Source organism: Providencia alcalifaciens, assembly GCF_915403165.1.
GTDB lineage: Bacteria > Pseudomonadota > Gammaproteobacteria > Enterobacterales > Enterobacteriaceae > Providencia > Providencia alcalifaciens_C.
In genome coordinates, this window is sequence record NZ_OU659204.1 from 288,358 (window position 1) to 346,028 (window position 57,671).

Annotated in this window: 49 protein-coding genes, 1 tRNA gene and 1 pseudogene (2 of these 51 only partly in view); 18 read left to right on the forward strand and 33 right to left on the reverse strand. The window is 41.9% G+C overall.

The genetic code is table 11. The features are described 5' to 3' along the window. The 20 genes and pseudogenes from LDO73_RS01265 to LDO73_RS01360 all read right to left on the reverse strand — a co-directional run. Positions 1-486: the 5' portion of a fimbrial biogenesis chaperone gene (locus LDO73_RS01265; RefSeq protein WP_224059843.1), read on the reverse strand. The gene continues 186 nt to the left of window position 1, outside the view; 486 of the gene's 672 nt are visible here — the first part of the coding sequence; its start codon is at positions 484-486; its stop codon lies off the left edge, out of view. 69 nt (positions 487-555) lie between these two features. After that, on the reverse strand, positions 556-1,086 hold the full coding sequence (locus LDO73_RS01270; RefSeq protein ID WP_112835949.1) for a fimbrial protein: 531 nt from the start codon (positions 1,084-1,086) through the stop codon (positions 556-558). Positions 1,087-1,657: 571 nt separating this feature from the next. Next, the gene (locus LDO73_RS01275; RefSeq protein ID WP_263422580.1) at positions 1,658-1,915 is read right to left on the reverse strand and encodes a helix-turn-helix domain-containing protein; all 258 of its coding nucleotides are present in this window, start codon (positions 1,913-1,915) and stop codon (positions 1,658-1,660) included. A gap of 94 nt (positions 1,916-2,009) precedes the next feature. Then, entirely contained in the window at positions 2,010-2,282 is a 273-nt protein-coding gene (locus LDO73_RS01280) for a helix-turn-helix domain-containing protein (protein ID WP_224059845.1), read from the reverse strand. Positions 2,283-2,554: 272 nt separating this feature from the next. Further along, positions 2,555-3,049 (reverse strand): fimbrial protein, encoded by a 495-nt coding sequence (locus LDO73_RS01285; RefSeq protein WP_224059846.1) that lies wholly within the window; start codon positions 3,047-3,049, stop codon positions 2,555-2,557. Positions 3,050-3,058: 9 nt separating this feature from the next. Continuing rightward, complete coding sequence (locus tag LDO73_RS01290) at positions 3,059-3,574, reverse strand: fimbrial protein (RefSeq protein WP_224059847.1); 516 nt, start codon at positions 3,572-3,574, stop codon at positions 3,059-3,061. 10 nt (positions 3,575-3,584) lie between these two features. Further along, positions 3,585-4,631: a fimbrial protein gene (locus LDO73_RS01295; RefSeq protein ID WP_224059848.1), complete on the reverse strand. Its 1,047-nt coding sequence runs from the start codon at positions 4,629-4,631 to the stop codon at positions 3,585-3,587. Next, positions 4,622-7,111: pseudogene (locus LDO73_RS01300) on the reverse strand (fimbria/pilus outer membrane usher protein). The gene LDO73_RS01295 and the pseudogene LDO73_RS01300 overlap by 10 nt, the downstream one beginning before the upstream one ends. A gap of 24 nt (positions 7,112-7,135) precedes the next feature. Next, positions 7,136-7,807: a fimbrial biogenesis chaperone gene (locus LDO73_RS01305; protein ID WP_224059849.1), complete on the reverse strand. Its 672-nt coding sequence runs from the start codon at positions 7,805-7,807 to the stop codon at positions 7,136-7,138. A gap of 69 nt (positions 7,808-7,876) precedes the next feature. Continuing rightward, positions 7,877-8,407 (reverse strand): fimbrial protein, encoded by a 531-nt coding sequence (locus LDO73_RS01310; RefSeq protein WP_224059850.1) that lies wholly within the window; start codon positions 8,405-8,407, stop codon positions 7,877-7,879. A 470-nt stretch (positions 8,408-8,877) separates the two neighbouring features. Further along, positions 8,878-9,141, reverse strand: a complete 264-nt coding sequence (locus LDO73_RS01315) for a helix-turn-helix domain-containing protein (protein WP_224059851.1) — start codon at positions 9,139-9,141, stop codon at positions 8,878-8,880. Positions 9,142-9,164: 23 nt separating this feature from the next. After that, on the reverse strand, positions 9,165-9,671 hold the full coding sequence (locus LDO73_RS01320) for a fimbrial protein (protein ID WP_224059852.1): 507 nt from the start codon (positions 9,669-9,671) through the stop codon (positions 9,165-9,167). 8 nt (positions 9,672-9,679) lie between these two features. Continuing rightward, a complete protein-coding gene (locus LDO73_RS01325; RefSeq protein ID WP_224059853.1) occupies positions 9,680-10,654 on the reverse strand; it encodes a fimbrial protein in 975 nt (324 codons plus the stop codon). 11 nt (positions 10,655-10,665) lie between these two features. Then, a complete protein-coding gene (locus LDO73_RS01330) occupies positions 10,666-13,191 on the reverse strand; it encodes a fimbria/pilus outer membrane usher protein (RefSeq protein WP_224059854.1) in 2,526 nt (841 codons plus the stop codon). A gap of 22 nt (positions 13,192-13,213) precedes the next feature. Continuing rightward, entirely contained in the window at positions 13,214-13,882 is a 669-nt protein-coding gene (locus tag LDO73_RS01335) for a fimbrial biogenesis chaperone (RefSeq protein WP_224059855.1), read from the reverse strand. Positions 13,883-13,936: 54 nt separating this feature from the next. Next, positions 13,937-14,458 carry a fimbrial protein gene (locus tag LDO73_RS01340; RefSeq protein ID WP_224059856.1) on the reverse strand — a complete coding sequence of 174 codons (522 nt, stop codon included), beginning with the start codon at positions 14,456-14,458 and terminating at the stop codon, positions 13,937-13,939. 304 nt (positions 14,459-14,762) lie between these two features. Beyond that, on the reverse strand, positions 14,763-16,229 hold the full coding sequence (gene glnG / locus LDO73_RS01345) for a nitrogen regulation protein NR(I) (protein ID WP_224059857.1): 1,467 nt from the start codon (positions 16,227-16,229) through the stop codon (positions 14,763-14,765). Positions 16,230-16,238: 9 nt separating this feature from the next. Further along, on the reverse strand, positions 16,239-17,288 hold the full coding sequence (glnL, locus tag LDO73_RS01350; protein ID WP_224059858.1) for a nitrogen regulation protein NR(II): 1,050 nt from the start codon (positions 17,286-17,288) through the stop codon (positions 16,239-16,241). Between the two features lie 164 nt (positions 17,289-17,452). Beyond that, positions 17,453-18,862, reverse strand: coding sequence for a glutamate--ammonia ligase (gene glnA, locus LDO73_RS01355; RefSeq protein ID WP_224059859.1), 1,410 nt, complete (start codon positions 18,860-18,862; stop codon positions 17,453-17,455). A 347-nt stretch (positions 18,863-19,209) separates the two neighbouring features. Continuing rightward, positions 19,210-20,034, reverse strand: a complete 825-nt coding sequence (locus tag LDO73_RS01360; protein ID WP_224059860.1) for a helix-turn-helix transcriptional regulator — start codon at positions 20,032-20,034, stop codon at positions 19,210-19,212. Between the two features lie 426 nt (positions 20,035-20,460). Here LDO73_RS01360 and typA point away from each other — a divergent pair, with 426 nt between their 5' ends. Then, on the forward strand, positions 20,461-22,284 hold the full coding sequence (typA, locus tag LDO73_RS01365; RefSeq protein ID WP_224059861.1) for a ribosome-dependent GTPase TypA: 1,824 nt from the start codon (positions 20,461-20,463) through the stop codon (positions 22,282-22,284). Between the two features lie 84 nt (positions 22,285-22,368). Here typA and LDO73_RS01370 read toward each other — a convergent pair whose 3' ends face one another. After that, positions 22,369-22,809: a helix-turn-helix transcriptional regulator gene (locus LDO73_RS01370; RefSeq protein ID WP_224059862.1), complete on the reverse strand. Its 441-nt coding sequence runs from the start codon at positions 22,807-22,809 to the stop codon at positions 22,369-22,371. Further along, positions 22,806-24,128, reverse strand: coding sequence for a type II toxin-antitoxin system HipA family toxin (locus tag LDO73_RS01375; RefSeq protein WP_224059863.1), 1,323 nt, complete (start codon positions 24,126-24,128; stop codon positions 22,806-22,808). The genes LDO73_RS01370 and LDO73_RS01375 overlap by 4 nt, the downstream gene beginning before the upstream one ends. Before the next feature lie 289 nt (positions 24,129-24,417). On the opposite strand from LDO73_RS01375, the gene yihX reads away from it, so the two are divergent. The 3 genes from yihX to fabY are packed head-to-tail and all read left to right on the forward strand — an operon-like array spanning position 24,418 to position 26,475. Continuing rightward, a complete protein-coding gene (gene yihX, locus LDO73_RS01380; RefSeq protein ID WP_224059864.1) occupies positions 24,418-25,032 on the forward strand; it encodes a glucose-1-phosphatase in 615 nt (204 codons plus the stop codon). 54 nt (positions 25,033-25,086) lie between these two features. Next, positions 25,087-25,524, forward strand: a complete 438-nt coding sequence (gene dtd / locus LDO73_RS01385; protein WP_224059865.1) for a D-aminoacyl-tRNA deacylase — start codon at positions 25,087-25,089, stop codon at positions 25,522-25,524. Between the two features lie 27 nt (positions 25,525-25,551). Further along, positions 25,552-26,475, forward strand: a complete 924-nt coding sequence (gene fabY, locus LDO73_RS01390) for a fatty acid biosynthesis protein FabY (protein ID WP_224059866.1) — start codon at positions 25,552-25,554, stop codon at positions 26,473-26,475. Between the two features lie 113 nt (positions 26,476-26,588). On the opposite strand, the gene LDO73_RS01395 is transcribed toward fabY, so the two are convergent. Then, the gene (locus LDO73_RS01395; protein ID WP_224059867.1) at positions 26,589-28,364 is read right to left on the reverse strand and encodes an AsmA family protein; all 1,776 of its coding nucleotides are present in this window, start codon (positions 28,362-28,364) and stop codon (positions 26,589-26,591) included. 125 nt (positions 28,365-28,489) lie between these two features. Next, positions 28,490-29,878, reverse strand: a complete 1,389-nt coding sequence (locus LDO73_RS01400; protein WP_224059868.1) for a uracil-xanthine permease family protein — start codon at positions 29,876-29,878, stop codon at positions 28,490-28,492. 235 nt (positions 29,879-30,113) lie between these two features. On the opposite strand from LDO73_RS01400, the gene gltS reads away from it, so the two are divergent. Continuing rightward, complete coding sequence (gltS, locus tag LDO73_RS01405; RefSeq protein WP_036948572.1) at positions 30,114-31,328, forward strand: sodium/glutamate symporter; 1,215 nt, start codon at positions 30,114-30,116, stop codon at positions 31,326-31,328. 133 nt (positions 31,329-31,461) lie between these two features. Here gltS and recG read toward each other — a convergent pair whose 3' ends face one another. Genes recG through gmk form a run of 5 tightly spaced genes read right to left on the reverse strand, consistent with a single transcriptional unit; the run spans position 31,462 to position 37,401 of the window. Then, positions 31,462-33,543: an ATP-dependent DNA helicase RecG gene (gene recG / locus LDO73_RS01410; RefSeq protein WP_224059869.1), complete on the reverse strand. Its 2,082-nt coding sequence runs from the start codon at positions 33,541-33,543 to the stop codon at positions 31,462-31,464. A 9-nt stretch (positions 33,544-33,552) separates the two neighbouring features. Continuing rightward, a complete protein-coding gene (trmH, locus tag LDO73_RS01415; RefSeq protein WP_036948577.1) occupies positions 33,553-34,266 on the reverse strand; it encodes a tRNA (guanosine(18)-2'-O)-methyltransferase TrmH in 714 nt (237 codons plus the stop codon). A gap of 30 nt (positions 34,267-34,296) precedes the next feature. Further along, entirely contained in the window at positions 34,297-36,426 is a 2,130-nt protein-coding gene (gene spoT, locus LDO73_RS01420; protein WP_224059870.1) for a bifunctional GTP diphosphokinase/guanosine-3',5'-bis pyrophosphate 3'-pyrophosphohydrolase, read from the reverse strand. A gap of 19 nt (positions 36,427-36,445) precedes the next feature. Further along, a complete protein-coding gene (gene rpoZ, locus LDO73_RS01425; RefSeq protein WP_006659598.1) occupies positions 36,446-36,721 on the reverse strand; it encodes a DNA-directed RNA polymerase subunit omega in 276 nt (91 codons plus the stop codon). A gap of 56 nt (positions 36,722-36,777) precedes the next feature. Continuing rightward, positions 36,778-37,401: a guanylate kinase gene (gmk, locus tag LDO73_RS01430; RefSeq protein ID WP_224059871.1), complete on the reverse strand. Its 624-nt coding sequence runs from the start codon at positions 37,399-37,401 to the stop codon at positions 36,778-36,780. 310 nt (positions 37,402-37,711) lie between these two features. On the opposite strand from gmk, the gene ligB reads away from it, so the two are divergent. Further along, complete coding sequence (ligB, locus tag LDO73_RS01435) at positions 37,712-39,424, forward strand: NAD-dependent DNA ligase LigB (RefSeq protein ID WP_224059872.1); 1,713 nt, start codon at positions 37,712-37,714, stop codon at positions 39,422-39,424. Positions 39,425-39,461: 37 nt separating this feature from the next. Here the strand turns inward: ligB and LDO73_RS01440 are convergent, their stop codons facing one another. Beyond that, the gene (locus LDO73_RS01440) at positions 39,462-40,076 is read right to left on the reverse strand and encodes a trimeric intracellular cation channel family protein (protein ID WP_036948588.1); all 615 of its coding nucleotides are present in this window, start codon (positions 40,074-40,076) and stop codon (positions 39,462-39,464) included. A gap of 123 nt (positions 40,077-40,199) precedes the next feature. On the opposite strand from LDO73_RS01440, the gene LDO73_RS01445 reads away from it, so the two are divergent. Beyond that, entirely contained in the window at positions 40,200-41,528 is a 1,329-nt protein-coding gene (locus LDO73_RS01445; protein ID WP_224059873.1) for a DUF3748 domain-containing protein, read from the forward strand. A gap of 288 nt (positions 41,529-41,816) precedes the next feature. Here the strand turns inward: LDO73_RS01445 and LDO73_RS01450 are convergent, their stop codons facing one another. After that, on the reverse strand, positions 41,817-42,185 hold the full coding sequence (locus LDO73_RS01450) for a YceK/YidQ family lipoprotein (RefSeq protein WP_224059874.1): 369 nt from the start codon (positions 42,183-42,185) through the stop codon (positions 41,817-41,819). A 328-nt stretch (positions 42,186-42,513) separates the two neighbouring features. Here LDO73_RS01450 and LDO73_RS01455 point away from each other — a divergent pair, with 328 nt between their 5' ends. Continuing rightward, positions 42,514-44,172 (forward strand): putative transporter, encoded by a 1,659-nt coding sequence (locus LDO73_RS01455; protein ID WP_224059875.1) that lies wholly within the window; start codon positions 42,514-42,516, stop codon positions 44,170-44,172. A 219-nt stretch (positions 44,173-44,391) separates the two neighbouring features. Here LDO73_RS01455 and LDO73_RS01460 read toward each other — a convergent pair whose 3' ends face one another. After that, on the reverse strand, positions 44,392-45,648 hold the full coding sequence (locus LDO73_RS01460) for a valine--pyruvate transaminase (protein WP_224059876.1): 1,257 nt from the start codon (positions 45,646-45,648) through the stop codon (positions 44,392-44,394). 205 nt (positions 45,649-45,853) lie between these two features. Beyond that, a complete protein-coding gene (locus LDO73_RS01465) occupies positions 45,854-46,417 on the reverse strand; it encodes a DNA-3-methyladenine glycosylase I (protein ID WP_224059877.1) in 564 nt (187 codons plus the stop codon). 200 nt (positions 46,418-46,617) lie between these two features. Here LDO73_RS01465 and glyQ point away from each other — a divergent pair, with 200 nt between their 5' ends. The 10 genes from glyQ to LDO73_RS01515 form a co-directional block, all read left to right on the forward strand. Continuing rightward, complete coding sequence (glyQ, locus tag LDO73_RS01470) at positions 46,618-47,526, forward strand: glycine--tRNA ligase subunit alpha (RefSeq protein WP_006659589.1); 909 nt, start codon at positions 46,618-46,620, stop codon at positions 47,524-47,526. Between the two features lie 9 nt (positions 47,527-47,535). Further along, positions 47,536-49,605, forward strand: a complete 2,070-nt coding sequence (gene glyS / locus LDO73_RS01475) for a glycine--tRNA ligase subunit beta (RefSeq protein ID WP_224059878.1) — start codon at positions 47,536-47,538, stop codon at positions 49,603-49,605. A 231-nt stretch (positions 49,606-49,836) separates the two neighbouring features. After that, positions 49,837-49,913 (forward strand) — tRNA-Pro (locus LDO73_RS01480). Positions 49,914-50,580: 667 nt separating this feature from the next. Beyond that, a complete protein-coding gene (gene dppA / locus LDO73_RS01485) occupies positions 50,581-52,191 on the forward strand; it encodes a dipeptide ABC transporter periplasmic-binding protein DppA (protein WP_224059879.1) in 1,611 nt (536 codons plus the stop codon). Positions 52,192-52,367: 176 nt separating this feature from the next. Then, positions 52,368-53,387: a dipeptide ABC transporter permease DppB gene (gene dppB / locus LDO73_RS01490; protein WP_224059880.1), complete on the forward strand. Its 1,020-nt coding sequence runs from the start codon at positions 52,368-52,370 to the stop codon at positions 53,385-53,387. Positions 53,388-53,398: 11 nt separating this feature from the next. Then, positions 53,399-54,301, forward strand: a complete 903-nt coding sequence (gene dppC, locus LDO73_RS01495; protein WP_036948615.1) for a dipeptide ABC transporter permease DppC — start codon at positions 53,399-53,401, stop codon at positions 54,299-54,301. A gap of 12 nt (positions 54,302-54,313) precedes the next feature. After that, the gene (dppD, locus tag LDO73_RS01500) at positions 54,314-55,294 is read left to right on the forward strand and encodes a dipeptide ABC transporter ATP-binding protein (protein ID WP_224059881.1); all 981 of its coding nucleotides are present in this window, start codon (positions 54,314-54,316) and stop codon (positions 55,292-55,294) included. After that, on the forward strand, positions 55,291-56,301 hold the full coding sequence (gene dppF, locus LDO73_RS01505) for a dipeptide ABC transporter ATP-binding subunit DppF (RefSeq protein WP_224059882.1): 1,011 nt from the start codon (positions 55,291-55,293) through the stop codon (positions 56,299-56,301). Before dppD ends, dppF begins: the two co-directional genes overlap by 4 nt. 196 nt (positions 56,302-56,497) lie before the next feature. Further along, positions 56,498-57,196, forward strand: a complete 699-nt coding sequence (locus LDO73_RS01510) for a HAMP domain-containing protein (RefSeq protein ID WP_224059883.1) — start codon at positions 56,498-56,500, stop codon at positions 57,194-57,196. Positions 57,197-57,550: 354 nt separating this feature from the next. After that, on the forward strand, positions 57,551-57,671 hold the 5' end (the start) of the coding sequence (locus LDO73_RS01515) for a M16 family metallopeptidase (RefSeq protein WP_224059884.1). Its footprint extends 1,412 nt past the window's final position; the window shows 121 of its 1,533 coding nt (coding positions 1-121); its start codon is at positions 57,551-57,553; its stop codon lies beyond the right edge, outside the window.

Here is a 57,671-nt window from a genome sequence, read left to right on the forward strand (position 1 = left end):
CGGGTTTTTAACGGTGATAGATTTACTATCTTTTGACCATGTTAATTTTTTTTGCTCTTCCGCAAAGTCTACTTTGCTTATTAATTTAGGACGATAAATTAATTTCATCTGTGTTTTAAAAGCAATTTTTAATGAATTTTCAGATTTCTTTTCTGTTGCAGGAATTGTTTTTATATTTAGCCAAAATAGGGATTCCCTATCTTTAGGTAATGTGTTTTGAGTTAAAAAAATACGTAGAGTATTGGTTTTTTCTTGGTTTAAGCGAAAAAGTGGTGGCGTAATAGTAAAGTCCGTTTGCTTGCCTTCATTGGCATTTTCAATCCATGACTGAATTAGATAAGGAACATTATCTGGATTTTCCACACTAATGCTCACGTCTTTTTTCCCTTCAGGATAAATTACGCGGGTACCACCAATAATAACACCTGCATTGGCGGTATTGATAAGTGTGAAAAAGAAGATAAAAAAAACGGTTATTGATTTCATATAGCCACCACTGAGTTATAGCAAAAATAAATCACTAAGGCTTATATCCGTATAAACCTTAAATTGAAATTAGTTATAATTAATTGTGAATGTTGCCGTTGAGTTTGCTAAACCAGCACCGACAGCATCAGTCATTGCAATATAACGTGCAGTAAAATCTAAATTATTTACAACCGTTTCTTTAAGTGCATATTGGTTGGATGCCGTATATAAAGGAACGGTAATTCCTTTTGCGTCTTGAATTTGGATACCAACGCCCTCTGCTATGCCCGATGTACCTGCATTGGTTAATTGCAGAACACTGCTATTACCCGCATAAGAGACACCATCGAATTTTACCGTTGCCGAGGTAACTGCAGCTGGGCATTTTTCTAATTGAATAGAAAATTTGGTTGCTGCTGTTGTACTTCCTGTATTTGATAATGAATTCTTAGATACTTTACCTAAATTAACTTGAATAGCATCAGAGCCTGTCGCTAATTGGCATGCGTTATCTGTAATTTCACCGGTAAAATTAATATCGCCATCTTTTGCAAAACTATGGGCAGAAATTAATAAGGTGCTGGTTGCAATTAAAGATGCAATAACCTGATTTTTCATTTTTACTCTCCGAACCTAAATTCGATATTATTGGGGAAATATATTGATTTGCATGCTTACACAAATCGAGAGTATTTTGTGACTATTTTTACAAATAAACAAGGTGGGGTGAATTTAGATAAATATAATTAAATTATAAATTTAAAGTAAGTAATTGTTAAATTAACTCAATATGCGTTAATTTAAAGATTAAATGTTTTGAAATTTTATATTTTGTTGTTTTGGGTGGTGAGGTCATAAGGTAAAATAACGATATAAAACTAAAAATAATTATTCTGCAATTTTAAACTATAAGTCATCTCTCATATGGAGATTATTTAAATTTAAAGTTCGAAATAGGTTTTGTTTTTTTAAAATCATATCAAATACGTACCATCTAAAAAAGAGAGTAAATCTATTCATTCTTAAATTAATAGTCGAAATAAGTGCATGTGAGGATTTTTTACTCTAAAAATATAATGGTATAAGTCTGTCATTAATTATTTTTTTGCTAATTTTGGCCGGAGAGAAATCTTGGGAGGATACCTGCCAGTATCAATGATAAAAAAGATACCGGTAGGTAAATTAAGCATTATTTAAACAGTGAAAAATCTTGCTCTGGTGAAATCAACGATTCGGCCTGATAGCGAAGGCTGCGATCAGCCTTACAGAAATAATTAAAACCATCTTCTTGTTCAGTACCATCACAGACTAATTCTTTAATATCGACGTCTAAAATTTCAGCGATGGAATATAAGGTATCAACGTGAATACGCATATCGCCCAGTTCATGGCGGGAATGGTGTTGTTGGCTAATGCCCAATAATTTGCTTAACTGTTGAATGCTCATATTTCGCTCTTTTCTGAATGAGCGAATGCGAGCTCCAACAATTTTGGAGGTGTTCTTTTTCATTATAATGACCAATATTGATTAAGTAGAAATACTATATATTTTGAGATGTTTTAAGACTTTGCTTTATTTTTTCCCTTTCATTCTCATTAAATAAAAAGAAGTCATTAATACTCGTATTGAAATAAATAGCATATTGTTTGAGCCGATCAATCGATATTCGATTATTCCCACGCTCATAACGTAGCTGTTGCTGTTCACTAATTCCAATCGACTGAGCTACAGTGAGTAGGGATAGCCCTTTTTCTTTACGTAATTTTCGTATTTTATATCCAATAACAGCGGAGACTGGATAGCTATTTTCCATCAATTCACCTCTTTTTATTATTTGCGATATGTTAAATAAACTAACAGATAGCAAATGAATTTTATTACCTCAAAGATATGTTTATCAGTTATTTATATTGATATCTTGACTTAAATCACATCAATTAAAGTTATCCATTTTATATGGAGGTTAATAATTAAAATTTCAATTAGAGAATGCTATTTTTATCCTATTAATAATGCTTTTCATAATAAGAGCATTGTATTCAGATTATCTTTAACGGATAACCATATGAATATCATATTCCTTTATTAAGGATATATAACTGAAAACTCTAAATGGCTTTTAAAATCTCCAGCAGTAAACATAGGCTGTAAACTTACCATTCTTGCAGATAGTGGAATTTCTGCACTTTTAGTGGTGCTATTGATTGTAATATCTACCGTGCTGCCATTTTTAATCGTGGCTTTATTACTCGTTTTCGCGAGATGCAGCAAGCTGCCAGTGGAGCTCCCTGTATTCACAAAATAGTTATTGTCGATGGTATCGGGTGTTCCATTAATGCTGAATTTGGCATTTTTTGTTGTCACAGGGCAATCAACCAGTTTAATAGAAAAATCCACCCACGGGCTTTGGGCTGGGTTACGATAATTCCAACGATTTATCTTACCGAGCTCCACGTTATAACTGGCATTTTCTACTTTGCAGGGCATGGTAATCACATTGCCATGCACCTTAATATTGACGGTTTCTGCCATTACAGGTAGCGCTAATAATCCCAATACACTGAATAAAAATATTTTCATTATTCGCTCCTATAGATAAGTAATGGTGGCAGTAATATTGGCGGATAAGGTGCCTGCGGTACCATTACCGAGTGAGGATAATGCCCGTGTACGTAGAGGAACACTCACCAAAGATTGCCCATTGGTGGGAACGGTTAATTCTTTAGTATTACCGAGCGGCGTTGTGCCATCGCCACTTTGCAGTTGAATGGCAATATTGGTGGCGGTGCCGCTATTTTTATACAGACTGTTGATATCCGCGTTATCCCCTGAACCTGTGAAGGTTAATTTCACATTATTGATATATGCGGAGCAATCTTTTAATTCAATATTAAACGTTTTCCAAGGTGAGGCACCTTGTGCATGAATAAAGGAATCTAAACCTATATTCGTAAGGTCAACATCAATATTATTTCCAGCAGATAAATTACAGGTTGCTGATTTAATATTACCGGTAAAGTTTAGTTTAACTACGCTTGCGGAATAAGATAATAAAGGCATTCCTGTGGAGCTTAGGAATAAAAATAGCAAAATATTTTTTCTCATTATATGACCTTTATTCATAACGAATATTGACGGTTGCACTGGCATTTGCTGTGCCGGGAGTGACTGTATTTGATGTCTTAATATAACGGGCTTTCCAGCCAAAAATATAATCTCCTTCAGGTACATTATCTTGCTGTGTCCACTGGGTATTTAAGGCTATAGGGTTACTGGCATTATTTAATAATTGTACAGCAATGCCTGTGGCTTTATTGGAGCCAGTTAAACTTAGCTTACCTGTCGATGCATTATCGATAGCATCGGATGTGACATTGACTTTAATATTCGTCCCTGCAGCGCAGGATAAAGTAATTGGTATATCTATATTGCTACTCGTATCTCCAATATTTTTAAATTGGGTATCATACCAATCACCTAATTTAATATCGTAGGTGTCTTGTTTTAAAGAGCAATTCAGTACATTGATATAAATAGAGTTTGGTCTAATTGATAAAGTTGCATTCCGATAGAAGGTAGCACCTGCAGCTGCATTACGATTAGATTTTGTCGCGATCATGCCACTATTAATATATCCAGACTTAGTTACAGGGCCTGTTTTTACAAGAGTAAGCGTAAATTTAGCAGGACTTCCATGCTCAATGCCAAACGCACTTGAATCAGCAATCCAGGCTACATATGGAAAATATTTGGAGGATTCGCAAGTAGGGCAAGCAATTGATGGAAATCTAACATACTGAGAAATCCCTAAGATGTTAGTTGCAAAAGGAGCTTGAGATGCATACCCATTAGCATAAGCAGTTTGCATATAGAGTGTCCCAATATTGGGGTTTCTAGACGCTAAACCTTTACACTGGGCATTAAAATCTTGACCTCCATTATTTACGAAGAAACTTAATGGAACATTAGAGTTTGAACTAATTGTTTCTAGATTCCCTGTAAAGGTACTATCAAATGGGATAGTAATAATATGGTTACCCTCTATAAAAGCTTCTCTAATAGGCTGGCCTGAATAACAGTTATAAGCAGCATTAGCTTTGCCTATGCCGAAAAGTAAAATAATAGTCGAGGTTAATAATGTGATGATTTTCATTACTGGCATACCGCCTCCATTTTATATAAACCAATATAATTCGGTAATCCCGCCAAGTTATAATTCACTTGGCATTGTTGCTTATCGTTATATTGAATCGTAAATGAACCACTTTCCGGCATTCCTGACAGATAAATTTCTCCGTCATTACCTACCATCGCATTGAGCTGATTATTGCTTGGGAAAATTGCCTGCGCCCCGAATGGTACCGGTTTGCCATCTTTAAAATGCAAGGTCATGATGGCACGATAGCCTACATTGGCATTAAAGCTAGCTTTGGCAATTGCCCCACGGCTTGGTGCCACATTCTGAGTGGTTAACTCCATTTCGGTATCATCCGGCAATTTACTGGTATCAATTTGGATACCATTGCTGCGATATGCAGTGACATACGGCACCAACGCATAGCCTTGCCCGTTGGTTTGGATACCTGTTTGGTTCAGAATCGGGACATTAGCGGCATCGGGGATTTCCACCAATGCTGCGGTTTCACCCAGTTGCTGACCGAGAACTACCCCTCCAGAATGAGCGACCACACTGCCGCTGGCACCGTAATACAGGTTGTAATTATTGGTGCTGTAACCCGTGCCACCGGAAACTTCCCCATATTGCCCACGGTAGCTGGCATTTAAGTTACCGGAAGCCCCAGAATCGCGGGTTGGGAAGTTTTGCTGAGCACCCCAGTTCAAGCGATTATCCAGTTACGTTGCCGAAACCCCCATGCTGCCCGAGGAGCCATTGCTACTGCTGTTCGTGCCATTAAGGTTGTAATAAAAAGTGCTATCAAACAGGCTAAATGGCACGCTAACCGTAAAGGCAAACTGGTGGTCATCGTCTTTATTGCGGCCATCGTAGTTATTTGGGTTGGTGTTTTTGTTATAGCTATAATTCACACCATAGCTAATGTCGTTCCAGCTATTGTTATAGCCAATGGTTGTAGACTGGGTTTTGCGATCGCTATTCCAGTAATCTTCGCTCACAAAACCTACCGACAAGGAGCCCCAGCCGTCACCTAAACTTTGGCTAAGGGTAATTTCTCCGCGGTTACGGCGGCGCTCATGCAAGGCGGTAAATGCTTCTTTTCGATAGCCATCAAACACTTCCGACAAGCTATAAAACCCTTTAGTGGAATAACGATAGCCCGCTAAAGCGATGTTAGTGCCGATATCATTCAGGTTTTTGTTATAGCGAAAGCGGTAGGATTGTCCGCTCTCTTTTTCACTGTTACTGAGGGTCGAACTGGCGTGGGTGACATCGATAGATAATGCACCAAATCGCCCTAAGTTTTGCCCTGAGCCGATGGAGTAAGCCTGATATTTGTCACTGACTTGGCTTCCGCCAAACAGAGTCACCCCCCAAGGTAGTCCGTAAGTTAGTGCAAATTGCGCAAAGGTTTTTTTATCTACGCTGCTGTCATAACTGCGGTATTGCCCGCCCGTCACGCTATAGGAGAGATAGCCTTCCCGTTGCAAAACAGGCAAAGAAGCAAAGGGGATAATTTGGTACTGTTCACTACCGTTGGCTTCTTTAATCGTGACGTGTAAATCACCACTACCCCCTGTAGGGTAGAGATCGTTGATTTCAAACGGACCCGCTGCCACATCGGTTTGGTAAATGGTGTAACCGTTTTGACGAATGGTGATCTGCGCATTACTGCGCGCAATACCCCGTACCACTGGCGCATATCCACGCAAGCTTTCTGGGTTCATATCATCGTCAGTGGAAAGCTGCACCCCACGAAACGGTACACTGTCAAAAATATCGGACGGTGATGAGCTGTCCCCAAGGATCAGCTGACTTTTTATCGCATTGATATTACGGCTTAAATAGGTATATACCGTGTCCCATTTATTGCGTTGCCCATCACTACTTTGCCACGTCGTGTAGTTGCGCAGACGCCACGGACCGATATTCAGTCCCGGGCGCAAGTTCACATAGTTGGAATTGCTGCTGTTTTTATCGTTTTTACGATCGGTATTGCGCGAGCCGTTATAACTGTAATTGAGTAACAGCGCGGTGATCCCATCGTCGATCGCCGCGAGATCCACATAACCGCGCGGGTTCATGTTCAATGCAATCTGCGGAATGCTCAAATACAGGCGCTGAGAACCAAACTCAAACTCACTTTTGGCATCAGGGATAGCAGATAAATTAATGCATTGGTTACCCGCGATTTGCAGCTCAGGGTATTCCCCGATTTTAACCCCAACATCTTTCAGGTCAGAGAGCGTTAAGCAAGGCTCCAGTTCATTATTTTTATTGGTGGAAAAGCTAACACTTTTTGAGCCAATCAAGCTCTTATTAATGTAGATATCCACATAGTATTGCCCCGGTAATTGTTCATTACGCTCAAACTGTTCTAAGTCCACGGATTCTTTATTCGGTAGCTCAAGAAATTCAGGATCAAAATAGGTATCCGTTTCTGCCGAAGACGTCGCAATATAGCCTAGAGATAAAAATAGGCTAAGGCATATTTTATTTATTTTCATAGATAAACCTAATTATCCTTAAGGCTATATTTTTATTTCTACTGGATTATTAGCGGAACCATAATCATTAATGACTTCCCATTTAATGGTTCCGTGTAATTCAGGATTATTTATATTGAAATTTTTCTCTGAAAATGGGGCAACATAAGAAATATTCTCTGCGCTCTTTCCGTTAAATTTAATACTCTGGAAGTTCATGTAATAAGGGGTTGGGTTATTAACAGTAATGACTTTACTATTTTTCGACCACTTAAGTTTATTTTGTTCTTCATTAAAATCGACATTCGCTAGTGAATCAGGGCGATAAATTAATTTCATCTGAGTTTTGAATGCGATCTTTAGTGAGTTTTCTGATTTCTTCTCTGTTGCAGGAATTGTTTTTACATTTAACCAAAATAAAGATTCTCTATCTTTAGGTAGAGTATCTTGAGTTAGAAATATACGTAGCGCATTTGTCTTTTCTTGATTTAAACGAAAAAGTGGTGGCGTAATGGTAAAGTCCGTTTGCTTACCTTCATTGGCATTTTCAATCCATGATTGAATTAAATAAGGAACTTTATCCGGATTTTCCACGCTAATGCTCACGTCTTTCTTCCCTTCAGGATAAATGACGCGGGTACCGCCAATAATGACACCGGCATTGGCTGTACTGATGAGTGTGAAAAAAAAGATAAAAATAGTAATTATTGATTTCATATAGCCACCACTGAGTTATAGCAAAAATAAATCACTAAGGCTTATATCCCTATAAACCTTAAATTGAAGTTAGTTATAATTAATTGTGAATGTTGCCGTTGAGTTTGCTAAACCAGCACTGACAGCATCAGACATCGCAATATAACGTGCGGTGAAATCTAAATTATTCACAACTGTTTCTTTTAGGGCATATTCACTGGATGTTGTATATAAAGGAACTGTGATCCCTTTAACGTCTTGAATTTGAATACCAACATCTTTAGCAATTCCAGATGTTCCCGCGTTGGTTAACTGCAGAACGCTGCTATCACCAGCATAAGAAACACCATCAAATTTTACCGTTGCAGTGGTCACTGCTGCAGGGCAATTTTCTAATTGAATGGAAAACTTAGTGGCAGCGGCAGTACTACCAGTACTGGCTAATGATGTTTTAGAAACTTTACCTAAGTTCACTTGAATAGCATCAGAACCGGATGCTAACTGACAGGCGTTATCGGTAATTTCGCCTGTGAAATTAATATCACCATCTTTGGCAAAGCCATTAGCAGAAATTAATAAAGTTCCTGTTGCAATTAACGATGCAATAATCTGTTTTTTCATTTTAACTCTCCGAACTGAGTTCGATATAAAATATAATTTCGTGAATGTTTTTCGCTTGTGAATTAAAGCTTAAGTATTTTGTGTTTGTTTTTATAAATAAACAAGTTTGTGTTTTTTTAGAGTTTAAATTTCATATTTTGTCACGGTTGTTTATTTTTGATTTGAATTCACTATAGGGGTTGGGTTTTTATTTTGGTTAATTTGAAAAAATAAAATATTAATAATTTCAATTTAAATGCGATTGGAAAATAAAGATTAAATAGTAGTATTTGTTTTTAAATGTGAGATTGTGCAAAAGCACGCGTTATGAGTTGGAATGGTGAAATTTTATCTTAAATGTAAAATTTTGATGGCAGGTTTTGACGTAAAGTAATGTTCTTATTTATACATTGGATTATTTTATATGCAGATAAATTATCCTATTCCAATCATGAAATAAGACTAGTCTCTTTGCGTGTATCTTATAGTGATTATTTTTTATTAAGATAATGCAAAATAAATTTTTTCTCCGCTTCACTAAATATAAAAAAGCTTAATAAACTAATCTCAAAATAATTGGCGTATTGTTTTAGTTTATCGACGGGAATTCGATCTTTTCCTTTTTCATATTTCAATTGTTGAAATTCGCAAACACCAATCTCATCAGCTAATTCTTTTAATGATAAATGATGATGTTCACGAATCAGTTTTATTTTATGTCCAATAATTTCGGATATTGTATGATTTTCATTCATAAACAAACCTTTGTGGTATGTGATTAGTTATAGGTCATAATAAACTCGACATGGCTGCGAAAAGTTCCCGCAACCATGGCACTATTCAAGCTAGTGACACGTGCAGAAAAAGGAATTTCAGCTTGGCGAGTTTGTAAGTTAATTGGGGTTGTAATTTGGGTTCCGTTTTTTACACGGCTTAAACGGGTTCCCGTGACTAAATCTAATGCCACATTTTTTGCTGTGCCACTGTTGATAAAATAATCTGCATTAGTGGGCGCGGCTGTTCCTGTTAACGTCATAACAGATTCGCGGGTATTACTAGGGCAATCTTTTAATTTAATACTAAAACTTACCCATGGAGCTTGTTGACCATTGCGAAGGTTTGCAATGTTAGTTGTTTTCAAATCAATCACATAATTAGTTTGTTCTATCTGGCAAGGAGCCGCTTTTATATTGCCTTTAAAATTTAAAGTGATGCTATCTCCTGCTACACAGTAGAAGCTTAATAATGGTCCAAAAAAAATGAAAGAAATCCAGTTACTTTTCATCGTCGCTCCTATTCATAGAGAATATTAACAACAGCGGTGGAGTTAGCTACTCCTGGGGTAATCGTCGGAGCTGTTTGTATGTAGCGTGCTTTCCAGTTAAATAGGTAATCCCCATTGGGGACATTATCTTGTAAGTTATTTTTGTAATTTAAACGAATGGGATTACTATTTTTATCTAAAAGTTGAATGGCAATGCCCGTTGCTGAGTTATTACCGAATAATTTTAGTTTTCCTGTTGTTTCATCTACATATCCCGCATTACTGGTGATTGTTGCTTTTATATTGGTACCAGCCATACAAGTAAGGACGACAGGAATTGCAACGGGGGTACTTGTGTCGTTAATGTTCTTAAATTGGTTTTCATTCCAATCCCCCATATCAATGTTGTACGTTTTGCTTTTTGTTGAGCAGCTTAATACGTTAATACGAATAGCGTTTGATGACATATTGAGGGTAGTTAAATACCACGTTGAATTGGTTGGTCTGGTATTTGTTTGGTACAGCTGGGCGACGCGTCCAGAAGTTAACGTACCCGCTTGTGTTATTCTTCCTGTTTTTCTGATCACGATACGCCACTGAGTGTCAGTAATATTCCAGTTTGGAGGGTTTCTACCCGGAATAAAAAAATTGAACCAAGTATTTGCTCCTGTTAGTACTGCCATACTGATGCCAGGAATATTTGTTGGGGCAAAATTGTTTACAGGTGTCCAACCATTAACAAACCGACCATGCAAGTCAGTGGTACCGCAATCCCTACCGTTACTGGCATTAGTATCCATTGGTCCTGTGCCGTAAGGTATTACGATGGTATCTAAATCTTTAACCGTTATATCATCATACATAATGCTGAATGTTCGATTTGGTACAGTGAACTGTAAATTCATAAATCTAGGATTTTGAATACATGCAGCAGCTGCATGTTGCGAATACAGAAATAAACTCATCAACATAAATATCAGTTTTAGTGAAACAGAACGGTACATATAAGCCTCTTTTAATGGCAAATCGCGGTTGTTTTATATAAACCAAGGTAATTGGGTTGATTAACTAAACTGTATTTCACTTGGCAAAGAGGTTGATTATTAAATTGAATATCAAAACTCCCTTGTTCACTTAATCCAGATAAGAAAATTTTACCGTGAGCATCGACCATACCTATCGCAACACTGCTATCTGCGGATATTGCTTGTGCCCCAAATGGAACAGATTGCCCATTATTCATAGTCAATGTAATAAATGCACGATAGCCAAGGTTTGCTTGGAAACGCGTTTTGACGAGAGCACCCCGGCTAGGCACAACGGTCTGGCTTGTTATTTCCATCTCGGTATTGTCTGGTATATCGGAGACATCAATCCCAATCATATTTTTACGGTAAGGGCTAATATTAGGTACTAATGCATAACCTTGAGCATTTGTGCTCACGCCAGCGTTATTGGTAATTGGGATATTGGGTGCTTGAGGAATTTCAACTAAAGCCGCGGTTTCACCGAGTTGTTGACCTAAAACAATCCCCTCGGTATGAATGACTGCGCTGCCAGTTGCACCATAGTAGAGGTTATAGTTATCGCGAGTATATCCACTTCCTCCATTGATTGAGCCAAGTTGACCTTTATAACTCGCGTTGAAATTGCCAGTATTCTGTCGGTTATCATTGGTATAGCCTTGCTGCATGCTCCAACTGAAACGATTATTTAGCTGAGAAGCGGAAATACCGAGGATGCTTGAGTTACTGTTTTTATTGCTAAAGTTCGTATTGAAATTGAGGTAGGCAGTATCGTCAAAAAAATCAAAAGGAATGCTGATGGAAAAAGCAAATAAGTGATTAGCATTATGATTGAATGCTGGGTTAACAAGTGTTTGATAAGAATAAGTATTTCTATCGTAGGTATAGTTAAAACTATAGCTAATTGATTCCCAACTATTGTTATAGCTAATATTGGATGATTCTGTTTTGCGATGGCTATTCCAATAATCTTCATTAATATAACTAACAGAAACTGAACCATAATTATCCGATAAACTTTGGCTAATGGATGTTTCTATTCGATTACGGCGTCGTTCAATTTGTGGAATAGAATCAGTGTTTTGATAGCCATCAAAAACTTCAGATAAGCTGTAGTAGCCGCTAGTTGAGTAGCGATAACCCGCTAAGGTGATATTTGTACCCACTTGGTTGAGATTTTTATTGTAGCGAAATCGATAGGATTGCCCTTGGGTAGCAGCGCTATTCTTGGGAGTGGAATTAGCATATGTGATATCAACAGAAAGTGCGCCAAAATCCCCTAAGTTTTTACCCATACCCAATGATTGGGCTTGATAGTTATCACTATATTGAAAGCCCCCATATGCGGTCATACTATTCGGTAATCCATAGACTAGAGACAATTGTGTAAAATCTTGTTGATCGACATGGTTGTTATAAGAGCGATACTGTCCCCCCGTCACACTGTAAAATAGATAGCCTTCTCGCTGTAAGATGGGTAACGATGCGAAGGGAACAATTTGATATTGTTCAGAGCCATTCGATTCCTTAATCGTCACATGTAAGTCACCACTGCTACCAGTAGGATATAGGTCATTGATTTCGAAAGGACCTGCAGCAACGTTGGTCTGATAAATAATATAGCTATTTTGTCGAATAGTAATTTGTGCGTTACTGCGTGCAATGCCCCTTACTGTTGGTGCATATCCCCGTAAACTTTCTGGGTACATTTCATTGTCAGTGGCTAATTGAATTCCTCTGAAGGGAACGCTGTCAAAAACCATCGAAGGCGAGACGCCATCACCTACGGTTAGCTGGCTTTTGATTGGGTTAATATTACGGGTGCCATACGTGTAAACATTATTCCATTGACTGGGCTGGTTGTTATTGTTCGACCATGTGGAGTAGTTGCGAAAACGCCATGACCCCCAATTAATGTTCGGGCGTAAGTTAATATAGTTTGTTGTCGTGGTGCCGTTGTTCTTTCGGCTGTGATCTTTTGACCCACTGTAGCTGTAGTTCAGCATTGCAGCATTGATGCCATTATCCACTTTAGATAAATCGATGTAGCCTCTAGGGTCATTGTTCAAGGCGATTTGCGGAATGCTGAGATATAAGCGTTGGGTATTAAAATCAAACTCACTTGTTGCATCTGGAATCGCTGATAAATTTGCACAAGTGGATTGGTCGTTTTGTAGGGCGGGAAAAAGCTCTGTATTGATACCAAATTGCTTTAAATCAGTTAAAGATAGGCATGGTGTTAATTTATTCTGGTTGCCTTGATTGAATAATATTTTTTGAGCATCAATGTAATTTTTATTTACATAGATATAGACAAAATAGCTACCAACTAACTGATTTTGATTCTCAAATAGAGATAAGTCGATATTCTCTTTATTTCTACCTTCTAAAAAATCGGGTTCAAAATAGTCGATATCATTATCAGTTATATTTCTATCATCTTTCTGTGTTTTAGTGGTGGCATGAGAAAATGTTATATTTAAAAAACACAAAAAAATAAAAATATATATTTTCATTTCCACCTCACAGTACGAAAATTTAGATGCTCTTTTCTGTAACCTTGGTTGAAGCACCATAATCATTAATCAATTCCCATTTAATTGTTCCATGAAGGCTGGGATCGCTGATGCTGAAGGAGGATGAAGAGAAAGGGGCAACGTAAGTAACATTTTTCAAGTTAGTTCCATTAAAGGAAATTCGTTGGAAGTTGATATAATAAGGTGTTGGGTTTTTTACTGTTAATGTGTTTTTTGTTTTAGACCATATCATCTTTTTCTGTTCATTATTAAAATTAACATCTTTTAATGATGATGGTCGATAAATGAGTTTCATTTGAGATCTAAAAGCAATTTGTAATGAATTTTCTTTAAATTTCACTGCGGGAATGTTTTTAATATTTAGCCAGAATAGCGATTCTCGATTGTTGGGTAATGTATTCTCGGTTAAAAAAATACGTAGTGTATTTGTGTTTTCTGCTGGAAGTTTAAACAGCGGTGGCGTAATAGAAAAAATTGACTGAGGATTATTTTCACCATCATCAATCCATGATTGAATTAAATAATCGATTTCATCAGGGTTTTCAATGATTATACTCGCATCTTTGACGCCTTCATTATAAATAACACGAGTTCCTCCAATAATGACGCCACCATATGCAGTTGTTGCGAGAGTAAAAAATAATATAAAAAAATAGAAATAGCTCTTCATATTTACACCATCAGTATTGGATCAATTTTATTGATATTAATTATTAAGGTTAACCTAGTTATAAATAATCAAAAAAGTTGCAGAAGCGTTGGCTGAGCCTGGCGTAACTGGTATCGCTTTGGCAATATAATTGGCAGTGAAATTAAGGTCATTTTCAACATTCGATAATAAAGGGTATTCACTGGATGGTGACAATAAGGTGATGACTGTATTTCTGTAATCGGTAAGTTGAACGCCTACGCCTGTTGCATTTGACGTGGGCTTTAAGGCGATAACGGTATTGTCATTTGTGTAAGGTGTTGCATCAAATGAAACCTTCGCGCTTGTGATAGCGATAGGACAATTAATTAATTTTATTGTAAATGGGACTGATGTTGATTTACTTCCTACACTAGGTAAATTAGCTTTCGGAATTTGACCTAGATTGACTTGGATGTTTTTTGATTCAGTTTTTACTTCACAGGCTTGGTCAATAATATCGCCTATAAACTCAATGTTTCCATCAGCAGCAAATCCAGAATTAATAAATAAAAATCCTATGCCAATAGTTAGGGTTTTAAATGAAAGTGCTTTCATTTGATTATCTCCAAAAAACAATTATTGCATTATTATAATGCTCTCCTTATTATTTTAGATGATTTAATTGATATTCGCTTCTATTTTGGTGTGATTTTTTATTTGAATGTGTTTTTATCAATATTATATATTCAACATAAGATTGGTTTTGTTAATTTGACCTTTATTATTAACTATTTTTGTTATTAGTGATGTTTTTTGATGATCTTGATTTGATTGATTGCTGTTAAATGATTTCATTATTGGTTTTGAATATGAAACCAATAATGAAATAAGAGTGATAAAATGGAATAATTTTAATTTGTTAATCTTCTATTCCAAGTTCTTTTAATTTACGTGTTAAGGTATTCCTTCCCCAGCCTAATAAGCGAGCCGCCTCTTGCTTATGTCCATGAGTATATTTTAGGGCACAATTGAGCATTGTTTTTTCGAGTAATGGCATGGCATCATTAAATAAATCTTGCTTGCCTTCGTTTAAAGCAGACTCAGTCCATTTTTCTAATAGATCAAACCAAGTAAGGTCAGGATCATAAGGATGGATGGAGGATGACGCAGGATCTTTCGCTAACTTGTTGGATTCTTGCTTATTAAACAGATCGCTCGGTAAATCTTGTGGAAGTACCTCTTGGCTGGCTGCCATCACGGTTAACCAACGGCAGACGTTCTCCAATTGACGTACATTTCCCGACCAAGAATAGCGTTGAAGAATTTTAATGCTGTCAGGATGCAGAACTTTGCTTTCTACCCCTAACTCTTTGGCGGTATTTTGCAAAAAGTAATGGGCGAGGCGAGGAATATCTTCAACGCGTTCACGTAATGGCGGAAGCTGCACGCGGATTACGTTCAGTCGATGGAATAAGTCTTCGCGGAATAATCCGTCTTCCACACGCTTTTCTAAGTTTTGATGCGTTGCGGCGATAATCCGCACATCGACCTTAACAGGGGTATAGCCACCAATTCGGTAAAATTGCCCTTCAGCCAGTACCCGCAATAAGCGCGTTTGCACATCCAGAGGCATGTCGCCGATTTCATCAAGAAATAAGGAACCTCGATTTGCTTGCTCAAAACGTCCTTGGCGAACTTGGGATGCACCGGTAAAAGCGCCTTTTTCGTGACCAAATAGCTCGGATTCAATTAAATCTTTTGGAATAGCCGCCATATTTAAGGCGATAAACGGTTCATTCGCGCGTGGGCTGTGTTGATGCAACGCGTGGGCAACTAGCTCTTTACCTGTACCGGATTCCCCGTTGATAAGCACACTAATCGAGGAGCGGGAAAGACGCCCAATAATTCGATACAGCTCCTGCATGGCAGGGGCTTCACCGATCATCGTAGACGAAATGACGGGAGCCTGTAGTTTATCACTTGCTGCACTATTTTGTTCACGGATATGGTTTTGCTCACGACTGTGGTTCAGCGCTCGCTCAACTAAAGCGACGGTTTCGTCGATATCAAAAGGCTTAGGGAGATAGTCAAAGGCACCAGATTGATAAGCATTTACGGCGGCATCTAAATCTGAGTGTGCGGTCATGATGATAATCGGCAGTAATGGGTGAGACTGTTTTAGTTGGCTAAGCAAAGCAAGCCCGTCCATGCCCGGCATACGAATATCACAGAGCAATACGTCAGGGACGTCATTGTTGAGGGCGGCAAGTACCGCATCGGCGCTGTCAAAACAGGTGCAATTAAGTTCGGCACTGTTGAGCGCTCGCTCCAGTACCCAGCGGATTGAACTGTCATCATCAACAACCCAGATTTTTCCCTTCTGCATGGTTATCTCCTATTTTTTGATGGGTAGATAAATAGAAAACTCGGTATGACCCGGCCAACTGGTAAACTCAATTTTTCCCGCATGTTGATCCACTAAACTGCGTGCGATAGATAAGCCTAAACCGGTGCCATCAGGGCGACCGCTGACCATCGGGTAAAATAGCGTATCTTGAATAGCGAGTGGAATACCGGGGCCGTTATCTTCAATATCAATCCGTGCGGCGAGCCTATAGCGCTCTCCTTGCAGCATCACTTGAAATGCGGTGCGGGTGCGTAAAGTGATGGTGCCACCCGTCTCGCCAAGAGCTTGCAAGGCATTGCGGGTGATATTGAGCAGCACTTGCTCCACTTGGTCTGGATAGTATTCCAAATCAGGAAGGCTTGGGTCGTAATCACGAACCAGCGTGACATTGCCCGGTTTTTCTAATCCGACTAAACGCATCACATTTTCCACACTATGATGGATACTTTGCTCAGTTTTTGGTCCCGGATATTGAGGACCTAATAACCTATCGACTAAGGCTCGGAGGCGGTCGGCTTGCTCAATAATCACTTGGGTATATTCATTTAGCTGCGGGTCGGGCAGCGCCTTAGACAATAATTGCGCCGCGCCACGTAATCCCCCCAATGGGTTTTTGATTTCATGGGCAAGCCCACGGATCAATTCACGGGCAGCAAGCTGCTGAGCATTTTGCGCCAACTCTTGGCTAAGGCGTCGCTGGCTATCCAATTGGGACAGTTCGACAAGAATAAATTGGTCGGATAAAGGCTGAGCACTCAAAGACATCATGTGAGAATGGTTATTGAGCACCAGCGTCACTTCGTTTTCGGTAAAACTGTGACCGGTTTTGAGGCTATTAAGCATCTGCTCATCATTTAATGAACAATAGTTGAATAGCAAAGGAAGCGGGGTGCCATAGAGCTTACGTGGGCTTTGTGCCAAAATTTGTAAGGCCGCATGATTGGCATAATGGATGATTAAATCGTAATCCAGCACTAATACGCTGTTAATTAAGGAATCGAGGAGATGTTCGGGGACAGGTAAATGCTCGGCTTTCATGTAATATTGCTCCTGCACTATTTTGGTGCATTATACGTTATTTACTGATTAACCGATACGTCGAAGCCAATATTTGCTGTTTATCACTCGGTGCAGAGAAAAGGCCCCATCCAAAGATGGGGCAAGTGCTTCACGGCAACAAAGACTATCAGTGGAACGGCGTGTTACGCACTGTAGTACATTTCAAATTCGAGTGGGTGTGGTGCCATACGAACGCGTTGGATATCAGCACGCAGTAATTCGATGTAAGCGTCGATAGCGTCGTCAGTAAATACACCACCACGAGTTAAGAACTCACGGTTTTTATCCAGTTCAGCCAGTGCTTCTTCTAAAGAGCCCGCAACTGTTGGGATCTCTTTTGCTTCTTCTGGCGGTAAGTCGTACAGGTTTTTGTCCATTGCATCGCCTGGGTGGATCTTGTTGATGATGCCATCAAGACCTGCCATTAACTGAGCAGCAAACGCTAAGTATGGGTTAGCAGCAGGGTCTGGGAAGCGAACTTCGATACGACGCGCTTTGGTGCTTGCGACCACTGGGATACGGATAGAGGCAGAGCGGTTACGTGCAGAGTAAGCCAGCATTACAGGTGCTTCAAAACCTGGGACTAAACGCTTGTAGGAGTTAGTTGTTGGGTTAGTGAATGCGTTCAGTGCACGAGCGTGTTTGATGATACCACCGATGTAGTACAGCGCCATCTCAGATAACCCGCCGTATTTATCGCCAGCAAATAGGTTCACACCACCTTTAGATAAAGACATGTGGCAGTGCATACCGGAACCGTTATCACCAACTAATGGTTTTGGCATAAAGGTCGCAGTCTTGCCGTATGCGTGTGCAACGTTGTGGACAACGTATTTGTAAATTTGAGTCTCATCCGCTTTTTTGGTCATGGTATTAAAGCGAGTTGCAATTTCGTTTTGACCTGCAGTTGCCACTTCGTGGTGGTGAGCTTCAACCACTAAGCCCATCTCTTCCATCGTGGTACACATAGCTGAACGTAAATCTTGTGATGAGTCTACTGGTGGTACTGGGAAGTAACCGCCTTTTACTGCTGGACGGTGACCTTTGTTACCGCCTTCGTATTTAGTGCCAGTATTCCATGCGGCTTCGATATCATCGATGTGATAGTAGCTGCTGTGCATGCTGTTGCCGAAGCGAATGTCATCGAACACGAAAAATTCTGGTTCAGGCCCAAATAACACTATATCCGCAATGCCGCTAGAGCGCAGGAAATCTTCAGCGCGTTTAGAGATAGAGCGAGGGTCGCGATCGTAACCTTGCATAGTGCCTGGCTCTAAAATGTCGCAACGAATGATTAAGGTATTATCGGCGTAGAATGGGTCTAACATTGCGGTAGATGCATCTGGCATTAATACCATGTCAGACTCGTTAATGCCTTTCCAGCCACCGATGGATGAGCCATCAAACATTTGACCTTCTTCAAAGAAGTCTTCGTCAACTTGATGAGCAGGGATAGTGATGTGTTGCTCTTTACCTTTGGTATCAGTAAAACGCAGATCAATAAATCTTACATTGTGCTCTTCGATTAACGATAAAACATGTTTAGCGGACATTCTCGGCTCTCCTGGTCGGGTCTAATCAACTTACGCAGCAATTAAGGTGTGCATAAGTTGGTTTATCTGGCTTCGCAAGATTAATGATTATTTCATTAACAATATTGCAAGCTCTCTAGGGTTATATAAGCGAAAAGCGTGCCAACTTTTAAAATCATCGTAAATGGGGGTGATGACAAGAAGATGGCAATGATTAGGCTAAAAAACAGTCTATCACTGCGCTGTATTGGTGCAAGCAAAAGATTTATCGCACTAATATGGTGCAATTAAGGGCGGGAGAAACAAAAACGGCGCAGTGCCATTGATTGGCTCCACACCGTTGGTATGTTTAGAGATATAAAAAAGGTTTATTCGTCATTACTGTCAGTTAATAACGTATTCACTTCTTCAATTTGTTTGACCGCATCATTGATGATCGCCGCAATTTGATGAGTTTGCTCTTCATTTAATTGCTTGAGCACCATTTTATGGCGAAGCAGGGCTTTAAAACGGCTTACGGCCATTTCGATATCTTCCGATAAGTTGCTGCCTTGCTGTAACTCACGGGCTTTCGCTAATTTACGGGTGATAACGGCTTCAGTTTCTTTATTCTGTGCGAGGTGTTCAGCCCCTTCAGGAGTAATAGAGAAGCTTTTGCGATTACGCTCTACAATTTGGGATTCCAAAAAGCCTTGTTCTTCTAATAGCGTTAAGGTTGGATAGATGACACCGGGACTTGGTACATATAAGCCATTAGACGCTTCTTGGATATCTTTGATGATTTCATAGCCATAGCTTGGTTTTTTTGCCACTAAAGAGAGCACCATAATGTGCAGATCTCCATGGTCAAATAGGCGACGTAGGCCTTTGCCGCGCCCGCGACGACCCTCGCCGTGACAGCCTTCACCGCGTCCACGACCATGACGACCCTCGCCGTGGCAGCCTTCACCGCGTCCACGACCATGACGACCTTCGCCGTGACAGCCTTCACCATGTTCACGACCATGACGACCTTCGCCGTGGCAGCCTTCACCATGTTCACGACCATGACGACCTTCGCCGTGACAGCCTTCACCGTGTTCATGACCATGACGTTGTTCTTGGTGTTCGCCATTATGGCAGCAGCCACCGTGCCCTCGTTGATGTTCGTCATGATGTGAGGAGTAAACATGACGGCATTGATGTATTCTCATAGGAACCTCTGTTATTATTTCGATATATCTAAATTTCGTTTATAGGTTCACTTTATTCCGATATATCTAAACTGTCAAATTAGATATATCTAAATAATAAAAAATGCATTGAAATGAGTGATAGGCGAAGAAAGTTTATTTTTTATTCTTTTTTTCGGCTGCTAATATTTCCTTTTTAGCGTATTATCCTGCCACTTTGTGATTTTCTAGTGCTGATAATTGCTATTTTTTTGAGCATCTTTGCACGACGACGCAACTGAATGTTTTTTAGCTAAAAACTTTTTTAATAGTGATGGCTTTCACATTTATTCCACTTGTGTGGAAAAACGTGTAAAATAACAGCAAATTAACGTAGAAAGTATGCTTTGGGCATTACAACAACTCATAAAGCATATTCCTTTCCTGTCAATTAAACGGTAAAAATCCTTGTCAATTCAAAACTTAAGAAACATCGCCATCATCGCTCACGTTGACCATGGCAAGACAACACTGGTTGGTAAATTACTGCAACAGTCCGGTACTTTCGGTGAACGCGAAACTGTTGATGAGCGTGTTATGGACTCCAATGACCTGGAGAAAGAGCGTGGGATTACAATCCTTGCTAAAAACACCGCTATCCAATGGAATGGTTATCACATCAATATCGTAGACACCCCAGGCCACGCCGACTTTGGTGGTGAAGTTGAACGTGTTATGTCCATGGTTGACTGCGTTCTGCTGGTTGTTGATGCGATGGACGGCCCAATGCCACAAACTCGCTTCGTAACGCAAAAAGCGTTCGATCACGGTTTACGTCCAATTGTTGTTATCAACAAAGTTGACCGCCCAGGCGCGCGCCCGGATTGGGTTGTTGACCAAGTATTCGACTTATTCGTGAACTTAGGTGCAACGGATGAGCAATTAGATTTCCCAATCGTTTATGCTTCTGCATTAAACGGTATCGCAGGTCTTGAGCATACCGATATGGCTGAAGACATGACTCCACTGTACGAAGCTATCGTGGAACACGTTGAGCCACCAGCAGTTGATCTGGATGGTCCATTCCAGATGCAAGTTTCGCAGTTAGATTACAACAGCTACTTAGGTGTTATCGGTATCGGTCGCATCAAGCGTGGTATTGTTAAACCTAACCAACAAGTGACTGTTATCGACAGCGAAGGTAAGACTCGCAACGGTAAAATCGGTAAAGTTCTGACTCACTTAGGTTTAGAGCGTATTGATTCACAACAAGCTGAAGCAGGCGACATTGTTGCACTGACTGGTTTAGGTGAACTGAATATTTCTGACACTATCTGCCAAGTGGGTAACGTTGAAGCACTGCCTGCACTGGCGGTTGATGAGCCTACAGTTAGCATGTTCTACTGTGTTAACACCTCTCCATTCTGTGGTAAAGAAGGTAAGTTCGTTACTTCACGTCAAATCCTTGATCGTCTGAATAAAGAACTGGTTCACAACGTTGCACTGCGTGTTGAAGAAACTCAAGATCCAGATGCATTCCGCGTTTCTGGTCGTGGTGAGCTGCACTTATCTGTTCTGATCGAAAACATGCGTCGTGAAGGCTTCGAATTAGCCGTTTCTCGTCCAAAAGTTATCATTCGTGAAATCGATGGCCGTAAACAAGAGCCATTCGAACAAGTGACTTTGGATGTTGAAGAACAAAACCAAGGCGATGTGATGAAAGCGTTAGGTGAGCGTAAAGGTGACCTGCGTGACATGATGCCAGACGGTAAAGGTCGTGTACGTTTAGACTACATCATTCCTAGCCGTGGTCTGATTGGCTTCCGTACTGAGTTCATGACGATGACTTCAGGTACTGGCTTACTGTACTCTACATTCAGCCATTACGACGATGTTCGCCCAGGCGAAATCGGCGGCCGTCAAAACGGTGTTCTGATCTCTAACGGTCAAGGTAAAGCAGTTGCATACGCACTGTACAGCCTGCAAGATCGCGGTAAGTTATTCTTAGGTCATGGTGCTGAAGTGTATGAAGGCCAAATCATCGGTATTCACTCACGTTCTAATGACCTGACTGTTAACTGCTTAACCGGTAAAAAACTGACTAACATGCGTGCATCAGGTACTGATGAAGCAACAACGCTGTCACCACCTATCAAAATGACTCTGGAACAAGCTCTTGAGTTTATCGATGATGATGAATTAGTTGAAGTAACTCCACTGTCAATTCGTCTGCGTAAGCGTCACTTGACAGAGAACGATCGCCGTCGTGCAGGTCGTTCTAAAGAAGATTAATCGTTAGTCTTTGAAATAGGCATTGAGTTTTGAATGCCCTATAAAATGCAAAAGCCAAGTTAATTATTTAGCTTGGCTTTTATTTTAGCGATTCTCTGAGAGCCTTTTTAATATATCGAATGATATTGGCACCAGAGCCAATCTAAATTTGAATGGCTTAGTTATGGCGTTGAGCGTTTCGACAGAGAGATTCCCTCGGTTGTTTTCAATATCAGAGATAGTTTTTCGTGAAACTCCAACCAATTTGGCAAACTGCTCTTGGTTTAAACTAAGGAATTTCTTTCTTAGTTGTTGAATGCCCTCCCCAATAGTGATTTCTCCATGAAGTAATTTTGTGGATATTTCTAGATAATAGCTTTCCCTGCTTTCCGGTATTGGTTTGCGTTCGTTCTGAATATGGCTTTTTAATTTTAATTGTTCGGTTGAATTACCCCGATTAATGTGTAAATCGTGCAGTTCTTCTCTTCGCTCCTGTTTTTTGATCCGCTCGATTTCTGTGATCATTTCTAGTTTTTTATCGGTCATACTAACCCCCATCGTGTTAATTTTTCAGGGATAAAATCAAATCCAAAAGTTGGCATGTTGAGAATACTGTCGGGAACACCGCGTTTCTGTAGCCTTTCTTTTAAGCCGACTAATTGAGTTGCAGTTCTTTTTATCTCTTTGATAATAATGTTTACATCAGCTAAATCAGAGAATGATTTTGCAATACCAATATAATCAAACTCACCAGCTTGCTCATATTGTGTAGACCATTTTGCCGTACGTGAAATACCTTCAGGGTCGGCTTTCATTGGTGCAAAATCATAAATTGGGGCAAATTTTATTTGGTTATCAAACAGAATAAAGGACGTATTTCGGCCATGATTATCACTATTACCAAAAATAACGTTTAGCAAGTCTCGGTTTATCCATTCCGCTATATATTCTTCTCGGGTAAATGCTGATTTTATATTGTTATTTTCAATAAGTTGCAGTAAATCTCTGATCATTTTTTCATTATGCAAAGATGCTCCTGGCCCCATATTTAAAATAGAATATACAGATTGTATTGAGGGCTTGCTGATGACATCTCCAGAGCGTTGGATATCAAAGCGAGGTAGCCATAAGGAAGGGATATTACTTTCAAGGAGCTTCATGGTCGCTGTTTCTATGGTATTAAAACCCAGAGCAGCCAATTCATGGTAGTAATGAAATTCGGTACGTAGAATATCGCAATCTATTGGACTTCGACTTCCCCTCGGATATTTCACTAGATAAGCAAGGTCGTCTGGGCGATATGAATAGTCTTGATGATAATCTATCCAGATATGGTCATCGTCAGTATAGCGAAGCAATAGCTTTGGTGCTTCACCTCCTGCCCCCGTAGCGCCTCCCGCAATTCCTCCTTTTTCATGAGCATAATCTAAAAAGTCAGAAGACCTTTCGGTGACATCGCTGAGTGTAAAAAATAGCTCTTTTTTCTCTAATTGGTCATCGATTGATTCTTTTGATCTTAAATTACCAATAGGGGCAGCAGTGGCATATTTTAGCAGGATGTAATCTTGAGCCTTTGTACTGAGGTTTTTAATATCAAGCTTTTGAACCCAAAAACGTCGACTAGCGCCGCTAGGGAGTAGATCATCTAAAAAATGGTTTTCTTTATTAAAATCATAAGGAAATAATTGTGTTGGGTAATTTATTGACACGGAGTGATTATCACATAAATTTAAATTCTCTAATGCGTAATCAAAACTGTAATTAACCCGAGACACCTTAAAATCACTTGAAAATTCAATAGATGCAACATCTATCCATTTCTGCTCAATGTATGCTTCAAGAGTGATATTTTTTAAGTCATCCACATCGTTGCTCCTCAAAAGATTTATTGCAGTCTATTGAGTAGTATAGTGCTCATTTTTTATGAGTCAAAGGCTATTATGAGTAATATATTACTCTTTATGTTTATTGGTTTTGACTAAGTGAGATGGGAACCAAGAGAGATGATTGAAAAATAGATAAAGTAGGATGTTTTTATGATCAATTTGCTTAATCGATAAATTGAAAAATAACCTTAATAATCCTTAATTAGGGCTGTTCAGTTGCCTCAATAATGATTAAAGTAAATTTAATGAATAACTAAGAGGACAATTTATGCTGTATATCTTCGATATGGGTAATGTGATTATTGATATCGACTTCAATCGTGTGTTTGATAAGTGGTCTGAACTGAGCGGTACCCCAAGTTCAGAAATCAAAAAGCGATTCACTTTTGGCAATATCTTCCAACTCCATGAATGTGGCAAAATTTCAGATATCGAATTTGCTGAACTGCTCTGTGAAGAGATGGATATCACCCTAAGCTTTGAAGATTTTGCGGAAGGCTGGCACTCAATTTTCATCTCACTAAGACCAGAAGTCATTGATATTATGGAACGTCTGCGTGAGCAAGGTCACCGCGTTGTTGTGTTATCTAACACCAACCGCCTGCACCTTGATTATTGGCCAGAACACTACCCCGAAATTGCAGCGTCCTCTGACTTCCTGTATCTATCCCAAGATTTAGGAATGCGTAAGCCAGACCCGGAAATTTTCAAATATGTTCTGGAATCTGAAGAATTTGAAGCAGCTGATGCGGTGTTCTTTGATGATGTAGAAGAAAACGTAAAAGCAGCTGAAGCACTTGGTATCAAAGGTGTTCATGTCTTGAATAAAGACACCGTTCCTGAATATTTTCGGACTTACGACTTTAGTGCCGAAGTCGAATAATCCAGTTCTTAATAAGGAGTAACGGCGACGTTACTCCTTTTTTATCGAGTACCCATGATTGCATTAATTCAAAGAGTCACTCACGCGAGTGTGGTTGTTGATGAAAAAACAGTAGGGCAAATTGGTTCTGGTCTTTTAGTTCTGCTTGGTGTTGAAAAAGACGATGATGAGCAGAAAGCAAAACGCCTTTGTGAGAAAGTCCTTGGATATCGTATTTTTAGCGATGAACAAGGCAAAATGAATCTCAACGTTCAACAAGCTGGCGGAAGCTTATTAGTGGTTTCGCAGTTTACGTTAGCCGCTGATACCAAGAAAGGGATGCGCCCAAGTTTCTCCGGCGGAGCGGAGCCGGCGAAAGCGGATCAGCTGTATCAATACTTTGTTGAGCAAAGCCGTGCACAAGGCATCGTGACAGAAACGGGCGAATTTGCGGCGGACATGCAGGTTAGCTTAACCAATGATGGTCCCGTTACTTTTTGGCTGCAAGTGTAGAAAAATCGTTTAAAGGAGGGGGGAGAGATGTACCATCTACGGACACCAAAAGATGAACTTGAATTCGCCGCATACTACCAATTTCGCTGGTCGATGCTGCGAGAACCATTCAAACAACCCCTTGGCTCGGAAAAAGACGGTTATGATTTAACCGCTCACCACCAAATGGTAGTCGACGAAAAAAATCGTATTTTGGCCATTGGGCGCTTATATATTAATGCCGATAACGAAGGCGCTATTCGCTTTCTCGCCGTTAATCCTGTCATGCAAGGCAAGGGTTTAGGCAAACTGATTATTATGGCGCTTGAAACCATTGCAAGGCGCGAAGGCGTTAAACGCATCGTGTCCAGTGTTCGAGAAGAAGCCGTACCTTTCTTCGCCAAAATGGGTTTTGAACGTCGTGGCGAAGTCACTGGGGAGCTGAAGACCCCTGTTCGACACTATTTGATGATCAAACCGATTGAAACCCTTGACCAAATTCTCCATCGTCCTGATTGGTGCGGTGAGCTTCAGCAAGCTTGGCACAAGCATATTCCATTGAGTGAAAAAATGGGTGTACGTATTGAACAGTACACAGGAAAGCGCTTTGTAACGACAATGCCAGAAGCAGGGAACCAAAACCCTCATAATACTATTTTTGCTGGAAGCCAGTTTTCTCTCGCCACTTTAACTGGCTGGGGAATGATTTGGTTGCTGCTACAAGAGCATCAATTAGGCGGAGAAATTGTTCTGGTAGATGCCAATATTCGCTACGCAAAGCCCGTTAGTGGACGCCCAACCGCAGTGGCTGATCTCTCACATCTTAGTGGAGATTTAGACCGTCTCGCCCGAGGAAGTAAAGCGCGGGTAAAACTGGAAGTGCATGTGAGCAATGCAGAAAACCAAGTGGGTGCGATATTTAGCGGTGTATATATGGTGTTACCAGAAACGAAGAAAGAGAAAAGCGAATAATGTCTTTAGGTGACTGACTGTTTTTGGTGAAGAATAGTTTTCAAGTGAATAATCGAAAAAGCAGGCTAGTCCCTTCGGATAGCCTGCTTTTTATTGCTTATTAACTCACTGCTTTATTGAGTAACAATATCAGGAACATGCCTATCAACAGGGTAGGTATTTTCTGCTGGTGCAGTTTGTGATAATGGTGCTTGTTCTACAGTGGCGACGCTAGACGCCACATGGCCATCAACTACCGTACGCAGTTGAGCGCTTCCTTGAAGTGGCTTAGCGGTTAATTTTCCGTTAAGGCTTGATGCTAGAGGTGAGGCGAGTAAATCCCCTTGCAATGATGCCTCGAAATCTCCCCACATTTGAGGTGAAAAGCCTGACCAACCCCATTGGTTTAAATCACTTAAATCAATGTTGGTGCCTGATGCTCGTAATTCAAAAGGGGCTTTATTCGGCTCTTGCTGTGCCAGTAAACCGATTTTTGCGATACCACGGTCAACGCTGCCGCTGAGACTGGCGGCGGTACGCCCATTACTTCCTGCGATTTCTAAAAGTGGACGGCGGATCATCACCTGGTTGATGGTACCTGCATCAGCATTGAAAGTAGCTTGTCCCTTCCAAATTCCCCACTGTTTTTGTTTGATCAGGTCAACATAGCGAATGTTGCCGCTCAACGCGGTAAATTCGAAAGGAAACTCAGGTTGAATATTCATCAGCAAAGACTGCGTGACAGTGAAATTATCAATGGCGAATGTGGATAACCACGCGGGTGCAGGTTGAGCAAAGAACGACAGCCAATTATCTGGCAAGGTATACAGAACCCCAGCGAGTGTCCCTTCAGTGATGGTCAGTGATTTATCGTTACGTTGCCAAACCGCACTGAGGTTAAAAATACCTTTATTGTAGTAGCCCGAGAGCTTATCAACATTGAGGTTATCACCGTCAATGTTCAGCTCACCGATGAGCGTATCAATTTGCTGGTCTTGAATAACCAATTGATCGACATTGAAATTAATATGGCTTTTCGGGCTGCTCCAACTTCCTCTCACTAAGGCAATTTGGTCGACTTCGGTACTCAGACCCGAAAGCGCCCAATCACGCCCTTGAATATCCACATTGGTCAGCTGTAATTGGTTGATTTGCAAAGTTCGGTCACTGTTTATTGCATCAAATAGCGCATCAAAGGTTAAGTCATTCTGCCAGCCCACTTTATTCATCGACAGGTCATCAATGGTGATAGAGCCGTCAGCAAACCATTTTCCTTTGCCCGTGATCGCACCATTATTCAGGTAGCCGCTGATTTGGCTAAAGTCCGTCACCTTTTCTTGTAATTTACCTGTGATCGCGACATTTCTAAAAGGGAGGGAATTCAAGGTTAATTGACCGGTAGTAAAGCGAAAATCACCATAACCAAATGGATTTTCAGTTGTCGGTTTCCATGGGGTTATACCCCCTGTAAATCCTGCGACTTGAACGGTGTTTTTACCTTGAGTTAATTGAATTTGGCTATTTTCAAATTGCAGGACTTTCGTAGAAAGCGGTAGCGGCGATGTGTTATCGGTAAAGTTTGCAGATAAGTCGCCTTGAGTGATGGTTAAGCGTTGAATGGCTTCACCACTGAAAATATGTCGCCAATTGATATCCACCACAATTTGCCGAGCATCTAATTCTAGCTGCTTGTTGCTTGATTCAATCTTAATGTCTTGGAAAATAAATTTACCCGGCTCGGAGAACTGATGTCCCATAATGCCGACGTTAATGTCGTAAGGCGTAAATTTACTCAGAAGTTGGCTGGCGTAACCTGCTCCCCATCGGGTTTGTAAGGCAATATAACAGGCAAGAAATACAATCAAAAGAAGCAGAAAAATATAGCTGAAAAACCTCAGTAACCCTTTCACGTTTGTCTGCTCCCTTATTAATCAGATAAAAATAGAAATTGCCGACATGTTTAATATATCGGCAACTCAAGGATAGCATACAGAAGAACCGCCGGCGTGTTCAACTCTTGCGGCGGTGAAGGGAACTATTTTTCGTGAGGGAAAATCAAGTTCAGTACAATTGCAGTTAAACCACCGGCCGCAATACCGGATGAAAACAAGGTTTTCAGCCAATCAGGCGCAAATTGCAGGATCAGTGGTTGTTGAGAAACCCCCATTCCTACTGCTAGAGACAACGCAATGATCATAATTGCACGGCGGTTGAGTGGTTCACGAGAAACGATACGCACACCGGACGCCGCAATTGTGCCGAACATCACAATGGTTGCACCACCCAGAACAGGTTCAGGAATTTGTTGCACAAAACCTGCAACCGCAGGGAAAAGACCCAGTAGCACCAACATCAACGCCACTAAGTAACCCACGTAGCGGCTAGCAACACCGGTTAATTGAATGACGCCATTGTTCTGACCAAAACAGGAGTTAGGGAAGGTATTAAACACCGCAGACACCATGGAGTTTAGTCCATTCGCTAATACGCCGCCTTTGATACGTTTCATATACAGAGGCCCACGTACTGGCTGCTCGGAGACATCTGACGTTGCCGTGATATCACCAATGGTCTCTAGCGACGTCACCATAAAAATTAGGATCAGTGGAATGAGTAAATTCCAATCAAACGAAAGTCCATAATAAAAAGGCTCAGGAACTGTAATCAGAGATTGATTGGCATCACTCGGTTGCACGGTTGGTAACATGTCCATCCACCAAGCTGCAAGGTAGCCTACCGCCATTGCAATCACTAACGATGCGACGCGCAAATACGGGTTTTTCTGGCGCGTTAGCAGGATAATGACGGCTAAAACAATACCTGCAAGAATGAGGTTATCAGGGGAACCAAATGTGTTATCGGCAAGCGCACTGTAGCCCCCACCGATTGAGGTTAAACCGACTTGAATCAGTGATAAACCAATGATCATGACCACCACACCAGAAACCAGCGGCGTGATAACTCGACGAGCTAAATGTAAGAAGCGAGACAAGATAACTTCGGTTAGCGCAGCGACCATTAACGTACCGAATAATGCAGCCATCATGGATGGAATATCGGCTCCACCTTGCTTGAGTGCAACGCCACCCATAATCAGCGGTGCAACAAAGTTGAAACTGGTGCCTTGAATGGAAAGCAATCCTGAACCAACAGGCCCCCATGCACGGATCTGAATTAGGGAGGCGATTCCTGAAGCAAACAATGACATGCTGATGATCCGCTGGGTGTCATGAGCGGGTAGCCCAAGAGCTTGGCAGATAAGCATTGCGGGGGTAATCACCGCGACAAACATCGCTAATAGATGCTGTCCAGCAGCAAACAGCGCCTGGGGTAAAGGCGGTCTATCTTCAAGGCGATAGATCAGTTCGCTTTGATTTTGTACTGTTTTTTCAACACTTTGTTCTTCAGATGCCGTTGCGTTCATTATTCCAATTCCACTAGCAAAAAGCGCATTTTAAAGAGAATAATACAAAAAGCAATCGTTTGCGCTAAATAAAAGAAAGTATCATTTAAAATTATGAGTGTCACATTTTTATATGTTTTAACTTGTATTTATCGCAATTTTTTTTTCTAATCCCTGCACCTGCTTTTGGCGTTTTAAGGAAAAAAATAACGTCTAATTAGTTTTAAATAATATTAACAACAGACGAGGTACGTAAATGTATCATCTCGATGTCTACGGCACTCTGGTGGCAGCCACGCTCGTGCTATTACTCGGACGCAAACTGGTAAAGTCAGTTTCATTTCTTGAAAAATATACTATCCCCGAACCCGTTGCAGGGGGATTATTAGTTGCTTTTACCCTGTTAGTGGTTAAGCAAGTATTTGATTGGAGCCTTTCCTTCGACTTATCACTGCAAGAACCGATGATGCTCGCGTTCTTTGCAACCATTGGTTTGAATGCGAACTTAGCGAGCTTAAAAGCTGGCGGTAAAGCATTGTTAATCTTCATTTTTGTCGTTGTCGGATTATTGCTGGTTCAAAATACAGTCGGTATCGCACTTGCGAAATTATTAGGTTTAGACCCTCTGATGGGACTATTAGCCGGCTCAATCACTTTATCAGGTGGACATGGTACAGGTGCCGCTTGGGGTAAAATCTTTACTGAAGACTATGGCTTCAAGAGTGCAACTGAAGTTGCAATGGCTTGTGCAACCTTTGGTTTAGTACTTGGGGGACTTATTGGTGGTCCTGTTGCACGTTTCTTAATTCGCAATATCCCAACCCCTGGTACCGCGGATGAGGACAAAGATGTTCCAACCGCATTTGAAAAGCCACAATCCAACCGCATGATCAACTCGATGGTGTTGATTGAAACTATTGCGTTGATTGCTATCTGTTTGCTAGCGGGAAGCTGGATTGCTGGGCTACTATCAGGCACCGCATTTGCACTGCCTAAATTTGTCTGCGTATTGTTTGTCGGTGTTATTTTAAGTAACAGCCTATCTTTACTTGGTTTTTATCGAGTATTTGACCGCGCAGTTTCTGTCATGGGTAACGTCAGCCTATCCTTATTCTTAGCCATGGCATTAATGAGTTTAAAACTGTGGGAATTGGCGTCTTTAGCCATCCCAATGTTAGTCATCCTCGGTGTTCAAGCTTGCGTTATGGCAGGATATGCGATTTTTGTTACCTTCCGTGTGATGGGCAAAAACTATGATGCTGCCATTTTAGCTGCGGGTCACTGTGGCTTCGGTTTAGGGGCAACACCAACCGCTATCGCTAACATGCAAGCGGTAACCGATAAATTTGGTCCATCTCACCTAGCATTCTTAGTAGTGCCAATGGTAGGGGCATTCTTTATCGATATTGTGAATGCGTTAGTGATTAAGTTCTACTTATGGTTACCCGTTTTCCCAACGATTGGCGGCTAGTACAGAACAAGTATTAAAGTAAATACAAACATATATAACTAAATGTATAAATAAAGCAGGTATTGCCGTGGACATGGATGTGTTCACGGCAATTTTCATTTTAGGGTAGGAAAAAGTTAGGACAGGAAAAAGTTTAAGCGTGGCTATATTGTTCGCGCTCAGGGAGCCAGCGTTCAATAATCTTTTGAGCATGCTCAGGGTAGTTTTGCTGGATGTGTCGAGCTAGCCGTTGTACTTCTGGCAACATATATTGATCTCGTAATAAATCGGCAACTTTAAAATCCGCATTGCCTGTCTGCCTTGTACCTAGCAGCTCTCCGGGACCTCGAATTTCTAAATCTTTTTGGGCAATCACAAAGCCATCGTTACTGTCTCGTAAAACTTGCAAGCGTTGCTTGGCAGTGTGAGTGAGAGGCGTTTTATAAAGTAGCACACAGTGAGAGGCGATAGAGCCACGACCGACTCGCCCCCGTAGTTGGTGCAATTGCGCTAGTCCAAGCCGCTCAGGGTTATCAATAATCATCAGGCTTGCGTTCGGAACATCCACCCCGACTTCGATGACGGTGGTAGCAACAAGTAACTGGATTTCGTTATTCTTAAATGCCGCCATGATGCTCTGTTTTTCTGCGGGTTTCATGCGACCATGTACCAACCCTACTTTGAGTTCAGGTAGTGCCAGCGCCAGCTCTTCGCTGGTAACTTGAGCGGCTTGCGCTTCAAGCACCTCTGAGTCATCAATCAATGTACACACCCAGTAAGCTTGCCGTCCTTCCTCTAAACAGGCTTGTCGAACGCGCTCGACAATATCACTACGTCGGGTATCTGGAATTGCCACTGTCGTGACTGGGGTTCTTCCTGGAGGAAGCTCGTCAATCACGGAGGTATCGAGATCGGCGTAAGCGGTCATCGCCAGCGTGCGTGGGATTGGCGTAGCGGTCATGATTAACTGATGTGGATGGAAACCTTGCTGTTCACCTTTCTCACGCAGAGCGAGCCGCTGGTGAACGCCAAAGCGATGCTGTTCATCAATGATGACTAACCCTAAAGAGTGAAAGCTCACTTGCTCTTGGAAGATGGCATGGGTACCGACGACCATCGAGACTTCGCCGCTAGCGATGGCATCTTGTTGTTGCTGGCGCGCTTTACCTTTTTGCTTACCCGCTAACCAGCCTACTTTGATACCTAGAGGTTCAAACCACTGCTTAAAGGTGTTCGCGTGCTGTTCTGCAAGAATTTCAGTCGGTGCCATTAAGGCAACTTGTTTACCATTTTCAATGGCGCACAGTGCGGCTAATGCAGCCACAAGTGTTTTACCGGAACCGACATCTCCTTGGATCAAACGCATCATTGGGGCATTTTTCTGTAAATCAGTTTCGATTTCTGCCACGACGCGTTTTTGCGCGTTAGTGGGTGAGAACGGTAAATTTGCCAGTAAAGGCGTTTTAAACTTTCCCGATGAAACCAATGGTTCAGCATAGAGCCGTTCATTACCAGCCCGAATGGCGAGCATACTTAAATGGTGAGCCAGTAACTCTTCGAGGATCAAACGCTTTTGAGCTGGGTGATGCCCTTTTTCCAACTCTTCTAACGAGACATCCGGTGGCGGAGTATGTAGCAGTCGAATGGCATCAGGGAGGCTAATTAGGCTACGGCTGAACTCTTCAGGCAGTAATTCTTGAATATTGCCACTTTCTAGCATGCTTAGCGCTTGTTCCATCACTTTACGCAATGTGGCTTGGCGGACGCCTTCGGTTGTCGGATAAACGGGTGTTAGGTTCTCTTGAAGGGCGATATTATCCGTTTCTTGAGAAACTTTATATTCAGGGTGAATGATTTCAGGCCCTGTATTACCACGACGCACTTCTCCATAAGCAGTCACTTGACGACCTTCGGCCAAACTGTTTTTCATTGCAGCAGAGAAGTTGAAAAAACGCAGTGTGAGGTTGCCTGTACCATCACTGATCAGGCAGGTCATCATTCTTTTACGTCCAAAGACGACTTTGGTTTGTAGAACGTGACCGGTGATAGTGGCCGTTGTGCCGGGCATCAAGTCTTTAATCTGATAAAGACGCGTATGATCTTCATAACGCAGTGGAAAATGCAGAAGCAAGTCCTGAACTGTGTTCAACCCGATTTTACTCATTTTTTCTGACTGGCTGGCACCGATGCCATGAAGTGAAGTCAGTGAAATGGTATTAAGCAGACCACGGTTCATATCGATTCCTTAACTGAGTTGTTTTCTCTTCATTTTTTCAGAAAGCTGCATTTGTGCCCACCAAGCATCATCGGCTTCTATCTGACCTTGCTGATTGATAAATGGGCGAGGAAGTCCTTTGCGTTTAGCAACTTCAGCCAATACAGGATAGCCGCCTTCAAATAGCCATTCTTGTTGTTCTTGCTCAGATAATAGACTATTTTCTCGGTCATACATGCCCGCGAGTTGGCGCTGACGCTGGGCTTCATACAAAATAAGCGCAGAGGCAACAGAGACATTGAGTGACTGCACCATACCAACCATTGGGATGATAATATGTTGATCTGCAAGGGCTAATGCCTTATCTGAGATACCTGTTTTCTCTTGTCCCACCATAATACAGGTTGGGCGGGTATAATCAATTTCTCGAAAATCGACAGCCGTATCTGACAGATTCGTCACTAAAATCTGCATACCTTGGGATTTTATCTGAGTAATGGCACTTTCTGTGGATTGGTGCGAGATGACTTTTACCCAACTATTACTTCCCGCCGCAGAAGAGACAGAGAGTTTAACCTGTTGGTCTGGCCAAATGGCATGAATTTTGTGGATCCCGACAGCATCAGCACTGCGGACAATCGCAGAAACATTATGAGGCTTATGAATTTCTTCAAGACAAAGTGTTAGGTCGGGCTGCCGCATCGCCATCATTTGGCAAATGCGGCGATAGCGGCGTTCATTCATAGTGAGAGTTCGTGTTTTTAATGATATCGACTAATTACGGTTACGGCTGACGCGTAGAACGTCTGGCATGATACGAATTTTACGCATCACGTTAGCCAATTGAATACGGTTTTTAATCGACAAGCGAATAAAGGCACAGTAAACACGACCATCTTTCTCTTCGGTGTTCATGCTTTGAATACTTGAATTCGCATCATTGATAGCGGCGGTCAAGTTAGCAAGGGCACCTTGATGGTTTATCATATCGACTTTAATTTCAGCGATAAAATCCGTGTCTGTTTCGGTATCCCACTCAACAGCCATAAATTTATCCGGTTCTTTCTGATAACCACGGATATTACGGCAAGATTCATGGTGAATAACCAATCCTTTACCTGGGCTAATATGCGCAATAATCGGGTCGCCCGGGATAGGTCGGCAGCATTTTGCAAAGGTGATTAAGACACCATCAGCTCCCTTGATGGACAGTTTATTACGGCTTTCCGTAATCACTGGTTCTTCAACGGCACTTGGCTGAGCACTTTGAGGGTTACTTTGCAAGTTGCGAGCGACCACAACACTCATGGCATTACCTAAACCAATTTCGGCAAGTAAATCATCAATAGAGTGAAGCTTCATGCGAGCTAATTCGGCATCAATACTTTCACGAGGTATATCCGTGATTTTGGTGCCTGTGCCTAGCGCATGATTGAGTAGGCGACGACCTAAATTAACGGAGTCTTCGCGTTTTAAATTCTTCAGTAACTGGCGAATTTTTGCACGTGCTTTTGAGCTAACGACAAAGTTTAGCCATGCTGCATTTGGTCGAGCGCCCGGTGCAGTAATAATTTCTACCGTTTGACCGCTAGAAAGTGACTGGGAGAGTGGGTAAGGTTGGCGATCAACTCGCGCACCCACACAGGCATGACCGATGTCAGTATGCACGGCATATGCGAAGTCCACCGGAGTCGCGCCCGTCGGTAATTCGACAATACGACCTTCAGGGGTGAAAACGTAAATCTCATCAGGAAAGAGGTCTGATTTTACGCTTTCAATAAATTCAAATGAGCTTCCCGCACTCTGTTGGAGTTCGAGCAAGCTTTGCATCCAACGCTGGGCTTTCACCTGCGCAGTGGTTCCCAATTCGCCTTGTTCTTTATATGCCCAGTGAGCAGCAACACCCATTTCGGCCATTTGGTCCATATCTTCAGTACGAATTTGTACTTCGACAGGTACCCCATGAGGCCCAATTAATGAGGTGTGGAGGGATTGGTAGCCGTTAGCCTTAGGAATAGCAATATAGTCTTTGATTCGCCCCGGGCGAGGTTTATAAAGACTGTGCATTTGCCCTAAAACACGGTAGCAGGTATCAACGTCTTCAACGATGACCCTAAAAGCATAGATATCCATAATGGAATGGAATCGCTGCTCTTTTTGATGCATTTTTCGATAGATAGAATACAGATGTTTTTCGCGACCACTGACTGTACAGGGTACACCCGCTTCTGTTAATCGACCGTCAATTTCAGAAAGGATTTTTTGGATCATTTCTTTACGGTTACCACGAGCGGATTTCACCACTTCCTTGATAACACGATAACGGTTTGGATACAGTGCTTCGAAACCTAACTCTTCGAGTTCGGTTTTAATATGGTGGATACCTAAACGGTGCGCGAGGGGGCTGTAAATTTCCAGTGTTTCACGCGCTATGCGGCGACGCTTATCGGGTCGTAATGACCCAAGCGTGCGCATATTGTGAGTGCGGTCTGCCAGTTTGATCAAAATGACACGGATATCCTTCACCATTGCCATGATCATTTTACGGAAGTTTTCTGCTTGAGCTTCTTTCTTGTCGCGGAAATTCAGCTTATCCAGTTTGGAAACCCCTTCGACTAAGCCGGCGACGGTGGTTCCAAACAGCTGCTCTATGTCTTGAAATGTCGCTGGAGTATCTTCAATCACATCATGAAGTAGCGCGGCCATCAGTGTTTCATGATCCAAACGCATTTCAGCCAGAATACAAGCAACAGCAACAGGGTGAGTAATATAAGGCTCACCACTGGAACGGGTCTGCCCTTCATGAGCATCCCGTGCGACAACATAGGCTTTTTTCAGTAATTCAACTTGCTCTTTTGGGAGGTATTGTTGAATTATGAGATTTAGGCTTTCAAACAGATACAAGGCAGACCCACCTTAGTAATTAGCGACGACCTTCAGCGATCGCAGAAACTGCCTGCATTTCAGCGGCTTCTTGCTCTTGCTGTTCTTGGCGTTCACGCACATCCAAAATGTGACCGTTAATTAAACCTTCTTCTACTTCACGTAGCGCGATAACAGTGTGCTTATCGTTTTCTTCTGGAACTAAAGGATCTTTACCGCCAGTTTGTAACTGACGAGCTCTACGTGCTGCGACCAGTACGAGGTCAAAACGGTTACCAATTTTTTCTACTGCGTCTTGAACAGTTACGCGTGCCATAAGTGTGCTACTCCAAAGAAATAAAAAAATGACCTGATATGATACTGAAACTATTCTCAGTCTGCTAGTAATTTGCTGATTAAAGCATCATGTCGCTGGACTTGGCGACCTAATCTCAAACGCTCAGCACGCATGATAGATTGTAAATCGCTCAGTGCGGTGTTGAAATCGTCGTTTACAATGACGTAATCGTATTCATTGTAATGCTCAATTTCGCCAACTGCTTGTGACATGCGCTTTTCAATGACGTCATCACTATCTTGACCACGACCACGCAGACGGCGATATAGCTCATCTTTTGATGGCGGTAGGATAAAAATACTACGTGCTTCTGGCATTTTCGCGCGAATTTGCTGAGCACCTTGCCAGTCAATATCAAGAAACACATCCACGCCACTATTTAAGACTTCCTCAATAATAGGTTTTGAGGTGCCGTAGTAGTTACCGAAAACACAGGCATGCTCTAAAAAGTCATTGTTCTCAACCATCTGAAGAAATTCAGTTTCAGAAACAAAGAAGTAATGCTCGCCATGAACTTCGCCTGGGCGTGCAGATCGAGTTGTATGAGAAACAGAAACTTGAGTGTCATACAACGGTTGTGTCTTCAATAATGCTTGGATAAGACTGGACTTACCTGCGCCACTAGGAGCAGAGAGAATATATAACGTGCCTTGTATCATGATGATTTCTTGAATATTTGTGGGTTAGACATAAAAGATAGTGATAAACCCTACATAGTATACACGTACTTAAGGCAACATGCAGCGATATCAATTAACCATGAAATAAGAGTAAAAAATTTTGGTTATTGGAAAATTGCGAACGCCTTCCAGAAAATAAATGTAACGCGATGAAAATAGTATTTGTTTTACGAGTCGCTATGCAATTGGCAAAAGTACCTACTGTATCTCTTTATTGATTGGCCCAGAATGCAATGGCAACGCAGCGCTTTATCATTCAATTCATTAACGTCAATATAATAGGGATATTATGCATTATTTTTCAGTCAGGAAACTCTGGAAATTTGGTTGGTTCTGCCTATTACTTCAATCTGTTATTTCAATAGGCTACGGTGCGGAAACGGTAGGCTCTCAAAAAACATGCCGCTCATTAGACAATGAATTAATAAGAATGGAACAGCAACGTCTGGGGGAGCAGCTACAAGAGTGGGATAGGCAATATCAAATCGACGGTGTGAGCGGCGTAAGTGACGAAGTTTATGATCAACTTTTGGTGAAGTGGCAGCAGGGGCAGCGCTGTCAAAACTTGCCTGACACGCTAGCACAACCATTACAGCCTAAAACTGAACGATTAACAAAGCATCCCATACCCCATACGGGATTGAAAAAATTGAAATCAGAAGAAATAGACGCATGGATAGCGGCTCGTCATGAAGTTTGGTTGCAACCTAAAGTCGATGGTGTCGCAGTGACTCTGCACTATGAAAATGGACGTTTAGTGTCAATGATTAGTCGGGGCAATGGGAGTGAAGGACTGAATTGGCGAGATAAAGCCGATTTTATTCAAGCTATCCCCAAAATTATTTCAACGAAGCAATCTCTTGTTTTACAGGGTGAATTATTCTGGAAGCTCAATGGGCATGTACAAAATGAGGGTGGTGGAAAAAATGTACGGAGTAAAATTGCGGGTTGGTTGATGCGCAAGGAGCTACCTACACAGATCACGAATGATATCGGTATTTTTATCTGGGCATGGCCTGATAACTCCGTCGCTATGAATCGTCAATTGAGTGAATTAACGACGCTAGGGTTTGACTGGGTACAACGATATAGCCATCCAATCGCTGACTATCAATCAGCAGCCGAGTGGCGTGACCACTATTATTCAGCGTCGATGCCATTTGCAACCGATGGTATTGTTTTGAAAAGCTTTCCAGCACCGCCCTCATCGGCTTGGCGAGCAAACCAAAACAGTTGGAGTGTGGCATGGAAATACCCGTTAAAAAGCGTAGTTTCAGAGGTTGTTGACTTAACTTTTCGGGTAGGCAAATCAGGTGTGGTGAATGTGATTGCTAACATTCAGCCAGTCACGATCGACGATAAAACCGTGAGTAAAATCCGCATTGGCTCGCTCAATTCCTGGAAGCAAAAAGATGTGTTAATTGGGGATAAGATCCAACTAACGTTATCAGGACATGGGACGCCATTTATGGAGCAAGTCATTTGGCGGCGAGAGGCTCGGTTGTATCCGAGCACATCATCTCTCGAAAACTTTCATTCATTGAGCTGTTTAGCATATACACAGGATTGCGCCCCCCAATTTATTGCTCGCTTGGCTTGGCTAAGTAAGCAGTTAAAGATTCGCGGGGTGGGCGAAAAAACATGGAAAATATGGGTAGAGCAATATGGGCTCTCAACGTTACTTGGCTGGCTTTCTCCTCAATGGCAAGATTCATTACCTAAGAATAAGAAAACGACAAATGCGCTTAGCCAGCTACAAAAATCATCTATGCAGCCAATAGTAAATTGGTTGAAAGGGCTTGGAATTCCTTTAGAAATCGGCCATTTAAACAAAATAACTACGATAGAAAAATTGAATGAACGAGAGAGTGTGGAGGCGCTGGGCTTATCTGAAAAACGGAAACAGGCATTAAAGTACTGGTTGGCAGAGCCTGAAATTCAGAAGGCACTATACACTTTGCAGGAACTGTATACTTTGCAGAGGCTAGATATCAGCCATTAGCGGTTAAACGAATGGCTGATAGGAAGATCAGTTTTGGTTAATCTTGGCTTTCGTAATTAAAAATAGGTAATCCCAAACGGTAGCGGATGGCAAGTAACCTAGCACTCAAACCTGCGACTAACGTGATAATGACCACGATATCTTTAGGGAGCGGAGTATACAGCAAACCGATATATAACCATGCGGCAGCAAAAGAGACGCCTGCGTATACTTCTTTTTGGAAAACCAGAGGGATGGTGTTACACAGCATGTCACGAAGTACACCACCAAATACACCTGTAACCACCGCCGCAATGGCGGCAATGATAGGGCTATAATTCATATCGAGGGCGATTTGAGCACCAAGAATAGAAAAGACGATTAGACCAATCGCATCAAGTATTAAGAAGAGCCGGCGAAGGTGTTTCATCATCGGGGCTATCCAGATGGTGACAATGGCAGCACCTGCCACTGTCATGATGTATTCGGGGTGGGCAACCCAACCTAGAGGATAGTGACCGAGTAGAATATCACGAACAGAGCCACCGCCGATGGCTGTCGCAGAAGCAATAATAATCACGCCAAAGACATCCATTTTACGGCGTCCAGCAGCTAAAGCGCCTGTCATGGCTTCGGCAGTAATACCAATAATATAGAGAACACTTAATAACATGATGGTTTTATTCAATACTATAGTGATTGTCTAAGGGTAATATTACTTGCGTAACTTCTCGACTGAGATTTTTTATTCTCTTAAAGAATTGATTAGTTAAAGTAATCCGATAGCCCGTGTTAAATGATGTCAAAGGATAACAGATTGAACAATAAAATACCTTATAAAGAAATGCGTATTACTGATGATTCAAGAAGTCATCAGCTTACAAATATTAATGTTTGGACACCAGATAGTCAGTGGTTAGCTTATGATGTTCGACCAAGTGGCAGTTCATTTACCGGGCAAACCATAGAAAAAATTCATGTTACGACACGACAAAAAGTGGAAATATATCGCGGGCAGCATGGCGCTCATGTTGGTGTGGTGACGGTAAGTGCGGAAAATCCACCTCGTTATGCCTTTATTCAGGGACCAGAATATCCCGATGAGTCTTGGCAGTATGATTTCCATCATCGTCGGGGTGTTTACGTTGATGACAACCAACTTGGTATCGCTCATCCGATTGATGCGATGTGTATTACACCGCCTTATATGGCAGGTGCGCTCAGAGGTGGAACACATGTTCATGTTTTCAGCCCCGACGGGAAGTGGCTGAGCTTTACCTACAATGACCATGTTTTGCATGAGCTCGATATTCAATTAGACCAACGGAATGTGGCTGTTGCTGTACCTGCAGGCGCTGTGACCGTTGAGCCTATCTGTCATGAAAGAGAATATAACGGCGACTTTTTCTGTAGCGTTGTCACGAAGACGACTTTGACACCAACACCGAATAGCGACGAGATTAGCCGAGCTTATGAAGAGGGATGGGTTGGTCAACGTGGTTATATGAATCAACAAGGTCAGTGGCAATTACGTGCACTAGCGTTTATCGGAGATACACATCATCAAAATGGTGACGTGATCCCTGAAGTTTATTTAGTTGATCTGCCCGAAGATCCAAATGAATTCAAAATTCAAGGTGATGAACCTCTGCAAGGTACCGAAAAAAACATGCCAGCACCGCCTAAGGGCGTGAAACAAAGGCGTTTAACGTATACACATCATCGGAAATATCCAGGGTTAGCGAAACAGCCAAGACACTGGCTGCGTTCTTCTCCAAATGGCGAATCAATCGCCTGTTTGATGCATGATGACCATGGCACTGTGCAGCTATGGTTAGTGACAACGGCAACAAGGGCGCTTACCCAAGTGACATTTGGCGAGTCTTCAATTCAGTCTGCATTTAGTTGGAATAAGACCGGTGAGTATCTCTGCTTTGTGTATGACAATAGCGTTATACGTTGCCATGTGGCGACCGGAAATTTAGAACGGTTAACCCAGAGAACAGAAATAGCCCCTGTTGCAGATGCCGTTGTCTTTTCTCCAAATGATAAATTTATAGCATTTATGCGAGATATTGATGGGTTTAGGCAGATTTATATTGTTGAGACAGGGTTGTCTAATTAAATTTTATCTGGAATAACACTTATGAAGAATAAAAAGGTGAAAATTTATCTCTTTATTCTTCAAAAAAAGAGAACTTAAGTAATCATTAAAATAAATGCTCAATATTCGATTCAAGTATATTGATTTGAAATTAATAAGCGCTGGGTTAATAGAATAGATTAAAAAAGATGGAAATTTGGTCAGTAAGATAAAGGCGCTGTTAACCTAAATTAAGCTAATAATATTAATTGTATTTTAAGTATTATATTCCTGATTAGAGCATCAATACGCTACTTTAATATAGGGCAATCATTGAGATTTCTTTGGCTGTTGTTTATCAGATGATGGCTTATCAGATGACTGTTTATCAAGTCGCTGTTTATCAAGCTGTTCTACACGTTTTTTTGGTGAGTCAGACTCTTGTGAACTGCTTGAATGCATATAATCCATCGGAATTAATAATGTATCCATAAGTGCGGTAAATGGTAAATCAATAACCAGTAATGGTTTAACTACCCAGCCCGTATCTTCATGCTGCAGCATATCAACACTATTTTTTGTTCCAGGATAATAGCTATCAGTAGGGCCAGCATGAGTCATAATACTGGAGCAGCCACTTAATGTAAGAGTCAATAATGTGGAAAATGCTAACGACCTAAGAAAAATCAAGCTTGGCATATATGTTGACCTGCATTGAAATGGATTTTGTCTAATCAGAGATCATAATAACTAAAAACTAAAAATTCACAATCGAGCAACCCTATTATTATTTAAGATACCCTCTGAATAATAGCTCTTTTTTGTATTATTTTATGTCGACGATGTTAATAATTAGCAATTAAATTGTTTTTAACTAAAGTATAAAATTGCACAATTGAATTGCTGCGAACTGTGCTCTATCACACAACTTCCTCTGTGTTTATTTGGCACAATCGATTCAGTTGTAAATGTAATAACTCCGTATGTCCCGTATTTTGGTTCATTGTCGTCAAAAGGATAGCGGTCTATGAGTGAATTAGCGCTTACAGTCAGTTTATTAGCATTAGCTGCCGCACTAGGCTTATGGATAGGTAATTGGAAAATCCGCAATGTGGGCTTAGGGATTGGCGGGGTTCTTTTTGGTGGAATTATTGTTGGGCATTTTGCGCGAAGTTACGGGTTGTCTCTCAATAATGACATGCTGCATTTTATTCAAGAATTTGGTTTGATCCTCTTCGTTTATACCATCGGGATACAAGTTGGACCCGGTTTTTTCTCTTCTTTGCGTGTTTCAGGTTTAAAACTCAATGGATTTGCCTTGATGGTGGTTATTTTAGGGGCAGTCGTTACCGCTATTATCTATAAAATAGCAGACATTCCTCTACCGATTATTTTGGGTATTTTCTCGGGCGCAGTCACGAATACGCCATCGTTAGGGGCAGGGCAGCAAATTCTATCTGATTTAGGGTCTGATCCGAGTTTGGTAGGGCAAATGGGAATGGGGTATGCGATGGCTTACCCAATGGGAATTTGCGGTATTTTACTGGTGATGTGGCTCGTTCGTATTATCTTTCGTATCTCAGTAGATAAAGAAGCCGCAGAGTTTAACAGTGCGAACGTTCAGCATCGTGACTTACTGCAAACGATGAACATTGCGGTGCGCAATACCAATCTTGATGGCTTGATGATGCAAGATATTCCCATTTTAGGCAGTGAAGACATTGTTTGCTCGCGGTTAAAACGAGGGGAAATGATGGTGGTGCCTCAGCCGACGACAGAAATATATCTTGGAGATCTACTGCATGTTGTTGGGCAAAGAGAGGACTTAAATAAAGTTCGCCTAATTCTTGGTGAGGAGGTTGAGGCTTCATTATCAACCTCAAGTTCTGTATTGCACTCTGTCCGAGTGGTAGTGACTAATGACGCTGTACTAAGTAAACGTTTAAAAGAACTGAATCTCAAGCAGAAGTATGATGTGGTGGTAACTCGTTTGAACCGAACCGGGATTGACCTGATGGCCAACAACAATTCCGTGCTGCAATTTGGTGATATTCTCAATATTGTTGGTCGTCCTGAATCAATCGAAGCAGTCACTGCAATACTTGGAAACGCGAAACAAAAATTACAGCAAGTCCAGATGCTGCCTGTATTTATTGGGATAGGTTTGGGAGTCGTTTTAGGCTCGTTACCGATATTTGTACCGGGCTTTCCGGCCGCATTGAAGTTAGGTTTAGCGGGCGGGCCGTTAGTTGTTGCTTTGATCCTTGGGCGAATAGGTACCATTGGCCGGCTGTATTGGTTTATGCCACCAAGCGCAAACTTAGCACTGCGGGAGCTTGGGATCGTGATGTTCCTTGCGGTTGTAGGGTTGAATTCGGGAGGGAGTTTTATTGAAACTCTTATTCAAGGGGATGGGCTCACATGGATTGGTTATGGGCTATTAATTACCTTTATCCCTCTGTTTATCACCGGCCTAGTCGCACGCATTTTCGGCAAAATGAATTATTTAAGCCTATGCGGTGTGTTGGCTGGCTCTATGACAGATCCACCAGCATTAGCTTTTGCAAATAATATCCATCCAACCAGTGGAGCTCCGGCACTTTCTTACGCCACGGTATACCCTTTAGCGATGTTTTTACGCATTATTTCGCCGCAGTTATTAGCCATCTTATTTTGGGCATTATGATTGTAAGTAAAGGAAGAAATAAGATGTGGAGAAAAAGTATCCGTCTATATAAGGGCGTAATTGGTCTTTGTTCTAGCCATAACTGATATTGAAAAAGTGGTTTAATAACCGCGAATAAGATTTGTCATGTACAAATCTATTCGATTTCAATTATGGAGTTCTCGCTAATTTTGGCCCTTTCCTTGATGGAAAGGGCTTTTTTTAACCCTACAGCTAGATTTAGCGTTCAGATTCTTGATAGGCTTTTTCTAATTCTTGAGCAAGGATTTGAATCCCTTGCTCAATCTTTTCTGGCTCAGGAACATAGTTCATTCGCATACATTCATGGGCATGTTGCCAATCTTCTTCAAGTCCTGGGAAAAAGTAGTGCCCCGGAACCATCAACACACCACGCGCTTTTAAGCGGCGATAAAGTTCTAAACAACTAATTGGTAGGTCTTTAAACCACAACCACAAGAAAATGGCACCCTCAGGTTTATGAATCAGGCATTTATCTTCAGGGATATAGCGGCGAATGATCTTAATGACCTCTTCAACGCGCTGTTTATAGAATGGTCCTATAACATTTTGAGATAATTCAAATAAATCGTCACGTTGCAGCATTTCAAGTGCGATGCTTGGACCGATACCACCCGGAGCAAGACTAATAATTCCATTCATATTGCTGATGGCATCAATTAACTCTTCGCTGCCAATAATAATACCGCAGCGAGTTCCCGGTAGGCCGAGTTTTGACAAACTCATGCAGAGAATGACATTTTCATTCCAAAATGGTGTGGCATCGCTAAAGATAATGCCGGGGAAGGGAACGCCATACGCATTATCAATCAATAATGGAATATTGTGTTGCTTAGCTAATTGGTCAAGATGAAGAACTTCCTCATCGGTGATCACGTTCCCTGTTGGATTGGTTGGGCGTGACACGCAAATAACGCCAATATCTTCAGTGATTTCAAGGGTGTTGAAATCAACGTGATATTTAAACTGACCATCAGGTAAAAATTCGATTTGTGGCTTATTTGCCACAAAAAGGTCGTCATCAAGTCCAGAATCCGCATAACCCACATATTCAGGGGCAATTGGGAAAAGAACTTTACGAGAGATACCATCTTCAAAGCGACCAGCAAGTAGGTTAAATAGATAGAAAAACGCACTTTGGCTGCCGTTTGTTAGCGCAATATTTTTCGCGCTGATATCCCAGCCTAGTTTCGCTTTTAAAGTTGCTGCTAGCGCTTTCAACATGGCATCTTTGCCTTGAGGACCGTCATAGTTACACAAGGTATCGGTCAATTGCCCATTGGCACACATTTCTGCAAGGAGACCTTGGAAATATTTATCCATCTCAGGTATATGAGCCGGGTTCCCACCGCCAAGCATAATAGAGCCGGGGGTTCTGATGCCTTCATTCAGGTCTTTCATTAATTCTGAAATGCCTGAATTCTTAGCAAATTTATTACCAAATTTAGAAAAATTCATTGTATTTATTCACATTTGTTTATTAGGTTGTTAATGGAATTTCCAACATACCGCGCTCCCATCTAGAGTTCAATAGCTTAATTACAGTTATTATTCATATAAAATATCAACCATAGTTAATAAATTGGTTTTTTGAGTTAGTGTATTCGAAAAATGTGGCTGATTTCTCTTGTTACCATTTGTTTTCTTATCAAAAAGCTCTGATTTATTGATATTGGCAGCAATTTACAAGGTGGTCATTGACCATCCCTGTGGCTTGCATAAAGGCGTAGCAAGTAACAGAGCCTACAAATTTGAAGCCGTGTTTTTTCAGCATTTTAGACAAAGTCTTCGAAAGCTCTGTTTCTGCAGGAACTTGGGCAGATTCCATCCATTTATTGACAATGGGTTGGTGGTTCACAAAGCCCCAAATGAAAGTAGAAAAATCTATTCCTTGATTTTTCATCGCTAAATAGGCCTTGGCGTTAGCAATAATCGCGTTGATTTTTAATCTATTACGAATGATTCTAGAGTCTTGCATAAGCCGCTCTACGTCTTTTTCATCCATCGTGGCAATCTTTTCAGGATCAAATTGATGGAAGAGTTCTCGATACCCTTGGCGCTTTTTCAAAATGGTATACCAAGAGAGCCCGGCTTGCTGGCCTTCGAGGCAGATCATTTCGAATAATTCTTGGTTATCTTTGGTGGGTTTTCCCCATTCATTATCGTGGTAGGCAATATATTCTGGATCTTGATTGACCCAATGACAGCGGGTGAGTGATGTTTCCATTTTTCATCCTTTTTCTAATAATGCTCAGCTTGTGGGCAAGAATAGAATCTTTATACTGTATAAAAATACAGTTTTAAAGAGATGAAATTAATTTTTTTTCTTTTTAGAATGATTACAGATGTATTCATTGCTGTATATCTGGCGGTCAAAGGGTATACTGGTCACTTTCTTAAATTTCACGTATCGCGTGCGGATCTAACATGCAAAAGTTTGATACCAAAACCTTTCAAGGTCTTATCCTGACATTACAGGATTACTGGGCGCGCCAAGGCTGTACCATTGTTCAACCATTGGACATGGAAGTTGGCGCAGGTACTTCACACCCAATGACGTGTTTGCGCGCTTTAGGTCCAGAACCTATCGCGGCAGCTTATGTTCAGCCATCTCGCCGACCAACTGATGGTCGCTATGGTGAAAACCCGAACCGTCTACAGCACTATTACCAATTTCAGGTGATCATTAAGCCTTCGCCTGACAATATCCAAGAGTTGTACTTAGGTTCATTAAAAGAACTCGGTATTGATCCAACTGTCCATGATATCCGCTTCGTTGAAGATAACTGGGAAAACCCAACACTGGGTGCTTGGGGTCTAGGTTGGGAAGTTTGGTTAAATGGTATGGAAGTGACTCAGTTCACTTACTTCCAGCAAGTGGGTGGTTTGGAGTGTAAGCCTGTAACAGGTGAAATCACTTACGGTCTTGAGCGTCTTGCTATGTATATTCAAGGCGTTGATAGCGTGTACGATCTAGTTTGGTGTGATGGCCCTCTGGGTAAAACTACGTATGGCGATATTTATCACCAAAACGAAGTTGAGCAATCCACGTATAACTTTGAACATGCCAATGTTGAATTCTTATTCAAATGCTTTGAAGAGTATGAAAAAGAAGCTCAATATCTGCTTGCTTTAGAAACGCCTCTGCCACTTCCGGCTTATGAGCGTATTTTAAAAGCGGCTCATACCTTTAACTTACTGGATGCCCGTAAGGCAATTTCAGTCACAGAACGCCAGCGCTATATTTTACGCATCCGTACCCTGACGAAAGGGGTGGCAGAAGCTTATTATGCTTCTCGTGAAGCGCTGGGTTTCCCTATGTGTCATAAGAACTAAGAGGCTGTCATGACTCAACAGACTTTCCTTGTGGAAATCGGTACAGAAGAGTTACCGCCGAAGGCTCTTCGTTCTCTAGCAGAATCATTCGCAGCTAACTTTACTGCGGAATTAGATGGTGCAGATATCGCTCATGGAGCAGTGAACTGGTTTGCTGCACCTCGTCGTTTAGCGCTGAAAGTGGAAAACTTATCCGCGGCTCAGCCAGATCGCGAAGTTGAAAAACGCGGTCCTGCAATTTCCCAAGCATATGATGCTGAAGGTAAACCAACAAAAGCAGCTGAAGGTTGGGCGCGTGGTTGTGGGATCACCGTTGATCAAGCAGAACGCTTAACCACAGATAAAGGCGAATGGTTACTGTATCGCGCACAAATGAAAGGGCAGCCAGTCAGTGAATTATTGATTGATATGGTTAGCCGTTCTCTAGCGAAATTACCAATCCCTAAATTAATGCGCTGGGCAGATAAAGAGACTCAGTTTGTACGTCCTGTACATACTGTGACATTACTGCTGGGTAGCGATGTTGTGAAGGGCGAAATTCTTGGTATTAAGAGCGACCGTATTATTCGTGGTCACCGTTTTATGGGTGAAGCTGAATTCACAATTGATAACGCGGAACAATACCCAGAAATTTTACGCACTCGCGGTAAAGTAATCGCAGATTACGCTGAGCGTAAAGCGACAATTATTGCTGATGCAGAAAAAGCCGCTCAAGCATTGGGTGGTAAAGCAGACTTAACTGACAGCCTAGTTGAAGAAGTGGCTTCTTTGGTTGAATGGCCAGTGGTATTAACAGCAAAATTCGAAGAGAAATTCTTAGATGTTCCTGCTGAAGCACTGGTATACACCATGAAAGGTGACCAAAAATATTTCCCTGTTTATGATAATGCTGGCAAGTTAATGCCGAACTTTATCTTCGTGGCGAATATCGAATCTTCAGATCCGCAGCAAATTATCTCCGGTAATGAAAAAGTTGTTCGCCCGCGTTTAGCGGATGCGGAATTCTTCTTCAAAACTGACCGTAAACAACGCTTAGAAGATAACTTACCACGTTTAGAAACCGTTCTGTTCCAGCAACAGCTGGGTACTCTGCGTGATAAAACTGACCGCTTAGAAGCGTTAGCGGGTTGGATTGCAAGCAAGATTGGCGCGGATGTGAATCACGCAACCCGTGCAGGCTTACTGGCTAAATGTGATTTGATGACCAACATGGTCTTTGAATTCACAGATACCCAAGGTGTTATGGGGATGCACTATGCCCGCCATGACGGTGAGTCAGAAGATGTTGCTCTTGCGCTGAAAGAACAATACCAACCACGTTTCGCGGGTGATGAATTGCCATCTACCGATGTTTCTGCGGCATTAGCACTAGCAGAAAAAATGGATACCCTCGCAGGTATTTTCGGTATCGGCCAGCACCCGAAAGGGGATAAAGATCCATTTGCTCTGCGCCGTGCGGCATTAGGTGTGTTACGTATTATCGTTGAAAAAGGCTATCAGCTTGATCTTGTGGAAATGACTCAAGAAGCTGTGCGTCTGTATGGCGACAAACTGACTAACAAAAATGTGGTGGAAGATGTCGTTGAGTTTATGCTGGGTCGCTTCCGTTCTTGGTACCAAGAACTGGGCTACAGCATCGACACTATCCAAGCGGTATTAGCACGTCGCCCAACTCAGCCAGCTGACTTCGACGCGCGCGTTAAAGCAGTGACTCACTTCCGCTCTTTAGAAGAAGCACAAGCGCTGGCAGCTGCTAATAAACGTGTCTCTAATATTCTGAGTAAGTCAGAAGAGAAACTCGCTGATAGCGTGTTAGCGTCTGTACTGAAAATGCCAGAAGAAGTGAAATTAGCGACTCACGTTGTGGTACTGCAAGATAAGCTAGCACCAATGTTTGCGGAACGTAACTACCAAGAAGCACTCGTTGAGTTAGCTTCTTTACGTGAAGTGGTTGATGAATTCTTTGCGAACGTCATGGTGATGGATGAAGATCCTGCTGTGCGGAATAACCGTTTAACACTGTTAAGCCAGCTTCGTGAGTTATTCTTAAAAGTTGCAGATATTTCACTGCTTCAATAGGTTGATTTTTAATCGGTTATTTTTGATTTAGAAAATGATTGAATAAATATTACCTTCTCAGTGACTGGGATAAATAAGCGCTAAAATATTTTTAGCGCTTATTTTTTACCCAAAAATAGACGTAAAAATAAGAAACCATACCATTTTGATGGTTTTATCAGCAGACGAACGGTTTTAGCGAAAAATAGGGTTGACGATCCCCATTCTTGGCAGTATTATTCACACCGTTTTCGGCGAGTAGCGCAGCTTGGTAGCGCAACTGGTTTGGGACCAGTGGGTCGGAGGTTCGAATCCTCTCTCGCCGACCAAATTCCAAAACCCACCTCATTGAGGTGGGTTTTTTCGTTTCTATCCCCCTCATTTTTCCAACTCATTTTAGTTACCATTATTATGCTCATTTAATGCACATTACGTATTAATAAGCTTTTCATTGCTTTTAGGCTAAGCGCTCAGAACAAAACAAGTCTACTTATCAAAACAAGCCTTCATAATATGATTGGTATTTTCCCCCGTGATTTCCTGAAAATGGTAAGAGGATATATAAATCTGCCAATAATTTTTTTTAGTATAAAAAACATGCAAAACAATCAGCTAACAAATAGTTTCATATAAATTCTATTTAGCGTTTTATGTTGCAATTTTTTGTATTGCCCACTATTTCCGCTCAGTAATTCAGCACTTAATCACAAATATACAAATAATTAACGTCCTTATAAAAATCTATCCAGTAATGTTTCTGTGGTTATAATCGCTAGAAAATAAACATTTTTATAACATATAAGGCTATGTTTACACCAAAATGATTCGAAAAATGTTATTTAAGCGAAATTGTTACAGTGAATAATGCTATTGACGAAATGTATTCCAGTTGATTAATTGCACAGTGAATAACAAAAAATACAGATACGGCATCTGTCTTATTCAAGATGGATTTCAGTATTCGATAAAACAACATACACCACAGGAGCATTACCAATGACGCTCTCGATGAAAAAGACAGGTTTATTGACGGTAGGCTTAACATTAGCTGCTTTAGCGGTATCTGCCTCAGTACAGGCTAAAACACTGGTTTATTGTTCTGAAGGTTCACCTGAAGGGTTTAACCCGCAGTTATTCACCTCTGGAACAACTTATGATGCGAGTTCAATCCCTCTGTATAACCGTTTGGTTGAATTTAAGTTGGGTACGACTGAAATTGAGCCGGGCTTAGCAGAAAGCTGGGAAGTCAGTGACGATGGTAAAGTGTACACATTCCACTTGCGTAAAGGCGTGAAATGGCACTCTAATAAAGATTTCAAACCAAGCCGCGACCTCAATGCGGATGACGTGATCTATACGTTCATGCGCCAAAAAGATCCAAACCACCCATACCACAAAGTTTCTGGCGGTAGCTATGAATACTTTATGGGAATGGACATGGACAAAATCATCGACAAAGTTGAAAAAGTCGATGACAACACAGTTCGTATCACATTAACACGCCCAGAAGCGCCATTCTTAGCGGATATGGCAATGGACTTCGCTTCAATTTTATCAGCGGAATATGCTGACCAAATGATGAAGGCGAAAACCCCAGAGAAAGTTGACCTGAACCCAATCGGGACAGGACCTTTTGAACTGCAACAGTATCAGAAAGATTCTCGTATTCTGTACAAAGCAAACAAGGATTACTGGGGCGCAGTACCGAAGATTGACCGTTTAGTCTTCTCTATCACCCCTGACGCGTCAGTGCGTTATGCAAAACTGCAAAAAAATGAGTGCCAAGTGATGCCGTATCCAAACCCGGCTGACTTAGAGCGCATGAGAGCAGATAAAGACATTACCTTGTTGGAGCAGCCAGGTCTGAACGTAGGCTACCTGTCTTACAACGTTGAGAAGAAACCACTGGATAACCAAAAAGTCCGTCAAGCGCTGTCGATGGCAGTGAACAAAGACGCCATTATCCAAGCGGTCTATCAAGGTGCGGGTCAAAAAGCGAAAAACTTAATTCCACCAACAATGTGGGGTTACAACGACGCGATTAAAGATACCGAATATAACCCAGAAAAAGCCAAGAAATTGCTGGCGGAAGCGGGCTTCCCAGAAGGTTTTGAAATTGACCTGTGGGCAATGCCAGTTCAACGCCCGTATAACCCGAATGCACGCCGAATGGCGGAAATGATCCAAGCTGACTGGGCGAAAATTGGGGTTAAATCGAAAGTGGTTAGCTACGAGTGGGGTGAATACCTGAAACGAGCTAAGAGCGGCGAGCCTCAAACTGTGATGATGGGTTGGACTGGGGACAATGGTGACCCTGATAACTTCTTCGCAACCTTATTCAGCTGCGCAGCGAAAAAACAGGGTTCTAACTACTCTAAATGGTGTAATCAAAGCTTTGAAGATGTGATCCAGCCTGCGCGTATGACTGCGGATCACAACAAACGTGTAGAACTGTACAAACAAGCTCAAGTGATAATGAACGAACAAGCGCCTGCGCTGATCGTCGCTCACTCCACCGTGTTTGAGCCTGTGCGTAAAGAAGTAAAAGGCTACGTGGTTGATCCGTTAGGTAAACACCACTTCGAAAACGTAGACATTGATAAGTAATTGTTTTTAATCTGTAAATGCCCTTCGTTGCCTCTTTGCAGCGGAGGGCGTTTTCTCCTCTGACGTTCAGACGATGCAGATAAATTTAGTTATTTGTGAGCAGATGAAAACGTTGTTTTTCTGACCAGCCAAGCGGACTCAGAGCCGTCGACGGCATTATTAAAGAGACTCAGGATATGCTGCAATTTATCCTCCGACGATTCGGGCTCGTGATCCCCACCTTTATCGGTATCACGCTACTTACTTTTGCTTTCGTTCACATGATCCCAGGCGACCCAGTCATGATTATGGCGGGTGAACGCGGATTATCCCCAGAAAGACACGCTTATTTAATGGCTGAATTAGGACTCGACCAGCCACTTTGGAAACAATATCTTCATTACCTGAACGGCATAATGCATGGTGACTTAGGGATCTCCTTAAAAAGCCGCATTGGCGTTTGGGAAGAATTCCTACCTCGCTTTTTAGCCACCGTAGAGTTGGCCACTTGCGCCATGATTTTTGCGGTTTCTGTTGGGATCCCTGTGGGGGTTTTAGCGGCAGTGAAACGCGGTTCGATTTTTGATCACACTGCGATCGGCGTTTCATTAACCGGCTACTCTATGCCAATCTTCTGGTGGGGGATCATGTTGATCATGCTGGTTTCTGTCCAGTGGGATCTGACCCCTGTCGCAGGAAGGGTAAGTGATACCGTTTTCCTTGATGACTCTTATCCGCTCACGGGCTTTATGCTGATTGACACCCTAATTTGGGGGGAAGCGGGAGACTTCAAAGATGCAGTGGAACACTTAATTTTGCCATCCATTGTACTCGGAACTATTCCACTGGCTGTGATTGTGCGTATGACTCGCTCGGCGATGCTGGAAGTATTAGGGGAAGATTATATTCGTACGGCGAGAGCCAAAGGCGTTAGCCGTGCTCGTGTGATTTTAATTCATGCCCTACGCAACGCATTATTACCTGTTGTGACGGTAATTGGTTTGCAGGTCGGCGTGATGCTCGCCGGTGCAATTTTGACGGAAACCATTTTCTCATGGCCGGGATTAGGTCGTTGGTTAATTGAAGGATTACAACGTCGAGATTACCCAGTGGTTCAAGGTGGCGTCTTACTTGTCGCAACGTTGATTATCTTTGTTAACTTAGTGGTTGATGTGCTGTATGGCATTGTTAACCCACGCATTCGTCATAAGAAATAAGGAGCGCAAATATGTCTCAAACAACTGAGTCGAAAGCAGTCAGCGCCCCGAAGCCGATGACGCCGCTACAAGAATTCTGGCATTACTTTAAGCGCAACAAAGGCGCTGTTGTTGGTATGTTCTACATCATCTTGATGGTGTTAATCGCTATTCTTGCGGGTGTATTAGCGCCTCATGCTCCTGATGAGCAATTCCGTCAGGCGTTATTGACGCCACCAGTCTGGGAAGAGGGTGGTTCATGGGAGTTTATTCTTGGCACGGATGATGTCGGGCGCGATTTATTATCTCGCCTAATGTACGGAGCAAGGCTTTCGTTATTAGTGGGCTGCCTCGTGGTGGTGTTATCCCTGATTATGGGGGTGACTATTGGGGTAATTGCGGGTTATTTTGGCGGCGTAGTGGATGCGCTGATTATGCGTGTCGTCGACATTATGTTGGCCCTGCCAAGCTTATTACTCGCATTGGTCTTGGTGGCAATTTTCGGTCCCTCGATTGTCAATGCTTCGATAGCGTTAACCTTTGTGGCATTACCACACTACATCCGTTTGACGCGAGCAGCGGTTCTCGTGGAAGTGAATCGTGACTATGTGACTGCCTCGAGAGTGGCGGGAGCAGGAGCATTACGTCAAATGTTCGTTAATATTTTACCTAACTGTCTGGCACCACTGATTGTTCAGGCATCTTTAGGCTTCTCGAATGCCATCTTAGATATGGCTGCACTGGGTTTTCTGGGAATGGGGGCACAGCCACCAACACCAGAATGGGGGACTATGTTGTCTGATGTGTTGCAGTTTGCACAAAGCGCATGGTGGGTCGTAACGTTCCCAGGATTAGCAATTTTATTAACGGTATTAGCGTTTAACCTGATGGGTGATGGTTTACGTGACGCCTTTGATCCAAAACTCAAGCAGTGATGAGGTAATCTAATGGCATTGTTAAATGTACAAGAACTCTCCGTTCACTTTGGTGACGAAGAGACTCCGTTTCGCGCCGTTGACCGCATCAGCTACCAAGTTGAGAAAGGGCAAGTGGTGGGGATCGTAGGTGAATCAGGTTCAGGTAAATCAGTTAGCTCACTGGCGATTATGGGGTTAATTGATTACCCCGGCAAAGTGATGGCGAAATCGTTGCAGTTTGATGGACGCGATTTATTGTCGATCCCGGAAAAAGAGCGTCGCCAAATTGTTGGTGCAGATGTGGCAATGATTTTCCAAGACCCGATGACCAGTTTAAACCCATGCTTTACGGTCGGTTATCAGATCATGGAAGCGTTAAAAGTACACCAAGGGGGCAATAGAAGCACCCGTAAACAGCGGGCAATTGACCTGCTAAACATGGTGGGAATTCCTGATCCGCAGTCGCGCCTTGACGTATATCCTCATCAGTTATCTGGCGGGATGAGTCAGCGAATTATGATTGCGATGGCGATTGCTTGTCGTCCAAAGCTGTTGATTGCCGATGAACCAACAACGGCACTTGATGTGACGATTCAAGCGCAAATCATCGAATTATTGTTGGAATTACAACAACAAGAAAATATGGCGCTAGTACTGATTACCCATGATTTAGCGTTAGTGTCGGAAGCCGCACACCATATTATCGTGATGTATGCAGGGCAAGTGGTCGAGTCTGCGAAAGCGAAGGATATTTTTAAACATCCAAGACATCCATATACCCAAGCATTGCTGCGTGCACTGCCTGAATTTGCTAGTAATAAGTCGCGTTTAGCCTCTTTGCCGGGTGTTGTACCTGGTAAATATGATCGCCCTGAAGGGTGCTTGCTCAACCCGCGTTGCCCGTATGCAACGGATCGTTGTCGCCAAGAAGAGCCTGCGTTACAAACCATTGGTGACCGTCAGGTGAAATGTCACATGCCACTGGATGATATGGGGAGACCAACGCTATGAGTGAGCAACAAGTTAAAGGAATGCCGCTCTTAAAAGCGGTGGACTTGAAAAAATACTATTCCGTAAAAGGCGGGGTCTTCTCGAAGGAGAAAACACTCAAAGCGCTTGATGGTGTCTCTTTTGAGCTAGAAAAAGGGAAAACATTGGCAGTGGTTGGGGAGTCGGGTTGTGGGAAATCCACACTTGGGCGCTTGTTAACTATGATTGAGCAACCATCGGACGGTGAGCTGTATTATCGTGATCAAAACTTACTGATTAAAGATAAAGCGGCAGAGAAACTACGTCGTCAAAAAATCCAAATTGTCTTCCAAAACCCGTATGGTTCGCTGAACCCGCGTAAAAAAGTAGGGCAAATTTTGGAAGAGCCTTTATCGATTAACACCTCGCTGTCGAAAGAGCAGCGTAAAGAAAAAGTGTTATCCATGATGGCAAAAGTGGGTTTGAAAACGGAACATTATAGCCGTTACCCGCACATGTTTTCTGGTGGACAACGTCAACGTATCGCTATCGCTCGTGGATTGATGTTAGATCCTGATGTGGTCGTGGCGGATGAGCCAGTATCGGCGTTGGATGTATCCGTACGTGCTCAGGTATTGAACCTGATGATGGATTTACAGCAAGAGTTGGGGCTCTCCTATGTGTTCATCTCTCATGATTTATCGGTGGTAGAGCATATCGCGGATGAAGTGATGGTGATGTATTTGGGGCGTTGTGTGGAAAAGGGGACTAAAGAGCAGATTTTTAACAATCCTCAGCACCCATACACTCAAGCGCTACTTTCTGCGACGCCACGTTTGAATCCTGACCAACGCCGTGAGCGCATCAAATTAACGGGAGAATTACCGAGCCCAATGAATCCGCCTCCGGGGTGTGCGTTTGCAGCACGTTGTCGACGCGCTTTTGGTCCATGCACGCAATCTCAGCCTGCATTGAAAAACTACCGTGAGCAGTTAGTCGCTTGTTTTGCCGTTGATGAAGACGAAAAGCAGGCAATAGTCGCAAATTAATCACTTTAGACGGCAGAAAAGCAGACTTTCTGCCGTTTCTTTATGCTGTATCTACTCACTTTAGCGGTTAATTTGGAGCTTATCCTAAATAAGTGATCTTTCTTTTTTAAAGCTGCACCTTTATACGGAAAATCAAGTATACTGTTTGTCCGATTTTTTTCTTTAAAAAGCAGCTTGATTAGGAAGGTTGTGGGAAATGAACACTCGTGTCCAACGTTCACTCACGTTTAAGAGCATGATCGTATTCTTTGTGATTACGTTGCTTTTTCTTGCACTTTTTTTGTCCATTCAATTTACTTACCTCTTAGAACAGCGCAAACAAGATTATTTAAATCAACTGAGCAATGCCGTAGTTCAAGTCCAAAAACCTTTGACGGATTCGCTACTTAGCTCTGATTTAAACGAAGCCAAAAGGCTGCTGGTGAGCTTGAAAACCTCGGGGATTATGGGAAAAGCCATTGTTACGGTGGATAATGCGACGGTAATGAATTTAAGCTTTGCTACGCCGAAACCAATCCCTGAATGGTCTTTACCGCTGATTGGTATTCCGGTGGAGATGACTGTCCCACTGTATGCCTATGGCACGATGGCACCACAAGCGAAACCTCAAGGTTATTTGACGTTACAAGTGGATTCTAACCGGGTTTACCGTTTTGCACTCAACACATTTGCGTTGTTAATGACAACGTATTTGCTGCTAGCGCTGATTATCTCCATTGCGATGACGTGGTGTGTGAGTCGCATGATTGTACGTCCATTGCGTAAAATTGCGGGCGAGTTGCAAGCAAATCAAGCAATCAGTCATTTGGATGTTTCTCAATATCATCAAGATGATGAGATAGGGTTATTGGCGAAAGGTTATAATCGTCAAATAAAACAACAAAATTCAGATTAAGCCATGAACATGTTATAAGGTTTGTGGTCTAATATCATTACACATACCTATCATATTGTTAGCAACAAGATTCGGGCGACTTACTCATTATCAGTCGTATCCAAAATGCGAAATATCAGCAGAGAAATGGTGATGTTTAATATGCATTTTAGTGATCAACCTAGCGACTTAGCGTATTGAGCGCCGCCCAATTATCTCAATAACATGCAACGATGTTTTTTTCGGGTATAGTGATAATCAAATTTTTGATGAAGCCAAACTATATCGCTTAACCGAGTCAATTAGCGTTTTTCGTTAATTTTTCTGTTGCTGTTTACGGTTAAATACAAGGATATAAAGAACATAGGGGTCTACATGCAGGGTTTGAAAGTGCGATATATCATCGGCGTGGTACTTTTATCAGTCACTGGTTTTGCCAGTGCTGAACCTTTACAACCCGATCCAGCATGGCAGCAAGGAAAGCTCGAGAATGGCT

What these genes read in the sequence shown, in the direction of transcription:
- LDO73_RS01270 (WP_112835949.1), bottom strand. Translation starts at nt 1,086, where the DNA reads ATGAAAAATCAGGTTATTGCATCTTTAATTGCAACCAGCACCTTATTA.
- LDO73_RS01275 (WP_263422580.1), bottom strand. Translation starts at nt 1,915, where the DNA reads ATGAGCATTCAACAGTTAAGCAAATTATTGGGCATTAGCCAACAACAC.
- LDO73_RS01280 (WP_224059845.1), bottom strand. Translation starts at nt 2,282, where the DNA reads ATGGAAAATAGCTATCCAGTCTCCGCTGTTATTGGATATAAAATACGA.
- LDO73_RS01285 (WP_224059846.1), bottom strand. Translation starts at nt 3,049, where the DNA reads ATGAAAATATTTTTATTCAGTGTATTGGGATTATTAGCGCTACCTGTA.
- LDO73_RS01290 (WP_224059847.1), bottom strand. Translation starts at nt 3,574, where the DNA reads ATGAGAAAAAATATTTTGCTATTTTTATTCCTAAGCTCCACAGGAATG.
- LDO73_RS01295 (WP_224059848.1), bottom strand. Translation starts at nt 4,631, where the DNA reads ATGCCAGTAATGAAAATCATCACATTATTAACCTCGACTATTATTTTA.
- LDO73_RS01305 (WP_224059849.1), bottom strand. Translation starts at nt 7,807, where the DNA reads ATGAAATCAATAATTACTATTTTTATCTTTTTTTTCACACTCATCAGT.
- LDO73_RS01310 (WP_224059850.1), bottom strand. Translation starts at nt 8,407, where the DNA reads ATGAAAAAACAGATTATTGCATCGTTAATTGCAACAGGAACTTTATTA.
- LDO73_RS01315 (WP_224059851.1), bottom strand. Translation starts at nt 9,141, where the DNA reads ATGAATGAAAATCATACAATATCCGAAATTATTGGACATAAAATAAAA.
- LDO73_RS01320 (WP_224059852.1), bottom strand. Translation starts at nt 9,671, where the DNA reads ATGAAAAGTAACTGGATTTCTTTCATTTTTTTTGGACCATTATTAAGC.
- LDO73_RS01325 (WP_224059853.1), bottom strand. Translation starts at nt 10,654, where the DNA reads ATGTACCGTTCTGTTTCACTAAAACTGATATTTATGTTGATGAGTTTA.
- LDO73_RS01330 (WP_224059854.1), bottom strand. Translation starts at nt 13,191, where the DNA reads ATGAAAATATATATTTTTATTTTTTTGTGTTTTTTAAATATAACATTT.
- LDO73_RS01335 (WP_224059855.1), bottom strand. Translation starts at nt 13,882, where the DNA reads ATGAAGAGCTATTTCTATTTTTTTATATTATTTTTTACTCTCGCAACA.
- LDO73_RS01340 (WP_224059856.1), bottom strand. Translation starts at nt 14,458, where the DNA reads ATGAAAGCACTTTCATTTAAAACCCTAACTATTGGCATAGGATTTTTA.
- glnG (WP_224059857.1), bottom strand. Translation starts at nt 16,229, where the DNA reads ATGCAGAAGGGAAAAATCTGGGTTGTTGATGATGACAGTTCAATCCGC.
- glnL (WP_224059858.1), bottom strand. Translation starts at nt 17,288, where the DNA reads ATGAAAGCCGAGCATTTACCTGTCCCCGAACATCTCCTCGATTCCTTA.
- glnA (WP_224059859.1), bottom strand. Translation starts at nt 18,862, where the DNA reads ATGTCCGCTAAACATGTTTTATCGTTAATCGAAGAGCACAATGTAAGA.
- LDO73_RS01360 (WP_224059860.1), bottom strand. Translation starts at nt 20,034, where the DNA reads ATGAGAATACATCAATGCCGTCATGTTTACTCCTCACATCATGACGAA.
- LDO73_RS01370 (WP_224059862.1), bottom strand. Translation starts at nt 22,809, where the DNA reads ATGACCGATAAAAAACTAGAAATGATCACAGAAATCGAGCGGATCAAA.
- yihX (WP_224059864.1), top strand. Translation starts at nt 24,418, where the DNA reads ATGCTGTATATCTTCGATATGGGTAATGTGATTATTGATATCGACTTC.
- dtd (WP_224059865.1), top strand. Translation starts at nt 25,087, where the DNA reads ATGATTGCATTAATTCAAAGAGTCACTCACGCGAGTGTGGTTGTTGAT.
- fabY (WP_224059866.1), top strand. Translation starts at nt 25,552, where the DNA reads ATGTACCATCTACGGACACCAAAAGATGAACTTGAATTCGCCGCATAC.
- LDO73_RS01400 (WP_224059868.1), bottom strand. Translation starts at nt 29,878, where the DNA reads ATGAACGCAACGGCATCTGAAGAACAAAGTGTTGAAAAAACAGTACAA.
- gltS (WP_036948572.1), top strand. Translation starts at nt 30,114, where the DNA reads ATGTATCATCTCGATGTCTACGGCACTCTGGTGGCAGCCACGCTCGTG.
- recG (WP_224059869.1), bottom strand. Translation starts at nt 33,543, where the DNA reads ATGAACCGTGGTCTGCTTAATACCATTTCACTGACTTCACTTCATGGC.
- trmH (WP_036948577.1), bottom strand. Translation starts at nt 34,266, where the DNA reads ATGAATGAACGCCGCTATCGCCGCATTTGCCAAATGATGGCGATGCGG.
- rpoZ (WP_006659598.1), bottom strand. Translation starts at nt 36,721, where the DNA reads ATGGCACGCGTAACTGTTCAAGACGCAGTAGAAAAAATTGGTAACCGT.
- gmk (WP_224059871.1), bottom strand. Translation starts at nt 37,401, where the DNA reads ATGATACAAGGCACGTTATATATTCTCTCTGCTCCTAGTGGCGCAGGT.
- ligB (WP_224059872.1), top strand. Translation starts at nt 37,712, where the DNA reads ATGCATTATTTTTCAGTCAGGAAACTCTGGAAATTTGGTTGGTTCTGC.
- LDO73_RS01440 (WP_036948588.1), bottom strand. Translation starts at nt 40,076, where the DNA reads ATGTTATTAAGTGTTCTCTATATTATTGGTATTACTGCCGAAGCCATG.
- LDO73_RS01445 (WP_224059873.1), top strand. Translation starts at nt 40,200, where the DNA reads ATGATGTCAAAGGATAACAGATTGAACAATAAAATACCTTATAAAGAA.
- LDO73_RS01450 (WP_224059874.1), bottom strand. Translation starts at nt 42,185, where the DNA reads ATGCCAAGCTTGATTTTTCTTAGGTCGTTAGCATTTTCCACATTATTG.
- LDO73_RS01455 (WP_224059875.1), top strand. Translation starts at nt 42,514, where the DNA reads ATGAGTGAATTAGCGCTTACAGTCAGTTTATTAGCATTAGCTGCCGCA.
- LDO73_RS01460 (WP_224059876.1), bottom strand. Translation starts at nt 45,648, where the DNA reads ATGAATTTTTCTAAATTTGGTAATAAATTTGCTAAGAATTCAGGCATT.
- LDO73_RS01465 (WP_224059877.1), bottom strand. Translation starts at nt 46,417, where the DNA reads ATGGAAACATCACTCACCCGCTGTCATTGGGTCAATCAAGATCCAGAA.
- glyQ (WP_006659589.1), top strand. Translation starts at nt 46,618, where the DNA reads ATGCAAAAGTTTGATACCAAAACCTTTCAAGGTCTTATCCTGACATTA.
- glyS (WP_224059878.1), top strand. Translation starts at nt 47,536, where the DNA reads ATGACTCAACAGACTTTCCTTGTGGAAATCGGTACAGAAGAGTTACCG.
- dppA (WP_224059879.1), top strand. Translation starts at nt 50,581, where the DNA reads ATGACGCTCTCGATGAAAAAGACAGGTTTATTGACGGTAGGCTTAACA.
- dppB (WP_224059880.1), top strand. Translation starts at nt 52,368, where the DNA reads ATGCTGCAATTTATCCTCCGACGATTCGGGCTCGTGATCCCCACCTTT.
- dppC (WP_036948615.1), top strand. Translation starts at nt 53,399, where the DNA reads ATGTCTCAAACAACTGAGTCGAAAGCAGTCAGCGCCCCGAAGCCGATG.
- dppD (WP_224059881.1), top strand. Translation starts at nt 54,314, where the DNA reads ATGGCATTGTTAAATGTACAAGAACTCTCCGTTCACTTTGGTGACGAA.
- dppF (WP_224059882.1), top strand. Translation starts at nt 55,291, where the DNA reads ATGAGTGAGCAACAAGTTAAAGGAATGCCGCTCTTAAAAGCGGTGGAC.
- LDO73_RS01510 (WP_224059883.1), top strand. Translation starts at nt 56,498, where the DNA reads ATGAACACTCGTGTCCAACGTTCACTCACGTTTAAGAGCATGATCGTA.